51 protein-coding genes and 1 pseudogene (2 of these 52 only partly in view) are annotated in these 56755 nt (G+C 62.2%); 26 read left to right on the forward strand and 26 right to left on the reverse strand.

Annotated features, from left to right (window positions below):
- The 3 genes from ACLRGI_RS09355 to ACLRGI_RS09365 all read left to right on the forward strand — a co-directional run.
- A protein-coding gene (locus tag ACLRGI_RS09355; RefSeq protein ID WP_419201394.1) for an SDR family NAD(P)-dependent oxidoreductase crosses the window boundary here: on the forward strand, positions 1-145 show its 3' portion. It extends 611 nt beyond the left edge of the window; 145 of the gene's 756 nt are visible here — the last part of the coding sequence; its start codon lies off the left edge, out of view; it ends in the stop codon at positions 143-145.
- Between the two features lie 241 nt (positions 146-386).
- Positions 387-2060, forward strand: coding sequence for a phosphoglucomutase (alpha-D-glucose-1,6-bisphosphate-dependent) (gene pgm / locus ACLRGI_RS09360; protein ID WP_419201395.1), 1674 nt, complete (start codon positions 387-389; stop codon positions 2058-2060).
- A complete protein-coding gene (locus ACLRGI_RS09365) occupies positions 2060-2524 on the forward strand; it encodes a DUF3806 domain-containing protein (RefSeq protein ID WP_419201396.1) in 465 nt (154 codons plus the stop codon). Before pgm ends, ACLRGI_RS09365 begins: the two co-directional genes overlap by 1 nt.
- Positions 2525-2605: 81 nt before the next feature.
- On the opposite strand, the gene ACLRGI_RS09370 is transcribed toward ACLRGI_RS09365, so the two are convergent.
- Together ACLRGI_RS09370 and ACLRGI_RS09375 are read right to left on the reverse strand one after the other, a co-directional pair.
- Positions 2606-3124 carry a 2'-5' RNA ligase family protein gene (locus tag ACLRGI_RS09370; RefSeq protein WP_419201397.1) on the reverse strand — a complete coding sequence of 173 codons (519 nt, stop codon included), beginning with the start codon at positions 3122-3124 and terminating at the stop codon, positions 2606-2608.
- 1238 nt (positions 3125-4362) lie between these two features.
- The gene (locus ACLRGI_RS09375) at positions 4363-4968 is read right to left on the reverse strand and encodes a malonic semialdehyde reductase (protein ID WP_419201398.1); all 606 of its coding nucleotides are present in this window, start codon (positions 4966-4968) and stop codon (positions 4363-4365) included.
- 204 nt (positions 4969-5172) lie between these two features.
- Here ACLRGI_RS09375 and opgC point away from each other — a divergent pair, with 204 nt between their 5' ends.
- From opgC to ACLRGI_RS09415, 8 genes and pseudogenes are all read left to right on the forward strand, one after another.
- Positions 5173-7704 carry an OpgC domain-containing protein gene (opgC, locus tag ACLRGI_RS09380; protein ID WP_419201399.1) on the forward strand — a complete coding sequence of 844 codons (2532 nt, stop codon included), beginning with the start codon at positions 5173-5175 and terminating at the stop codon, positions 7702-7704.
- 83 nt (positions 7705-7787) lie between these two features.
- Positions 7788-9143 carry a uracil-xanthine permease family protein gene (locus ACLRGI_RS09385; protein WP_419201400.1) on the forward strand — a complete coding sequence of 452 codons (1356 nt, stop codon included), beginning with the start codon at positions 7788-7790 and terminating at the stop codon, positions 9141-9143.
- A 922-nt stretch (positions 9144-10065) separates the two neighbouring features.
- Positions 10066-11382, forward strand: a complete 1317-nt coding sequence (locus tag ACLRGI_RS09390) for an ABC transporter substrate-binding protein (RefSeq protein ID WP_419201401.1) — start codon at positions 10066-10068, stop codon at positions 11380-11382.
- Between the two features lie 63 nt (positions 11383-11445).
- On the forward strand, positions 11446-12543 hold the full coding sequence (locus ACLRGI_RS09395; RefSeq protein ID WP_419201402.1) for a carbohydrate ABC transporter permease: 1098 nt from the start codon (positions 11446-11448) through the stop codon (positions 12541-12543).
- The gene (locus ACLRGI_RS09400) at positions 12540-13442 is read left to right on the forward strand and encodes a carbohydrate ABC transporter permease (RefSeq protein WP_419201403.1); all 903 of its coding nucleotides are present in this window, start codon (positions 12540-12542) and stop codon (positions 13440-13442) included. The genes ACLRGI_RS09395 and ACLRGI_RS09400 overlap by 4 nt, the downstream gene beginning before the upstream one ends.
- The gene (locus tag ACLRGI_RS09405; protein WP_419201404.1) at positions 13442-14899 is read left to right on the forward strand and encodes a GH1 family beta-glucosidase; all 1458 of its coding nucleotides are present in this window, start codon (positions 13442-13444) and stop codon (positions 14897-14899) included. The genes ACLRGI_RS09400 and ACLRGI_RS09405 overlap by 1 nt, the downstream gene beginning before the upstream one ends.
- Before the next feature lie 43 nt (positions 14900-14942).
- On the forward strand, positions 14943-15962 hold the full coding sequence (locus tag ACLRGI_RS09410; protein WP_419201533.1) for a LacI family DNA-binding transcriptional regulator: 1020 nt from the start codon (positions 14943-14945) through the stop codon (positions 15960-15962).
- 114 nt (positions 15963-16076) lie between these two features.
- Positions 16077-16406, forward strand: a pseudogene (locus ACLRGI_RS09415) (Gfo/Idh/MocA family protein); the annotation flags it as partial.
- Between the two features lie 107 nt (positions 16407-16513).
- On the opposite strand, the gene ACLRGI_RS09420 reads toward ACLRGI_RS09415, so the two are convergent.
- A complete protein-coding gene (locus ACLRGI_RS09420; protein WP_419201405.1) occupies positions 16514-16801 on the reverse strand; it encodes a helix-turn-helix domain-containing protein in 288 nt (95 codons plus the stop codon).
- Positions 16801-17292 (reverse strand): DUF2975 domain-containing protein, encoded by a 492-nt coding sequence (locus ACLRGI_RS09425; protein ID WP_419201406.1) that lies wholly within the window; start codon positions 17290-17292, stop codon positions 16801-16803. Before ACLRGI_RS09425 ends, ACLRGI_RS09420 begins: the two co-directional genes overlap by 1 nt.
- Positions 17293-17487: 195 nt before the next feature.
- Between ACLRGI_RS09425 and ACLRGI_RS09430 the strand changes: the two genes are divergently transcribed.
- Positions 17488-18054, forward strand: a complete 567-nt coding sequence (locus tag ACLRGI_RS09430) for a type 1 glutamine amidotransferase domain-containing protein (RefSeq protein ID WP_419201407.1) — start codon at positions 17488-17490, stop codon at positions 18052-18054.
- A gap of 270 nt (positions 18055-18324) precedes the next feature.
- Here ACLRGI_RS09430 and ACLRGI_RS09435 read toward each other — a convergent pair whose 3' ends face one another.
- The 3 genes from ACLRGI_RS09435 to ACLRGI_RS09445 are packed head-to-tail and all read right to left on the reverse strand — an operon-like array spanning position 18325 to position 23343.
- Positions 18325-20136 (reverse strand): ABC transporter permease subunit, encoded by a 1812-nt coding sequence (locus ACLRGI_RS09435; RefSeq protein ID WP_419201408.1) that lies wholly within the window; start codon positions 20134-20136, stop codon positions 18325-18327.
- A 4-nt stretch (positions 20137-20140) separates the two neighbouring features.
- Positions 20141-21652, reverse strand: a complete 1512-nt coding sequence (locus ACLRGI_RS09440; protein WP_419201409.1) for an ABC transporter substrate-binding protein — start codon at positions 21650-21652, stop codon at positions 20141-20143.
- 14 nt (positions 21653-21666) lie between these two features.
- Positions 21667-23343: an ABC transporter ATP-binding protein gene (locus ACLRGI_RS09445; protein WP_419201410.1), complete on the reverse strand. Its 1677-nt coding sequence runs from the start codon at positions 23341-23343 to the stop codon at positions 21667-21669.
- 312 nt (positions 23344-23655) lie between these two features.
- On the opposite strand from ACLRGI_RS09445, the gene ACLRGI_RS09450 reads away from it, so the two are divergent.
- Complete coding sequence (locus ACLRGI_RS09450) at positions 23656-24912, forward strand: MFS transporter (protein ID WP_419201411.1); 1257 nt, start codon at positions 23656-23658, stop codon at positions 24910-24912.
- A complete protein-coding gene (locus tag ACLRGI_RS09455; protein WP_419201412.1) occupies positions 24909-25316 on the forward strand; it encodes an ArsR/SmtB family transcription factor in 408 nt (135 codons plus the stop codon). The genes ACLRGI_RS09450 and ACLRGI_RS09455 overlap by 4 nt, the downstream gene beginning before the upstream one ends.
- Positions 25317-25350: 34 nt before the next feature.
- On the opposite strand, the gene ACLRGI_RS09460 is transcribed toward ACLRGI_RS09455, so the two are convergent.
- The 3 genes from ACLRGI_RS09460 to ACLRGI_RS09470 all read right to left on the reverse strand — a co-directional run bounded on the left by ACLRGI_RS09460 (position 25351) and on the right by ACLRGI_RS09470 (position 28223).
- On the reverse strand, positions 25351-26070 hold the full coding sequence (locus tag ACLRGI_RS09460) for a GntR family transcriptional regulator (protein ID WP_419201413.1): 720 nt from the start codon (positions 26068-26070) through the stop codon (positions 25351-25353).
- Positions 26071-26377: 307 nt separating this feature from the next.
- Entirely contained in the window at positions 26378-27028 is a 651-nt protein-coding gene (locus tag ACLRGI_RS09465; protein ID WP_419201414.1) for a GntR family transcriptional regulator, read from the reverse strand.
- A gap of 103 nt (positions 27029-27131) precedes the next feature.
- Complete coding sequence (locus tag ACLRGI_RS09470) at positions 27132-28223, reverse strand: cation diffusion facilitator family transporter (RefSeq protein ID WP_419201415.1); 1092 nt, start codon at positions 28221-28223, stop codon at positions 27132-27134.
- A 175-nt stretch (positions 28224-28398) separates the two neighbouring features.
- On the opposite strand from ACLRGI_RS09470, the gene ACLRGI_RS09475 reads away from it, so the two are divergent.
- From ACLRGI_RS09475 to ACLRGI_RS09485, 3 genes are all read left to right on the forward strand, one after another.
- Positions 28399-28710, forward strand: coding sequence for a hypothetical protein (locus ACLRGI_RS09475; protein WP_419201416.1), 312 nt, complete (start codon positions 28399-28401; stop codon positions 28708-28710).
- 50 nt (positions 28711-28760) lie between these two features.
- Entirely contained in the window at positions 28761-29312 is a 552-nt protein-coding gene (locus tag ACLRGI_RS09480) for a dihydrofolate reductase family protein (RefSeq protein ID WP_419201417.1), read from the forward strand.
- 748 nt (positions 29313-30060) lie between these two features.
- Positions 30061-30804, forward strand: coding sequence for an MBL fold metallo-hydrolase (locus ACLRGI_RS09485; protein ID WP_419201418.1), 744 nt, complete (start codon positions 30061-30063; stop codon positions 30802-30804).
- A gap of 4 nt (positions 30805-30808) precedes the next feature.
- Here the strand turns inward: ACLRGI_RS09485 and ACLRGI_RS09490 are convergent, their stop codons facing one another.
- Entirely contained in the window at positions 30809-31252 is a 444-nt protein-coding gene (locus ACLRGI_RS09490; RefSeq protein ID WP_419201419.1) for a YdeI/OmpD-associated family protein, read from the reverse strand.
- 89 nt (positions 31253-31341) lie between these two features.
- Here ACLRGI_RS09490 and ACLRGI_RS09495 point away from each other — a divergent pair, with 89 nt between their 5' ends.
- Positions 31342-31584 (forward strand): DUF2630 family protein, encoded by a 243-nt coding sequence (locus tag ACLRGI_RS09495; RefSeq protein WP_419201420.1) that lies wholly within the window; start codon positions 31342-31344, stop codon positions 31582-31584.
- A 12-nt stretch (positions 31585-31596) separates the two neighbouring features.
- On the opposite strand, the gene ACLRGI_RS09500 is transcribed toward ACLRGI_RS09495, so the two are convergent.
- Both ACLRGI_RS09500 and ACLRGI_RS09505 read right to left on the reverse strand, forming a co-directional pair.
- Positions 31597-32739, reverse strand: a complete 1143-nt coding sequence (locus ACLRGI_RS09500; RefSeq protein ID WP_419201421.1) for a glycerate kinase — start codon at positions 32737-32739, stop codon at positions 31597-31599.
- Between the two features lie 213 nt (positions 32740-32952).
- Entirely contained in the window at positions 32953-33924 is a 972-nt protein-coding gene (locus ACLRGI_RS09505) for a D-2-hydroxyacid dehydrogenase family protein (protein WP_419201534.1), read from the reverse strand.
- A 65-nt stretch (positions 33925-33989) separates the two neighbouring features.
- Between ACLRGI_RS09505 and ACLRGI_RS09510 the strand changes: the two genes are divergently transcribed.
- The gene (locus tag ACLRGI_RS09510; RefSeq protein WP_419201535.1) at positions 33990-35810 is read left to right on the forward strand and encodes a glycoside hydrolase family 2 protein; all 1821 of its coding nucleotides are present in this window, start codon (positions 33990-33992) and stop codon (positions 35808-35810) included.
- Positions 35811-35889: 79 nt separating this feature from the next.
- Here the strand turns inward: ACLRGI_RS09510 and ACLRGI_RS09515 are convergent, their stop codons facing one another.
- The 4 genes from ACLRGI_RS09515 to ACLRGI_RS09530 form a co-directional block, all read right to left on the reverse strand.
- Positions 35890-37029, reverse strand: coding sequence for a baeRF2 domain-containing protein (locus ACLRGI_RS09515; protein WP_419201422.1), 1140 nt, complete (start codon positions 37027-37029; stop codon positions 35890-35892).
- On the reverse strand, positions 37022-37240 hold the full coding sequence (locus ACLRGI_RS09520) for a hypothetical protein (protein ID WP_419201423.1): 219 nt from the start codon (positions 37238-37240) through the stop codon (positions 37022-37024). The genes ACLRGI_RS09515 and ACLRGI_RS09520 overlap by 8 nt, the downstream gene beginning before the upstream one ends.
- 420 nt (positions 37241-37660) lie before the next feature.
- Complete coding sequence (locus tag ACLRGI_RS09525; protein WP_419201424.1) at positions 37661-38458, reverse strand: glycerophosphodiester phosphodiesterase family protein; 798 nt, start codon at positions 38456-38458, stop codon at positions 37661-37663.
- A gap of 13 nt (positions 38459-38471) precedes the next feature.
- Complete coding sequence (locus tag ACLRGI_RS09530; RefSeq protein WP_419201425.1) at positions 38472-38744, reverse strand: hypothetical protein; 273 nt, start codon at positions 38742-38744, stop codon at positions 38472-38474.
- A 138-nt stretch (positions 38745-38882) separates the two neighbouring features.
- On the opposite strand from ACLRGI_RS09530, the gene ACLRGI_RS09535 reads away from it, so the two are divergent.
- Together ACLRGI_RS09535 and ACLRGI_RS09540 are read left to right on the forward strand one after the other, a co-directional pair.
- Entirely contained in the window at positions 38883-39749 is an 867-nt protein-coding gene (locus ACLRGI_RS09535; protein WP_419201426.1) for an SDR family oxidoreductase, read from the forward strand.
- Between the two features lie 59 nt (positions 39750-39808).
- Positions 39809-40669, forward strand: coding sequence for a methyltransferase family protein (locus ACLRGI_RS09540; RefSeq protein ID WP_419201427.1), 861 nt, complete (start codon positions 39809-39811; stop codon positions 40667-40669).
- On the opposite strand, the gene ACLRGI_RS09545 is transcribed toward ACLRGI_RS09540, so the two are convergent.
- Positions 40666-41475 carry an HAD family hydrolase gene (locus ACLRGI_RS09545; RefSeq protein WP_419201536.1) on the reverse strand — a complete coding sequence of 270 codons (810 nt, stop codon included), beginning with the start codon at positions 41473-41475 and terminating at the stop codon, positions 40666-40668. The genes ACLRGI_RS09540 and ACLRGI_RS09545 overlap by 4 nt on opposite strands.
- A 70-nt stretch (positions 41476-41545) precedes the next feature.
- Here ACLRGI_RS09545 and ACLRGI_RS09550 point away from each other — a divergent pair, with 70 nt between their 5' ends.
- Positions 41546-42607 (forward strand): glutathione S-transferase family protein, encoded by a 1062-nt coding sequence (locus ACLRGI_RS09550; protein WP_419201428.1) that lies wholly within the window; start codon positions 41546-41548, stop codon positions 42605-42607.
- A 36-nt stretch (positions 42608-42643) separates the two neighbouring features.
- Here ACLRGI_RS09550 and ACLRGI_RS09555 read toward each other — a convergent pair whose 3' ends face one another.
- Both ACLRGI_RS09555 and ACLRGI_RS09560 read right to left on the reverse strand, forming a co-directional pair.
- Positions 42644-43579: a carbohydrate kinase family protein gene (locus tag ACLRGI_RS09555; protein ID WP_419201429.1), complete on the reverse strand. Its 936-nt coding sequence runs from the start codon at positions 43577-43579 to the stop codon at positions 42644-42646.
- Positions 43580-43619: 40 nt separating this feature from the next.
- Complete coding sequence (locus ACLRGI_RS09560) at positions 43620-44441, reverse strand: alpha/beta hydrolase fold domain-containing protein (protein WP_419201430.1); 822 nt, start codon at positions 44439-44441, stop codon at positions 43620-43622.
- Between the two features lie 110 nt (positions 44442-44551).
- Between ACLRGI_RS09560 and ACLRGI_RS09565 the strand changes: the two genes are divergently transcribed.
- Together ACLRGI_RS09565 and ACLRGI_RS09570 are read left to right on the forward strand one after the other, a co-directional pair.
- On the forward strand, positions 44552-45658 hold the full coding sequence (locus ACLRGI_RS09565; protein WP_011772837.1) for a GTP pyrophosphokinase: 1107 nt from the start codon (positions 44552-44554) through the stop codon (positions 45656-45658).
- A 22-nt stretch (positions 45659-45680) separates the two neighbouring features.
- A complete protein-coding gene (locus ACLRGI_RS09570) occupies positions 45681-47177 on the forward strand; it encodes a SulP family inorganic anion transporter (protein WP_419201431.1) in 1497 nt (498 codons plus the stop codon).
- A gap of 27 nt (positions 47178-47204) precedes the next feature.
- On the opposite strand, the gene ACLRGI_RS09575 is transcribed toward ACLRGI_RS09570, so the two are convergent.
- On the reverse strand, positions 47205-48209 hold the full coding sequence (locus tag ACLRGI_RS09575) for a LacI family DNA-binding transcriptional regulator (RefSeq protein WP_419201432.1): 1005 nt from the start codon (positions 48207-48209) through the stop codon (positions 47205-47207).
- A gap of 128 nt (positions 48210-48337) precedes the next feature.
- On the opposite strand from ACLRGI_RS09575, the gene ACLRGI_RS09580 reads away from it, so the two are divergent.
- Positions 48338-49591, forward strand: coding sequence for a D-arabinono-1,4-lactone oxidase (locus ACLRGI_RS09580; RefSeq protein ID WP_419201433.1), 1254 nt, complete (start codon positions 48338-48340; stop codon positions 49589-49591).
- A 98-nt stretch (positions 49592-49689) separates the two neighbouring features.
- Here ACLRGI_RS09580 and ACLRGI_RS09585 read toward each other — a convergent pair whose 3' ends face one another.
- The 4 genes from ACLRGI_RS09585 to ACLRGI_RS09600 are packed head-to-tail and all read right to left on the reverse strand — an operon-like array spanning position 49690 to position 55291.
- Positions 49690-51453 (reverse strand): acetyl/propionyl/methylcrotonyl-CoA carboxylase subunit alpha, encoded by a 1764-nt coding sequence (locus tag ACLRGI_RS09585; RefSeq protein ID WP_419201434.1) that lies wholly within the window; start codon positions 51451-51453, stop codon positions 49690-49692.
- 7 nt (positions 51454-51460) lie between these two features.
- Positions 51461-53128, reverse strand: a complete 1668-nt coding sequence (locus ACLRGI_RS09590; RefSeq protein ID WP_419201435.1) for a 5-oxoprolinase subunit B/C family protein — start codon at positions 53126-53128, stop codon at positions 51461-51463.
- 6 nt (positions 53129-53134) lie between these two features.
- Positions 53135-54484 carry an MFS transporter gene (locus tag ACLRGI_RS09595; protein WP_419201436.1) on the reverse strand — a complete coding sequence of 450 codons (1350 nt, stop codon included), beginning with the start codon at positions 54482-54484 and terminating at the stop codon, positions 53135-53137.
- Positions 54485-54532: 48 nt separating this feature from the next.
- The gene (locus ACLRGI_RS09600; protein ID WP_419201437.1) at positions 54533-55291 is read right to left on the reverse strand and encodes a LamB/YcsF family protein; all 759 of its coding nucleotides are present in this window, start codon (positions 55289-55291) and stop codon (positions 54533-54535) included.
- A gap of 109 nt (positions 55292-55400) precedes the next feature.
- On the opposite strand from ACLRGI_RS09600, the gene ACLRGI_RS09605 reads away from it, so the two are divergent.
- On the forward strand, positions 55401-56099 hold the full coding sequence (locus tag ACLRGI_RS09605; RefSeq protein ID WP_419201438.1) for a GntR family transcriptional regulator: 699 nt from the start codon (positions 55401-55403) through the stop codon (positions 56097-56099).
- Here the strand turns inward: ACLRGI_RS09605 and ACLRGI_RS09610 are convergent, their stop codons facing one another.
- Positions 56100-56755, reverse strand: the 3' portion of a protein-coding gene (locus ACLRGI_RS09610; protein WP_419201439.1) for a LysR family transcriptional regulator substrate-binding protein. 70 nt of this gene lie beyond the right edge of the window; the window shows 656 of its 726 coding nt (coding positions 71-726); the start codon falls outside the window, past its right edge; the stop codon is at positions 56100-56102.

Here is a 56755-nt window from a genome sequence, read left to right on the forward strand (position 1 = left end):
CTCCGGGCTCGAAGCGAAACACCCGCTGGGACGCTTGGGGCAGGCTGAGGAGATCGCTAACGTCACCACGTTCCTCCTGTCCGACAAAGCCAGCTTCATGACCGGCTCGTATGTACTCGTCGATGGCGGCTACACCGCCGTCTAGCTTTATCAGTTGTCGCTTCGCCCGGTTCCCTGGGTCCTTCGCGGGTTTCCGAACCGGGGCGGGGCGATCTATTTGGCTAGCAGGCACTCCTGAACATGAAGTGAATCTTTGCCGCTCAGGCCGTTCCGGGGGCGCAGTACCGGGTTCCGGGGGCGCAGTACTGGCGCCAATCGGCGTCACAGGGGCCGGATCGGCGGACATTTCGTGTCAGTAGGCCGCGAGGTCTGGCATGCTGGACCCCATGGCTAGCCGAGCGGGCACAGTTGCCCTTCCCCAGGACCTTGTTGACATCACAGCCCTGCTGGACGCGTATTTTGACGTAACTCCGGATTTGGGCGACCCTGCGCAGCGCGTGGCGTTTGGTACGTCCGGGCACCGCGGATCCAGTTTGAAGGCGTCCTTCAACGAACCGCACATCCTCGCGATCACGCAGGCAATCGTTGAATACCGTGGCCGTCAGGGCATCACGGGTCCGCTGTTCATCGGCCGCGACACGCATGCCCTCAGCGAACCGGCACAGAACTCCGCCCTCGAGGTACTGGCCGCCAACGGCGTGACCGTCCTGGTGGATGCCCGCCATGGCTACACCCCCACTCCGGCACTGAGCCACGCGATCCTCAAGTACAACCGCGAAGCCGCGCCGGGCACTCCCCAGGCAGACGGCATCGTGGTCACCCCCAGCCACAACCCGCCCGGCGATGGTGGCTTCAAATACAACCCTCCGCACGGCGGCCCGGCCGACACCGACGCCACGGGATGGATCGCCGACCGCGCCAACCAACTCCTCGAAAACGGACTTCGGGGCGTCAAGCGCATGCCGCTGAACGATGCCCTCGCCGCTGACACCACCGGCAAGTTCGACTTCCTCAGCAGCTACGTGGACGACCTCCCGTCGGTGCTCAACCTTGACGCAATCCGCAACGCCGGCGTCCGCATCGGCGCCGACCCCATGGGTGGCGCATCCGTTGACTACTGGGGCGAGATCGGCGAGCGCCACCAGCTCAACCTCACGGTGGTGAACCCCACGGTCGATCCGCAGTGGGCGTTCATGACCCTCGACTGGGACGAGAAGATCCGCATGGATTGCTCGTCGCCGTCGGCCATGGCGTCGCTGATCAAGCGCATGACCCCTGGTGCGGACGGAACCGCAGCATACGACGTCGCCACGGGTAACGACGCCGATGCTGACCGCCACGGCATTGTGACGCCTCTTGTTGATGGGGTGGGTGGTCTCATGAACCCGAACCACTACCTCGCCGTCGCCATTGACTACCTGTACCGGAACCGCAGTGGCTGGAACCCGGAGTCCGTGGTGGGCAAGACCCTTGTGTCGTCGTCGATTATTGACCGCGTTGCCGGCGGGCTCGGCCGCAAGCTGGTAGAGGTTCCCGTGGGCTTCAAGTGGTTCGTCCCCGGGCTGCTGTCCGGCGAAGGCGCTTTCGGTGGCGAAGAGTCAGCCGGCGCGTCCTTCAACAAGCTCGACGGCAGCGTGTGGACCACGGACAAGGACGGCATCCTGCTGGCGCTGCTGGCGTCCGAGATCACGGCCGTCACAGGGTCCTCTCCTTCGCAGCTGTACAAAGGCCTGACTGACCAGTTCGGCGCACCCGTGTACGCCCGCATCGACGCCGCGGCCACCCGCGAGCAGAAGTCCAAGCTGGGCAAGCTCTCCGCCGCCGATGTCACTGCTACTTCCCTTGCCGGCGAAGAAATCACGGCCAAGCTCACCGAGGCTCCCGGCAACGGCGCCTCAATCGGCGGCCTGAAGGTGGTCACAGAGAACGCCTGGTTCGCGGCCCGCCCCTCCGGCACCGAGGACGTCTATAAGATCTACGCCGAATCCTTCAAGGGCGCCGACCACCTCGCGCAGGTGCAGCAAGAGGCCAAGGCGCTGGTGGACGGGGTCATCTCGTAGTGACTGGACCACTTATCGAGGAGTTGTCCGCGGATGAGGAACAGTGGATCGAGGATCTGCTGCGTTCCTTCCAGCACGTTGGCACAGTTGTGGACGGACCGGACCAGGTTGAGCCCCGCACAGACCTCCAGTACATCGACGCCCTCTGGCAGATGACTGTTGGTCACAGCGAGGATGAGCCGGACTTCGATCCCAACCCGATGATCAACATCATGGGGGCAGCCTTCGGGAATCATTTGATCAGTGAGCTTCCGGGGCTTCGCTGGGTGCTCGGAACGTATCCGGACGGCGTTACGGAAGTGACCGTTCATCACCAAATCGGCAATATCGTGCTGCACCCCATGAACTTCATCGGTAAGCGCTGGCCCACCCGCGCCGAAGAACCCCACGATTGGATCTCGCAGCAGGCGGCTCATTTGGTCGAGGGGATTCAGGGCGCGCTTGTAGCGGCATCGGGTAACTAGTACGCCGCGCTAACCCACTAGCGACACCCAAACGGGCTGGCGACACTCGGATACGGGTGTCCCCGGCCCGTTTTCGTGTCCTCAGTTGCTTTCGGCGTCCTTATTGGTTTCAGCGTCATGGGTCCAGAGCCTGAGGATGCGCCTGATGGTGTGGTCGCCTTCCGGGGCCATGTCCACCAGTGCTACCTGGTCAAGCACGACGACGTCTCCGTGCTTTGCTCTTTTGCCGTCGTGGTGGGAGATGTGCGGCCGGTAGTTCTCAAGGACGTAGTTGGGAGTAGCAATCCTGGCTCCCACGCCGACTGCCGCCTCCACAATTTCCTCGTGCAGCCCTTGAAGCAGCGGGTTGTGCTCGATCAGGCTCACCGGGATGGACCCCATGTGCCCAAAGCCCGCCTCCTCGCCCACCGTGAGCCGGGTACCAAGCGCGCCCTTGACCGGCGCTTCGCCCAGATCCGCAAGGACACCGGCGACGTCGGCACTCAGGTCAGGGCCGACGTCGAACCTTAACAGCGTGATGTGCAGCGGCCAGTCACTGCGCGGAAATACCATCCCCGGTGAGACCGGCTCCGTGAACGCTACCCAGATGAGGTTCCGCATAGGCATAGTTTGCCACCAGCAACCCTCACTCACATCCCAAGCCCGGGCTAGTCTGAAGAACCTGCGACCGGGACCGATGAGCTTGATAGTAGAGGGCGCCACACCTTGGGCTTACGCAGCCGGAGCGATCAACGAATCGACATCCGAGCTCAGAGCGAGTCTGCAATAGTGGCTCTGCACAATTCTCGGATCACAACAATCAATCACAACTGTTAGGGGCCGAAAACTGACCGGCCGCGAAATTCGCCAGTATGTCCGTTCTTGCATCGAAACTGGATTATCCCATCACGGTTAGCCTTGGCACCGAAAAGTTTCGCATTGACTCCGGGCCGATTATCCTCACGGCAAGGAATGCACTCTGCGACCGGCTTAGCCCGGTAAAAGCTGCCGGGCTTGCCTTTAGATGGAATCAGGGCCCGACGCCAGGACTTTCGGCGGTAATATATGGGCCACTGACGAGACCGGGCGGTAAAGAATCTCCAGCTTTTAACCGAAATGACGATGGAAATTACTGTCAAAAGGATCAATGACAAGCCCCAGGCCCAAGTTTCAGCCAGAGCACGCAGAAGGGACGGAATATCCGCAACGGACGCGAAGGCTCTCCAGTTAACGGGACCCCAGATTGTCCATGCGCTCATGGCGGCACTAACGACCGTCGCCACTAAGGCCAACCATTTGGCGCGATCAGAAGTAACCCAGCTAGCGCGACTCTTTCGCAATTCGACCGGAGTTTTCTTGCCGTCCTCGGCCGCCCCATAAGTAATAATCAAGTCGCCCGCCACGACCGGGCTGTGATCTCCGGTGGTGCGAACACCAGACTGATCAGAGATGGTGTTGCCCTGGAAGCTACCCTCTCCCCGATTTTGAACACTTATCTTTGGACCGTCATAGCCGGCCCTCTGCTTGTCTTTCAACTGTCTCTACTCTCTGCTCTCATTGGGAATCAAGGCGCTAGCCCCGCGCATGAGGCATCATGTCGAACGCTAAAAGAGGAGACATCTTTAGTCAAATCATTTGATAAATTTCCCGCCGCCTCCATCACGGCCCACTTCCTGGTTCCTTTTCACGGCCCACCCCCAGTGACTTCAAGCCCGAGGGATCTGATAGAGCGTCGCCCCCAAACCCAAGGGATCTGATAGAGCGTCGGCCCCAAACCCGAGGGATCCGATAGACCGTCCGGGCGGCGGAAACAAAAAACGCCCGCCCACAGGAAAGTGAGCGGGCGTTTCGGCGGAAACTTAGACGGTGCGAACAACGTCGTCGTAAGCGAACTTCGGCTTGGCTTCGCCCCAGGCGTCGGGGCCGGGCTGGCCGATGTTGACCACGAGGAAGCTCTTCTGGTCGCCGGCGGGGAAGAATTCGGCGTCGATTGCGGAGAAGTCGGCACCGGTCATTGGGCCGGCGGCGAAACCGAGAGAGCGCACGGCGAGGATGAAGTAGCCAGCCTGCAAATGAGCGTTGTTGTTGCCCGTAGCAGCGGCGAAAGCGGGGTCGGCGTCGTACATGGCCTTGGGTGCACCGTACTCAGGGAGGAACTTGTCCCACTGACCGTGCCAGTCGGTGTCGTAGGAAAGGATGGCCACCAGCGGGGCGGAGGCGGTCTTGGCCTTGTTGCCGTTGGAGAGGGCGTCAACCAGCTTGGCGCGGGCCTCGTCGGAACGGACGTAGGTCACGCGGAGCGGCTGGGAGTTGAAGGCGGTGGGGCCGAACTTGGTGAGCTCGTAGATGGCGCGGGCCTGCTCGTCGGTGACCTCACCGGCGAAGCTGTTGGCGGTACGGGCTTCGGCAAAAATGGCGTCGACTGCTGCGGCGTCAATGACTGCTTCTTCGTGGGCGATCGTCATTTCGTGAACCTTTCGCTGGGCCCTGGCCCTGAGCCGGCCGGGCACTTCTGCTTTCCATGGTTGCAACTTCAACTTCCGTTGTCCTCTTCCCATGACGGCCCGTGACGTTGGGCACAGGGCGAAAGTCGGTAGCATCATGCATACGAGCTGCTACCCGCTTTGGGGACGTTCAGCCGTGGGAATGACGACACCAGAAGGGGCCTGATGCCTACCTTTCCCCTAGTAGCCCGTCAACGGGCGCTGGCTGTTCTCGTCATGCTTCTGGTGATGTTCCTGATGCCCACCGGGCAGGCTTGGGGCTCGGTCCAGAGTTCCAGCTCCCTTCAGCAGCAGCCCAGTACCGAAGATCCAGGAACACGGTTCTTTGGCGCCTTGCTCGACTGGGATAAGGATTCGGCAGCGGACTACTCCCAGCGACTCGGTGCACCCGCGGCACTGTACGGCCAGAATGTGTCGATGCCCTTGGGCGATGGCGGCCGGGAATACCTGAAGGGCTACTTCTCCCAGATCGCAGATCAAGGCTCGCACGCGCTGCTTACGGTCCGCCCCGGCATAGACCTGAAGGAAATCAACGACGACGTCGCGTCCGCTTTTGCCCGTCAAATCACGACGGCGGCAGCCGGCTTCCGCGGGAAAGTGTTGGTCCGCTTCGCACCGGAAATGAACGCCCCGTGGGTCAGTTGGGGGCAGGAGCCGGAAGCTTACCGGGCTGCTTTCGACAAAGTAGCAGTAGCACTCAGGGCCACCCTTCCGGATCCGGTGATGGTGTGGTCCCCGACTGCAGAGAAGGATTATCCCTTTCAGGTCGCTACGGCCACCCCTCCCAAGGGTGTGCCGCTGGCATCGCTGGACACCAGCGGGAACGGTATTTGGGACCAGGACGATTCCGCGTTTGCGCCGTACTACCCTGGCGATGACGTGGTGGACTGGGTTGGCTTGTCCGTTTACCACGACACAACCGGCGCCAGCGTGGCGAGCAATACGCTCCCTGCGGCGGGCGAGTTCAATGACGCCCTCCATGGGTCGGGCGGCGGGTCCTCCATCGACACCTCCAGCGGCACCTCCAGCGGCACCGGAACCGACAACTTCTATAGCACTTACGTCCAAACACGCACCAAGCCCCTCTTGGTTGAAACCGGGGCTTTCTACTCGTCCGGAGCCGGCGGCGCGGCCGAGCTCGATGTCAAGGAAACGTGGTGGCACCAGGTTTTCGCCTCTGTAGCGGAGCCCGGCAACGGGGCTGTCCGGGCAGTGGTTTGGAACGAAACCACTGATGTGCGCCAACCGGGCGGGGTGTCCATTGATTGGAGGGCTACCGCTGAACCCTCACTTGCCAACCCCTTCCGAACCTCGCTGGACACCTCAGGCCTCACCATTGGACCTGTCACTGAGAAGGGCCTGGAGAACGTGCCCGGCATTGAGGCACCACAGCCCAAGACCGGCACAGTCATCCAGGGATGGGCTGCATGGGCTTCGGCCGCATCAGTGTTGGTGGCGGTCGCAGCTTTGTGGTTGTTGTCGTCCCGGGCCTTCGCCAGCAAGTGGTCCTACACCGGCACGGGCAAGCGTGATGCGCGGATCGATATGCTCCGCGGGCTGGCAATCGTGTTCGTAGTGGTCAACCATGTGGGCATCAACTCCGTCTTCCAACTGCTCAGCCAGGAGACCCTTGGAGTTGTTTCCGGGGCGGAGCTGTTCGTCATGCTCTCCGGAGCGGTCTTGGGCATGGTTTACGGGCCGCGCATTGCAACGGAACTCGGTGATGTGGTGGACGGAACCACCAAACGTGCCTGGAAGTTGTATTTCACAGCCCTCGCCGTGGTCCTGATCGTCTACGGCCTGAGCTTGCTTCCCTTCGTCAACGCCGCAGCGGTCACCACCTTCACGGATCAAGGAACGGGTGGAGCAGGACGCGCCGCCGCCGGCACTACATACGACCTCTATGCCGGAATGGAAGGACTGCTGCAGTTCCCCGTTCCGCAAGGGCTTATCCCGGCTCTCCTGTTGCTGCAGGTTGGGCCATGGCAGTTCAACATCATGGGCCTCTATGTGGTCCTGCTGCTCATCAGCCCGCTGATCCTCTTGGCACTTTCCCGTGGGTTCACGTGGCTGGTCCTCGCACTCAGCGTCGGCCTCTACACGGCAGGATCGATCTTCCGCTTCCGATTGCTGCCCTCACAGTTCGAGGATTCCTTCCCGCTTCTCGTGTGGCAGCTCCTGTTCGTTGTGGGGATGACGGCAGGGTTCTATAGACATCAGATCATCGAGTGGTTTGGTGACCCGCGCCGGCGCCTGCTGCTCGGAGGGTGTATTTTCCTGGCCGCAGCCTGTGCCGTCTTCTCCTGGAGCGGCCCCTATTTGACCAACCAGCTGGATATCCGGCTCGCGCTTATCCCTGAGAACACGTTCAGATACGTCTACGACACGTTCTTCAGCCGGACCTACCTTGGGCCGGGACGAGTGCTGAATGTCTTCCTCATCACCATCGCCTTGTACGCCTTGTTGAGTGCTTTCTGGAAGCCGCTGTCACGTGCTGTCGGCTGGTTCTTCATACCTCTGGGCCAAGCCACTCTTTACGTTTTCATCATGCACGTGTTCTTCATTGTGGCCATCGCCAACATCCCCGCCTTGCGGGACGGGAACCTCTGGCTGAACACGGCAGTGTACGTCGTCTTGCTCGCCACACTATGGGTGATGGTGAAAACCAAGTTCCTGTTCGGGCTGGTTCCCAGCTAAGCCGCCCACACAGCCGCATACGGGCGGGCATTTGGCGGTAATGTTGCACCGAATCCCAATACTCTTCTGAGGAAGGCCCCGCCATGAGCATGCTCGGCATCAAATGGAAGCTCCACGGCAACGGCAAGTCCATTCGCCCCGGCCACGTGGTGGCTCCCGACGAGCGGCTCGCGTGGCCCCTGACCATCGGCATCGGCATGCAACACGTGGTGGCCATGTTCGGTGCGACCTTCCTGGTCCCCATCATCACCGGCATGCCACCCGCCACCACCCTGCTCTTCTCCGGTATCGGCACGCTGCTGTTCCTGGTCATCACCAAGGGCCGCGTGCCCAGCTACCTGGGTTCGAGCTTCGCGTTCATCGCCCCGATCATAGCGTCCCAAGAGCAGTACGGCGTCGGTGGCGCCTTGGGCGGAGTGGTGCTTGCCGGCGTCGTACTCGCGCTCATTGGTGCGGTTGTCCAGAAGTTTGGCGCCGAATGGATCAACCGGCTCATGCCGCCGATTGTCACCGGTGCCATTGTGGCGCTGATCGGCCTGAACTTGGCGCCGGCCGCGAAAGCCAACTTCGACGCCGCTCCCGTCACCGCACTGATCACGCTGGTGACCATCATCCTGGTTTCTGTTCTTTTCCGCGGGATCCTTGGGCGCCTCAGCATTCTCGTGGGCGTCGTGGTGGGGTATCTCGTAGCGATGATGCGCGGCGAGGTTTCCTACGAAAAGATGGACGCCGCCGCGTGGATTGGCCTTCCCCTCTTCCAGACGCCCGAATTCCACATAGGCGTGGTGGGGTTGTTCGTACCCGTGGTTTTGGTGCTGGTGGCTGAAAACGTGGGGCACGTAAAGTCGGTGGCCGCCATGACGGGCCAGAACCTCGACGGCGTCTCCGGCCGCGCGCTGATGGCCGACGGCGCCGCGACGGTACTTGCCGGCTTCGGCGGCGGTTCCGGTACCACGACGTATGCGGAGAACATCGGCGTCATGGCCGCCACTAAGGTCTATTCGACGGCGGCCTACTGGGTAGCCGGTATCTTCGCCATCCTGCTGAGCTTCTCCCCGAAATTCGGCGAACTGATCGCCACCGTCCCCGCCGGTGTCCTGGGCGGCGCCGCGACCATGCTGTACGGCATGATCGGTGTGCTCGGCGTAAAGATCTGGGTGCAGAACAAGGTCAATTTCTCCAACCCGATCAACCTGACCACGGCTGCCGTGGCGCTGATCATTGGGATCGCAGACTACACGTGGACCATCGGCGAGTTGAAGTTCACAGGCATCGCACTCGGGTCAGCTGCCGCCCTGGTGATCTACCACGGCATGAAGGGGCTGGCTCGCTGGCGCGGGACCGTCGCCGAGCCGGAAACCGAGACGGCGGGGCTGCCGCCTGCGGTGAAGTCGGCGATGAATGCTGCGGCTAAGAGGGGCGTGAAGAAGGGCAAGTAGGTTGGGAATGATCCGGGTTCCGCATGCCGTCCCCGAGCTCAGCTGGTTGCTGGCAGAGCATGAGAAGAGCGTCTGGACGGGATATCTGGCGCGTTCCGGGCAAAGTCTCAACGACCCCCACGTCTACCCTCCTGGCTACAGGTCGTTTCCGCCCGAATCCTGGCCACCGTAAACTGCTTGAAGTGGATGCGGCAGCAAGCCGAACCTCTAGACTGAGCCGATGAGTTTTGGTCGCGAAGCAAGGCGGGTCCGGGAGCACTCGTTGCCCCTAAGTGCCCGACTGCGCTCGTTCACGAGCTGCATCGAGCTATCGCAACCCAGCGTTTCCAACCGACGTTCTCGTACCTTGAGGCCAAGGTTCAGAGCTCATGGCGGGATGCGGAATTCTTGAAGCCAACCATGGATTTACTGGAGGCGGAGCGTGCGCTCCATCTTCACATTGACGCCGAGTACTCGCGACTTCGCAACGCCAAGAACAGTGACGGCTTTCGGGATCCCTCTCGATTTGAGGTCACCCCTGTCTTCCCACACCGCTGGCATGGCGACGAAAACGTACGGGTGGCGGACCCGTGGGCATCAACAATGAGCGGAGGGTACCCACCGAGGGGCGAGCTCTCGGCAGTGAGATCCCTCCAAAACCCCGAGAGCTAACCCCTCGGCGGCGCGTGGGGGAAAGCGCTCGTCGAGGGGCGAGCTCTCGGCAGTGAGATGCCTCCAAAACCCCGAGAGCTAACCCCTCGGCGGGCCCCTCAGGGGACCCTCGCTGAGCGCAGGGGCCGAAGAGACCCCCGAAGACATACAACAAACCCCAGAGAGCGCTCTCTTGACGCACGTGACTTGCAGCACATACTGTGGTCCCACATCCCAGAGAGCGCTCTCTCGCCCCAGGCGTACGGTCGCTCGAACACACAAAGGAGTGATCGTGGAGTTTTCGCGACTAAGGAAATTCACTGCCCTGGCGGGCGTGGCCTCACTGGCCCTCGTGGCGGCAGGCTGCAGCAGCGGCGACGACAAGGCGGCGAGCGCCGACAACCCCATCACACTGACCGTTACCACCTTCGGCACTTTCGGATACGACGACCTGTATGCCGAATATGAGAAGCAGAACCCCGGCGTCACCATTGAGGCCACCAACATTGACCGGGGTTCCAATGCCAGGACCGATGCGTTTACCAAGCTGGCCGCAGGCTCCGGCCTCAGCGACGTGACGGCCATCGAGGAAGGCTGGCTCGGCTCCATCATGGAGGTCTCGGATCAGTTCGTGGACCTCAAGGAGTACGGCGCAGAGGACATCAAGGGCAACTGGGTGGACTGGAAGTTCAAGCAGGGCACGGATCCCGATGGCCGCGTGATCGGCTACGGCACGGACATCGGACCGCAGGCCCTGTGCTTTAACGGCAAGCTATTCGAAGCAGCCGGCCTGCCGAGCGACCGTGAGAAAGTCGCCGAACTTTTCGGCGGCAAGGACGGAAGCTGGGAAACATACTTCAAGCTGGGCCGCCAGTACAAGGAGGCCACAGGCAAGGCCTGGTATGACCAGTCCGGCTTCGTCTGGAACTCCATGGTCAACCAGATGGACGAGGGTTATTACACCAAGGACGGCAAGCTGAACGTCGAGGGCAATAAGGAGATGCGGGCAAAGTTCGACATGCTCGCTGCCGGCACCGCTGATGGGCTTTCCGCCAACCAGACCCAGTTCGACTGGGGTAACGGCAAGGCCTTCGTGGACGGTTCCTTCGCCACGCACGTTTGCCCGGCTTGGATGCTCGGCACCATCAAGGGCCAGCTCGAGTCAGCAGGCGGCGGAGCAGCCAGCGGCTGGGACGTAGCCGACGTCTTCCCGGGCGGCGCATCCAACTGGGGCGGCGCTTTCCTCTCGGTTCCCAAGAGCTCCAAGCACCCCGCTGAAGCAGCCAAGCTGGCAGCATGGCTGACCGCACCCGAGCAGCAGATCAAGCAGTCCGCTGCAGCGAACAACTTCCCGAGCACCCTCGAAGCCCAGGCAAAGATCGTGGAAGCAGCAAAGCCGAACGAGCTCTTCAACAACGCTCCCTACGGCGCCATCTTTGAGTCCCGCGCCGAGGGCGTCATCGCCCAGTTCAAGGGTCCGGATGACTCTGTGATCCAGGAGAACGTCTTTGGTCCCGCCCTCAAGATGCTCGATTCGGGCAAGGGCACGGCCGATGAAGCCTGGAATGAAGCCGTCAAGCTCCTCAACGACCTCGTGGTCAACAACTAGCAGCACCCGGCCTTGGGGCCTCCGGGAAACCGGAGGCCCCCTCACAGAGTCTGAGACCCGACCATGACCACTACCTTGAACCGCCCGGCCGCCGGTAGAACGGCCGCCACCAAACCTAAACCGACGTTCCGCCAACGCCTGAACGTCTTCGATATGAAGGCGTCCCCGTACCTCTACATCGCCCCGTTCTTCATCCTGTTCGCCTTGGTGGGCCTCTTTCCCCTGGGCTACACGTTTTTCGTCTCCCTCTTCGACTGGCACCTGCTCAAAGGCCAGGGAGACTTCGTGGGATTCCAAAACTTCGCAGAAGTGCTGCAGGACAGGTTCTTCTGGAACTCCTTGTTCAACACCGTCAGCATCTTCCTGATCTCCACCATTCCGCAGCTGATCATGGCCACCATCATCGCTGCGGTCCTGGACCAGAACCTGCGTGCCAAGACCTTCTGGCGCATGAGCATCCTGCTCCCCTACGTGGTCACTCCCGTGGCTGTCGCCATGATTTTCACCAATATGTTCGGTGAGCAGTACGGGCTGATCAACAACATCCTGTCCAGCTTCGGCATCGATCCCGTCATGTGGAAGAACGACACCCTTCCCAGCCACATCGCCATCGCCACCATGGTGAACTGGCGCTGGACCGGCTACAACGCGCTGATCCTCCTGGCAGCCATGCAGTCGGTACCGCGCGACATCTATGAGTCCGCAGCAATCGACGGCGCCGGCTCCGTCCGCCGCTTCTTCAGCATCACGCTGCCGAGCATCCGGCCCACCATGGTGTTCGTCATTGTCACCGCGACCATCGGCGGTCTGCAGATCTTCACGGAGCCAAGGCTCTTCGATCCCGTTGCTGCCGGCGGAACGGCACGGCAGTTCCAAACCACCGTGCTGTACCTGTGGGAGATGGCCTTCCAACGGCAGAACTTCGGCAAGGCTTCCACCATCGCCTGGCTGCTGTTCCTGATCATCCTGCTCTTCGGCATCGTGAACTGGCTGATCTCCCGCCGTATCGCCACCAACGGCGACGACCGCGGCACCGCCAGCCGCCGCCGTCGTAAGCGTTCTTCCGCTGCGAACACTCAAGCGGACGACGCCGGCCTTACCGCCCAGGCGGTAGCGGCACCTGCAGCGGCACCAGACTCAACCCCGAGGAGCGGGAAATGACCCTCACGCACAACCGGCCACAAGCTGCGGCTCCTCAGCCGACCTCCCGAGCCCTGGCCACACGGAAGGCACTCTTCGGCAATGGCAGGCGGCCGGGCTTCCTCACCTACGGCTTGTTGCTGGCCTTCTTCCTGGCCTCGGCCTACCCGCTGTGGTGGTCTGTCATCATCGGCAGCCGCTCCAACGAAGCCCTCGGTGAGACCTGGCCGCCGCTGCTCCCGGGCGGCAACTTCTGGACCAACGTGGGCGAAGTCTTCGACACCGTCCCGTTCTGGCTCGCACTCGGCAACAGCGTCCTGATTTCCGGCATCATCACCGTCTCGGTGGTGGGGTTCTCCACCCTTGCCGGGTACGCGTTCGCCAAGCTGCGCTTCCGCGGCCGCAACTGGCTGATGGTTGCGGTGATCGCCACCATGGCAATCCCCACGCAGCTCGGCATCATCCCGTTGTTCATGCTGATGCGCACGCTGGGCTGGACCGGTGAGATCGGCGCCGTCGTGATTCCTACGCTTGTCACGGCGTTCGGCGTCTTCTTCATGCGGCAGTATCTGGTGGACGTGATCCCGGATGAGCTGATCGAGTCGGCACGCATGGACGGCGCGTCCATGATCTCCACGTTCTGGCATGTTGCACTGCCCGCGGCGCGTCCGGCCATGGCAATCCTGGGCCTGTTCACGTTCATGACGGCGTGGACTGATTTCCTGTGGCCCCTGCTGGTGCTCGACGCCGGCAACCCCACCTTGCAGACGGCACTTAGCCAACTGCAGTCGGCCCGGTACGTGGACTACTCAATCGTCCTGGCCGGCGCTGTCATGGCAACACTTCCGCTGCTGGCGCTCTTCGTCCTGGCGGGACGTCAACTCATTTCCGGAATCATGCAAGGAGCAGTGAAGGGCTAATGCCATTCGAAGCAACAACCCACCCAGCGACCCCTCCCTTTAACAGGGTGTGGCCCAAGGGCTTCCTCTGGGGCTCGGCTACCGCCGCAGCCCAAGTGGAAGGAGCCAGCCATGAAGGCGGCAAGGAAGACTCCGTGTGGGACGCTTTCGCCCGCGTTCCTGGTGCCATTGCCAACGGCGAGACGCTGAAGGATGCGGTGCAGCACTATCACCGCATGCCTGAGGACGTCAGGATCATGAAGGAGCTGGGCCTGGATTCCTACCGGTTCTCCACCAGCTGGTCCCGCGTCCGGCCGGGCGGCCGTACCGCGAATGCGGAAGGCCTGGACTTTTACTCCCGCCTTGTGGATGAACTGCTCGACGCCGGCATCCTCCCTTGGTTGACCCTTTACCACTGGGACCTGCCGCAGGCGCTGGAGGAGAAGGGCGGCTGGGCCAACCGCGACACCGCCTACCGCTTCGTCGACTACGCCAACGATGTCTATTCAGCTTTGGGTGATCGCGTTCAGCACTGGACAACCTTTAACGAACCGTTTTGCTCGTCACTCCTTGGTTACGCAGCAGGCGTGCACGCACCCGGCCGTCAAGAACCGGAAGCAGCGGTGGCGGCCATCCATCACCAGCATCTCGCCCACGGCTTGGTGGTCAACGAGCTCCGGGGCCGGGGCGCACAGCAGTTGGGGATCACGCTCAACCTCAGCAATTCCATCCCGCGGGACCCTTCGGATCCCGTGGACCTCGATGCCGCACGCCGCTTTGATTCGCTGCAGAACCGGATCTTCCTCGATCCGATCCTTCGCGGTGCTTATCCGGAGGACACCCTCAATGACCTTGAGCAGTTTGGCATTCGGGATCTCATCCAAGCCGGGGACCTGGACATCATCGGTGCACCCATCGATTTCCTGGGCGTCAACCACTACCACGATGACCTCATCAGCGGTCACCCCACTGCTGAACACGGCGACGGCCACTCGGGCGGCGCAACCCGCCCCACGTCGTCGTGCTGGATCGGTTCGGAAGACATTTCCTTCCCGAGCCGTGGCCTGCCACGCACGGCCATGAACTGGGAGGTCAACCCGGACGGACTGCGGAAGCTTCTGGTGCGCCTCGGCGAGGAGTATCCGACGCTGCCGCCGCTGTACATCACGGAGAACGGCGCCGCGTACCACGACGTCGTCAGTCCCGACGGAGCAGTCCACGACGCCGAGCGGACCCGGTTCGTCCTGGACCACATCACAGCTGTTGGGGAGGCACTCGACCAAGGCGCCGATGTGCGCGGCTACTTTGTTTGGTCGCTCCTGGATAACTTCGAGTGGTCCTGGGGCTACGGCAAGCGCTTCGGGGTGGTTCGCGTGGATTACGACACCTTTGAGCGAACGGTGAAGGACAGCGGACTCGCTTACTCGCGGGTTATCGAGGCGGCCAAGGCATCTGCGGCTGCCACCGTGAACGCCTAAAGTAGCCTTCAGAGGCATACTTTTTTACGTTCCGGAGATGACGATGACGCAGGACACCAGCGGCCCCCGGCCGGTACCCACCCTTGAAATGGTGGCTGCCCTGGCCGGGGTCTCGCGGGCCACGGTGTCCCGCGTGGTCAATGACAGCCCCAGCGTTGACCCGGAGTTGGCGCAGTCCGTGAGAAAAGCGATCCTCGCCCTCGACTACACGCCCAACCGTGCTGCACGTTCCCTGGCCAAACGCCGGGCAAACGCCGTCACGCTGATAGTCCCGGAGTCCACGTCGAAGGTCTTCGCGGACCCCTTCTTCGCCTCGGTGGTCCAAGGCATCGCCCTGTATCTCACCGATACCGAGTACACGCTGAACATGGTGATTTCCTCGGAGTCGAAGCCGGAAAAAACCCGTAGCTTCCTGCTCGGCGGCAACGTGGACGGGGTCCTGGTGGTGTCGCACCACAGCGGTGACAACTCCTGGACGCACCTTTCGGGTTCACTTCCCATGGTCTTCGCCGGGCGGCCCTTGGTTGGCGGCAAGGAGAGCTATTACGTGGATGTGGCCAACGAGCAAGCGGCTTACGAGATCACCAAGCTGCTGACCGGGAGCGGCCGAAAGAATGTTGCCACGATCGCCGGGCCGCAGGACATGCCACCGGGCTTGGATCGCCTGGCTGGTTGGAGGACTGCTGTGCGGGAGGCCGGCCTCGGGGAGAGCCTGATGGAGGAGGGTGACTTCACCTTGGCCTCCGGCGCTAAAGCCATGCACCGTTTGCTGGATCGCGGCGTGCCCGTTGACGCGGTTTTCGCAGCGAACGATCAGATGGCTGCCGGCGCGTACACCGTCATCCAGGGGCGGGGTTTGCGCATCCCGGAGGACATCGCCGTCGTCGGCTTTGACGACGATTCCTTCGCTACCTCGGTGACCCCCGCCCTCACCACCGTGCATCACCCGATTGTTGAACTCGGCAAGAAGATGGCCGAGACCCTGGTGAACCTGATCGAGGGCAAACCGGCGGAACGCGTCACCAGAATGCCCACCTCGATCGTCATCCGCGATTCCGTTTAGCTTTCTCACGCCATGCTTTGAAAGGCTGCTCCCTGCTCCGTAGGCACCACGGCTCCTTCCGTCGTAACAGGACGCCCCATCCGCTGGGGAGTAGTGGCCACGGGCTCCATCGCAATGCGGGTGGTGGAGGACCTTGCGCTCCTCGAGGACGCCATCCTGCAAGCTGTCAGTTCCCGCTCGGAGGCTTCGGCCCGGAGCTTTACTGAGAAGTTCGGCTTTGTCACGGCGTATTCCGACGCCGGAGAGACGCCCGGTTACGAGCGGCTGCTGGCTGACCTCGGTTTCGTGCCTGCCTACGATCCCGCATCACGGATCTGGGATCCGGCCGCAGGCGGTGGAGCGTTGCTGGATCTGGCGGTTTATCCACTGACCTGCGCACTCGGGGTTTTCGGTGAGCCCCGCAGCATGCTTGCCAGCGGAGTCCTGACTCCTGAAGGCGTGGACCTGCAGAATTCCCTTGCCCTGGATTATGGGAGCGGAGCGCATGCGCAGCTCATCAGGTCAATCGGCTCGGAGTGCCCCAGCGTGGTCCGGGCTGACCGAGAGCCTCTTCATGACTCCTGGGGAGTCGGTGTCGATGATGGAACTGCTGGACGAGGCTCGTCGGCAGATGGGTCTGCGCTATCCAAGCGATCCTCCGTCTCCCACCGCAGCAGATCCCCTGGTTGGCACTCCAGTACCTCGCACAGTGCTTCGAGCGTAGTAAAGCGCACTGCCTTCGCACGGCCGTTCTTGAGTACGGCCAAGTTAGCGGGCGTGATCCCAACTTTCTCGGCCAGCACCCCCACGGGCATTTTGCGCTTGGCCAGCATGACGTGGATGTCCACGATGATCGGCATCAGATCACCTCGTCGAGCTCGGAGCGGAGCTGTGCGGCTTCGACGTCCCGCGCTACGGCCTGGGCCAGCAGGGTTCGCATCACCAGCACAACCAGTGCCACTCCCCCGATCATCAACGCCGCCCCGCAGATCAGCAACACGATGCCGGGGGCCGTCTCGCCAGGCGCCAGGATAACTGCGATGCCAAACATCAGTACCGCGGCGATTGCGATGGCCCCGAAAATGATGTCCACAAACCGGAAAGCACGGTGGGAGAACACCGTTCCGCTGCGCACCATGGTCAGCAGACGCCAAACGCAGACCGCGACCACCTGGACGCACAGAATGCCCAGGACCACGATGGCCAGCAGCGCGATTCGGGGGCCATCGGGGGCTCCGGCCTCAATCAGGTCCGTAGAGAGCATCGGCACCATCCGTACCTGAACGAACAACGAGCCCGCCAGCACTATCGCGACTACTACCCGTAAGGCGAGGACTGTCAGCTTTCCCATGGAAACTCCTTTATCGAAGAACAGTACGATTCTATCGACATTCGATAGTTAAGCAAGCTAAATGGCCGACCCTATCCGGTTAGTCAGCTTGCTTACTAAAGCGTCATTCCCTAGGCTTGAACGGGTCAGACAAACAACTCTCACAGCGGCGGCTTACGCTCAAAAAGCACTCCGCCGCGCAATGGAGGAGGAACAATGTCAGAACACAAAATCGCAGGCAAGAAGGTCGCATTCCTGTTGACGGACGGCGTTGAGCAGGTGGAACTCACCAGCCCGTGGCAGGCGGTCAAGGATGCCGGAGGCCAGCCCACCCTCGTGGCTCCATCCAAGGGAAAGCTCCAGGGTTTCAACGGCGTGGAGAAGGGTGACACCTTCGACGTCGACCTCGCGGTAGCCGATGCCGACGCGTCCGATTTCCACGCCCTGGTTCTCCCTGGCGGCGTGGTCAACGCCGATCATCTCCGCGTTGATAAGGACGCGCAGAACTTCACCCGCGCGTTCTTTGAGCAGCACAAGCCGGTTGCCTCGATCTGCCACGGGCCGTGGATTCTCATCGAGGCCGGCGTGATCAAGGGCCGCAACGTCACCTCGTATCACACGCTTCAGACGGACCTGAAGAACGCCGGCGCCAACTGGACCGACGAGGAAGTGGTGGTGGACCAAGGCCTGGTCACCAGCCGCAACCCGGACGACCTCCCCGCCTTCAACAGCAAGGTGGTTGAGGAGATCTCCGAGGGCCAGCACGCCGGCCAGACAGCGTAACGGCCCTTAACCCACCTACGGCGAGTGCCGCCGTCGTACTTCCACAAGAAGTACGACGGCGGCACTTGGCGTTTCGCTGCAGAGTCGCCCGACGGCGGATGGACCAGTACAGCCTGCTGCGTCTAGTCCGTTTCAGGTCCGGTACAGAAGTGGCAATCAACTTCACAGACGGACCGTAAAGATGCGCTTGTGCTCTTTTCCACGATTTTCCTCCTCTTTGCCGTGGCAGTACCTTGCCGAACTTCAGTTGCGTTCATGCCTTGTGTGTACCTAGCGGGCGGCGCGCCGCCGCCGAAGCCAACCACGGGTGTCCACAGAGAGGCTTGAAAGGGAGACGGCGAGGATGGACAGGAGCACCAGAGCGAAGGCGGGTACGAGAACTACTAGTGGTGAGCGTTCCACGTAGGGCATGCCCTCGGCGAGGATGAGACCCCATTCGGGTGAGGGGGGCTGGGGTCCGAGGCCCAGGAATCCCAGAAGGGCAAGGGCCAGGGCGATGCCGGGCAGCCGAAGCATGGCGTGTCGGAACACCGGGCCGAAGACGCCGGGGAGCACATAACGCAGCATGACCCGGGCGGGCCCGACTCCGAGTACGGGGGCGATCTTGACGTGCGATTGGGCTTTGACTTCGGTGACCAGGGCCGCGGTGTGGGCGGCCAAGGGTGCCCAGCTCACAGCGGCTACGGCGACAGCGGCTCCAAGCGTGGAAGAACCCATGATGGAGGAGACGATGATGCCGGCGATAATTGGTGGTGCGGCGTTGGTGATCTCGATGGGCCCCGTTGCCAGGTTGGGGAACATACCGATTGCCAGGCCGAGCAGAAGGCAGAGCACCACTACGAGGAGTGCGATTCCGATGGTTGAGACGGCGCCGTGCGAGATGCGCGCCAGGACGTCCCGGCCGCTGGAATCGGCCCCTAGGGGGATGGCCAGCGAAGGGACCGCGAGACGCCCGTGGGCTGTTGCGAAGGGATCCCGCGGCAAACCTGCCAGGACTATGACCAGCAGCAGGCCCAGTGCCGATGCCGGAACGATCCAGGCGCTCCGCCGGCTCGCAGCGGCGGGGACAGAGGTTGGGACGGACTTGGCGCGCAGGGCCGGCCCCAGGATCAGCTTGCGGACCATGCCGGCCCCGACTCCAAGGATTGCTGCGAGGACCATCAGGATGATGACACCGGTCTGAAGGGTAGGCATGTCCTGGGACCTGGCCGCAGCGAGGGTTGCTCGCCCGATTCCGGGTATGGCGTAGACCTGCTCCACGGCGATGGCACCGCCTGTAAGTCCTACTAATACGAGCCCGATCGGAGAGGTGATCGAAGGCAGGCTCCGCCTGGTAACGGCCAGGGCGATCCGCATTTGAGAGAAGCCGGATACTGACCAGGTCGCCACCCAGCGTTCGGTGAAGGTCGCGGAAAGCGCATCGGAGAAAAGGCGTCCCAGATAGCCGCCTCCGGGGAGCCCCAGCGCTAGGGCAGGCAGAACCACATAAGAGAGGCCGTTCCAGCCGTAGGGTGGGAACACTTGGAGGATGACAGCTCCGAAGACCAGCAGCAGGGCCGCGAGCAGGAACTCCGGCATTGAGGTGAACGCTGCAGCGAGCGCACCGGAGGTCCGGTCGTTGCGTCCGTTAAGCCCCCTGCGGAAGGTCGGAAGGCTCAACAGTATGGCCACAATGACGGCTACGGCCAAGGAGAAAGCCATCAGCGTCAAGGACACGGACAATGCCTCCAGCATACCCGGCAGCACGGGCTTGCCGTCCGCCCAAGAGTTTCCCCAGTCTCCCACGACGACGCCGCTGAGCCAGTTCCAGAACATGACCAGAGGGCCATCAGCAAGCCCGAGTTCCTCCCGGATCGAGTTCAGCGCTTCCGGGGTGGGCTCCATCTCCGAATACCTTGATCGCAGGATGGAGAGGGCTATATCCCTGTTCGAGAGTGCTGGCAGCACTCCGAGCATGAAGACGATGAGACCGAAAGTCAGGAGCCGTGAGACACCCGGGATCCAGGCAGGGACACTTCGGTCCAAGTGGCCGTTGCGCCGGCTACGGCGAAGCGTCGGGGCGACGCTGACTGGTGCAGCCATGACCCTACTCCTTGGTCGTTTCGGTGGTGATCAAACCGCGCTCCCGGGGGTCCAGGACCACGTTGGAGACGCTCTTCGACTGACCGAGAAGAACACGTTCATGCAATACCGGGATAACAACGTCCTTCTTCAGGATCAGCTCTTCGGCTGACATGATGGCCTCGCGTCGCTTCTCGCCCAACTCGCTTGCGGATGCGGCACTGATGGCTGCATCGATTTCCGGGTCGCAGACCTGGGAGATGTTGAACGATCCCTTGCAGGAGAAATCGCCGGTCAGGTAACTCACTGGGTCACCGGTGTCCTGGACTGTGGCCCTGGAGAGCAGGACCATGTCGAAGGCCCCGGCCAAAGCGTCTTTTTCCATATTGGCGTATTCGCGGACGTCCTGCTCCACGACGAATCCGGCTGCTTCGAGTTGCTGCTCCAGGAGCACTGCGGCTTCGGGCAGTTCGGGCCGGGCCGTGTAGGTTGCCAGGGTGATCTTCTGCCCTGCAGGGGCTGCAGGACGGGCGGTGGAACTTAGGTCCTTGCGCAGGTCAACGGTCCATTTCAGGGCCGGGCCAAGCAGGCCCTTGGACTCATCTGCCCGGCCTTCGTACACGTTCTGCACGACGGCGGCCTTGTCAATCGCCGCGCGTGCCGCGGCCCGGAGAGCGGGATCAGCGAAGGCGCCCTTTTCGTTGTTCAGGTACAGCGTGTTGGTACGTGGCATAGGAACCTCGTTCACCAACTCCTGGGGAAGCAGGGAGGCCTGCGAGACCGGCAGTCCTTCGACGATATCGGCGGTTCCTGTGCGCAGTGCTGCCGAGCGGGCCGCGCCGTCCGGAACGTAGGAGACGTCAATTCCGGCGAGTTTGGCCTTTTCGCCCCAGTAGTCTTCGAAACGGTCCAAAGCGGCCGAGGAGGAACCATTGGTGGTGACGATCTTGAAGGGACCGGTGCCCGTGCCTACCGGTGTCACCGTCCCGTCAGGCTTATAAGCCGCAGCGGAGAAGATGGACAGCTGCGGGCTGGTGAGCCGCTGCAGCATGAGAGGGTCAGGGGTGGCGGTAGTGATCGTCACTTCACGCTCCCCGGTAGCCTCGACTTGCAGCTCGAGCCCAGTGAGGACGCGCAGTTTGGGGGAGGCCCCCATCGCCTTGGTCAATGAGTTCACCACACTCTCCGCTGTCAACGCGGAGCCGTCGTGGAACTTAACGCCTTCCCGAAGGGTAAGGATCCATTTAAGGTCCCCGTCCTTCCTCCACTCCGTGGCAAGCTTCGGTTGTGCTTCGCCGTTGTCATCAAGCACAGTCAAGGTTTCCGCCGTGCTCCAACGAGAGAGCTTGAAGGCGTCCTCCGAAAAGGGAGTCAGGTTTGAGGCAGGAGCGGCCAGCATGGCCAGGTTGACGCGGTTGGAGGACGCTTGTGTTGACGCGCCTTCCCCGGCGAAACATCCGGTAAGGGTCAGGGCGGCTCCCACTGTCAGAGCGCCTGCGGTTAGGAGGTGGCGGGTGCGGGGTATGAGTGATCGCATTCTGGGGGTACCTTTCAATTGGCAAGCGTTGCGAGTGAGGAGTCGCCTGGAGCGTCTGGCGTGTGGGGCTCAGGCAGTACTGGTATGGCTCCAACAAGTTCACGGGTGCGGGGGTGTTGGGGATCGGACAGCAGGGCCAAGGTGGCTCGATCTTCGATGACCGAGCCGTCATGCATGACCACTGTCCGGTCACAGAGGCTGGCGACCATGGACAGGTCGTGGGACACGATGAGCAGCCCTGTACCGCGTTCCTGGGCAATCGAGCGAAGGAGTTCTATGACCTGTTCGCGCATGGGAAGGTCAAGGCCGGAAACAGGTTCGTCGGCGAGCAGGAAGTCGGGCCGGGTGGCGATGGCCCTGGCGAGGGCGACGCGTTGGGCCTGGCCTCCTGATAGTTCGCTGGCGCGCCGGTCCAGGTACTCCAGTCCCAGCCCAACAGACTGCAGGGCTTCCCGCACGGCTTGCGTGCGGTCGACGTCAACGTTCAAACGTATGAGTGGCTCTGCCACCAGATCACTGACAACCATCCGGGGGTCAAGTGATCCGGCGGGATCCTGAGGCACATACTGTACTCGACGGCGGTACCAGCGCAGTTCCTTCAACGGACCCGGCTCTACCTCTTTGCCGGCGCAGCGGACCGAACCGGTATCGCTGCTTTCCAATGCCAGCATAAGACGCAACAGGGTGGTCTTTCCCGAGCCTGAGACTCCGACGATGCCGACCCGTTCTCCGGCGCCGATCTTCAGGCTTGTCTGCCCCAGCGCGACGCGCTCTACCCTTTTAGCGAAACGATGCTGGCGAGGCATTTGAAAGGACCGGCTGACACGATCGATGTCGAAGAACGAGGGCTCGCCGGCGTCGTTATTGGGTTTGATCGAAGCTACCGCTTCAGTGGAGGCAGGCGCCTCGCTCAGGTATGGCGCAATGGTCGCTGCCCGGGCTGCCCGGATGAGGTTCCGGGAATATGGATCACGGGGGTTTGCCAAAACATCGCTGAGCAGGCCCTCCTCAACAATCCGCCCATCGCGGAGGACTACGGCGTCGGTGCACAGCTCCGATGCCACCGCGAAATCGTGGGTGATGAACAGCAGCGCCGGAGAATTTTCGCCCGCGGTGAACTTGTTCAGCACTTTGAGGACCTTTGCCTGCGTCACAACATCCAGTGCGGTTGTCGGTTCATCGGCCACCATCAGCCGCGTGTTACATGCCAGGGCCAGAGCGATACAGACGCGCTGCCGCTGGCCCCCTGACAGCTCCGAGGGGTAGGCAGTGATGAGGGTCGCCGGGTCAGGCAACCCGACTGCCTCGGCCAGTTCAAGCGCCGCGGCCCGGGCGGCCGTCGCATCAAGGCCACGGTGCCTGCGCAGTGGAACAACCATCTGGTCCACCAATCGAACCAATGGATTGAGGGCCACTGCCGAATCCTGAAAGACCATGGCCACCCGGGCGTTCTCGGGACGCTTCGGAGCCGGGACGCCGAGGACTTCATGGCCGTTGATCCGGATGCTTCCAGTGACAACCGCATTTGAGGGCAACCGCCCAAGAACGGCGCTCGCCGTCATGGACTTCCCGGAGCCGGAGGCCCCCAGCAAACAAAGCCGCTGGCCGGCGAGGACTTTGAAACTGAGCCCGTCCACAATGGTCTTGCCGCGGATGGCGATCCGCAAGTTGGTGATTTCTAGACTTGCCACGTCGAACCCTTCGTTAGGGATAAAGCGTGACGCGCATCACGGGCGCGTCCTTCGCAGCGAGCCTATGACCTTCCCCGAGGATTGTCAACAATCCGACGATTAAGATTTTTGATTTCTTTATTCGCTCCTTCGCCCATCAGGCTCTGACCGGGGGCTTAAGGCCTGCATGCGGTTTTACCCGGCGCCCCGGCGCCCTGTTCCTTCCGACGCATTTGTGGCGGTAGCCCGATGCGGCACGTAAGGAGCGCGTAGCGATCAGTGTCCAAGAACTTATTAGTTGCGTATTTACGCAAGCAATGTAATTCTGTGGATATGCTCACCACATTGAGAGATTCCCGCTTTCGGCGCCTGCTCATATCCCACGTTCTCGCTCTTCTGGGTACGGGGTTGGCCACCATCGCTCTTGGCTTTGTGGCCTTCGACCTGGCTGGTGATCAGTCCGGATCGGTGCTCGGAACCGTTCTCGCCATCAAGATGTTGTGCTTTATGGTGGTGGCACCTCTCGCGGCAGCTGTTCTGGTCCGTTTCCAGCCCCGCACTGTGATGGTTGGCTCGGACGTGCTGCGGGCTGCTGTCGCAGTCTGCCTCCCGTTTGTTTCCGACGTTTGGCACGTTTATGCCCTCATTGTGGTGCTGTATATCGCGTCCGCGGTCTTCACTCCCACATTCCAAGCGACCATTCCACGGGTGCTCACCGATGACCGGGACTACGGAAACGCACTCGCCCTGTCCAGGCTGGCCTACGACTTTGAGGCGTTGATGTCCCCGGTGCTGACCGGCATATTGCTCTTGGTCATTCCGACCCAACACCTTTTTTTCGGCACCGCTCTGGGTTTCGCCGCGTCTGCGCTGCTCATTGGGTCGCTGGTGCTTCCAAAGGCATTGCCCTCGGAGAGCCGCGATGCACCCTTCATGAAGCGCCTGACGCTGGGCAGCAGGCTGCTATTCGCCACGCCTGCCCTGCGAGGAATATTCGCCCTTCAACTCGCCCTGGCGGGCAGCGGGAGCTTCGTAATGGTTCAGACGGTAGCCATAGTCCGGGGACCGCTGGGTGCGGATGCAGCCGCTGTTGCCCTCGCACTGGGTGCCATGGGCGCAGGATCAATCTGCGGCGCACTCAGCTCACCGGGGCTGGTGGCACGCCTGGGTACCCGCCGGGTTCTGCTCTTTGCAGGGGTTTTGGTGAGCTTGCCGCCTTTCGGTGTGCCGTTGGCGATATCGGTTAACGGCGCTTCGGGTCTGGCCATACTTGCGGCCCTGTGGTTTGTCTTGGGCATCGGGTACTCCGGTGTTCTGACCCCTGTGGGTCAGGTAATCCGGGCCACGATCCCCGAGCCTGAGCTCCCGGCGGTCTTCGCCGCCCAGTTCTCCTTGGCCCACGGCTGGTGGCTCCTCTGCTACCCCCTGGCCGGATGGCTCGGTGCTCTGACGTCGCTCGGAACGGCTGCAGTTGTCCTCGCCGGCATCTCCTTGGCGGCCGCCCTCGCAGCGTCATTCATTTGGAGAGATGTGACGCGGGGACAGGTCGTCGGCGATGATGACAAGATGACCGAGGACGCCCGCCCATGAGCCACACCAAAAAACCATCTGCAGTCGATAAACAGAGCATGGCCGGCACCACGCCTTTGGCGGAAGTCACCTTGCCGTCGGATGCCGACCTCGATGGAGCAGCAGAGCTTGCCCGGCTGGTCGCCGACAGGACACGTCTGGCAATCCTTGCGTTGCTGGCCCAACGTGAACTATCCGTGGGCGAAATTGCCCAGAAACTGCAGCGCCCCATGGCCTCCGTTTCGCAGCACCTGGCAAAGTTGCGCATCGGCCGCCTGGTCAGTTCACGGAGGGCCGGGACCACGATCTACTGCGCATTGGCCAACGAACACGTCGGTGCCCTCGTGACCAATATTTTGGAGCAGAACGAGCACACGCTCTACGACCGGCCACCCCACCATGACGCACCCCATCAAGCCGGGTGAAGAAGCACCCCCGCCAAGGCAGGAATGCGGCCCGTCACTGGGCTGTCGCCGCCACCGGCCCATGGTGATCCCGGGATCGCGCTTCGAGTGTTCCTGCCAGATGGTCTTCCGCACCTGAGAGGTGACGGTGGAAGGCGGCGTGGATCTCGTTCATTGAACCGGCCGCAATCAGTTTTGCCATCGCCATATGGTCGTGGCTCAAGGTACTCGGCGTCGGGTAGGCCTGTTCCGGGTTGATCATACACATCAAGGATTCCGTGGCTAGGGTGGTATAGGCGCGCAGCAACCGGGAGTTGCCAACACTGGCAACAAGGGTCGTGTGGAAGTCAAGATCCAGACGGGACACACGCGCCCAATCCCCCGCGGCAATGGCTGCCGGAAGCTGCGAGGCGATTTTCACCAGCGCGTCAGATACTTCCTGACGTCGCTGCGCTGTTTGGGCCGTGATGATCTCCGCCGCACCGATTTCCAGCATCTCCCGGACACCATAGATCTCGTCGACGTCTTCATCAGTCAGTTCGATCACGAAGACGCCCCGGTTGGGCCTGCTGACCAGCAGGCCTTCCTGACATAAACGGTTCAGCGCCTCACGGACGGGTCCACGGGAGACACTGAGTTGACCCGCGAGGAGGGCTTCATTGATCTGCTCCCCAGGCACGAAATATCCCTCCACGATCCTGTCGCGAAGCTGATCCGCGATTATCACAGCGGTAGATTTCGGCGTGATGGCGGAAAGGCCTGCGTCCTTCTTCATCTCGTCTCCGATCCCTTTCCCTTAGACCTTGGTACTGACTTCCGGCAGAGCGGATGTTCCACCAAAGGTCCAGAAGCCATCAGTCCCAAGGCTACAGCCCTTCGCCGCATCCCGATCAAATGCCCCCACAGAGCGGCCTCACGAGCCCCTCGCGTACACCGCTGTCCCCAACTTAATGCGTAGCCCTTCCGGAATATTCCATCGATGTGCGGCCAAGAATTAGCTTTGTCCGACCTACCCTCATATAGCTGCGCGTCCAGTGGCCCAAGAGCCTGAGAGTACCCATGGAGGTCGAACATCGTATGCCCTAGGGCACAGAAAGATGCTGCGACAGCACGGAACGGACCTCATCCAAGGAACCAGACGCAAGCATTTTGGCGATCCCCAAATGGTCATCCCCCCAAGAATCTGGTATTGGATAGGAGCCCTCAAGGCCCCTCATACAGATCAGCGACTCAGCAGCCAGCGTGGTGTAGGCCCGCAACAGCCGGGAGTTTCCGGCCTCCGCAACAAGGGTCGTGTGGAATCGAAGGTCCAACTGGCAGACACTTGTCCAGCTTCCGGCGACCATAGCCTTGGGCAGCAGCATGGCGATCTCCACCAGCCGGGCACAGACTTCCTGTCTCCGCTCGGCCGGCCACGACGTGATACTTTCTGCGGCAGTGAGCTCCAACAGTTCCCGGGCCCGGTAAATCTCGCCGATGTCGTCTGCCGTCAGCTCGATCATGAACAAGCCACGATTCCGTTTACTTGTGAGCAGCCCCTCCTGGCTCAGACGCTGAAGTGCTTCCCGCAAGGGCGTCCGGGAAACGCTCAACTGGCTCCCCAGATGCACTTCATTGATCTGTTCCCCCGGCGTGAATTGACCAGTCAGGATCAACTCTCGCACCTGATCTGCGATCTCCTCCGTGCTCATCGGCTCATGAGCACTGCCAAGCAACTCTTCTGCTGTTCCCATTTATTCTCTCCCTGCCGATGTACTCATAGCCGGTGTGGATGGGGCTACCTGCCTGGACAGGCGCCGGGGAAGCCTTCACCAGGAGTCGATGTTGCGAGTCCGATCAGGCATGGACGGCCTGCTCGTGGCTGACGTGGTCCTGAGACTCAATCTGCAGCGTGCTATGGCTGGTGTCGAAATGCTCTCCGAGGCAGGCGAGCAGTTCATCGAGCAGGGGCTCGGACCCGTTGGACGCGAGCGTGTCGTCATCAACGACAACGTGGGCGGAGAAAACGGGGACACCTGAAGTAATGGTCCATGCATGCATGTCGTGGACATCCAGAACACCAGGGACACTGAGGAGGTGCGCACGCGTTTCCTCCAGATCCATGTCTTTCGGCGTTGCCTCCATCAGCACGTGTACAACGTCCTTGAGAAGACTCCACGCCCTGGGCAGGATCAACAAAGCAATAGCGATCGACGCGATTTGGTCAGCCAACATCCAGCCAGTGAGCCAGATGATGATACCGGCGATGATTACAGCTACCGAACCCAAGAGGTCACCCAGAACCTCCAGGTAGGCACCCCGCACGTTCAGGCTTTCCTTCTGGCCGGACTGAAGAATCAGCAATGAGACAAGGTTCGCAACAGCACCGATGATCGCCGCGAACAGCATTGGCCCGGCTTCCACCTCAACTTCCGTACCAAGGCGTTTGACGGCCTCTACGAAGATCATGATGGCGATGGCAGCAATCGCAATGCCGTTAATGAGCGCGGCGAGAACTTCGATGCGCTGATACCCGAAGGTCCTCTTGGCCGTGGCCTTTCTCGTCGCGATAACGCTGGCGATCAGGGCGATGAAGACGCCCGTCGCGTCGGTGAGCATGTGACCTGCATCAGCCAGCAAGGCCAGGGAATTGGAAATCATCGCTCCAACCACCTGAATGAGGAAGATCGAGGCAGTGATGCAGAGAACAATGATCAGTTTCTTGCGGTGCTTCCCGGTAGCCGTGGTGTGATCGCCCAGACCGTGGCTGTGACCGTGGTGCCCGTCGTCACCCCCCTTGATTTTCGGGGCCCTATGCCCGGCGCTGAAAGCCCAGCCGTGATCGTGGTCCCCGTGTTCATGGTCGTGACCGTGGCCGTCGTTGCTGTCAGTCCCGGAAGGCGTCTTGTGTCCTTGGGGCTCTGGAGTCGAAGTTTTTCGAGATGTCATACGGAAAAGATATCACCATCGTAAGATTGTTGACAATCCTTACGAAGTCAATTTCTTAGTTCTTATCCGCCTCTGAACAGCAGCCGAAGCTTCGCCGTCGTAATGTTGCGCAGGTCACACTCGCCGAATACGCTGGGGGACGCTGCAGCGTGGCAGCAAGGATGAAAGGCAGTGCATGGCCAGCGACAAGCTCTCCGTAGTTGTTCGCGTCGACGTTGACGGCGAACAGATCCAGATCGCAGCGACCGGTCGGGTGACCACCTCGAGCCTCCAGGGGCTCTACCCGGTAGTCCAACGCACCAAGAGCCTTGGCGGCGGGCTCGGCGTCGAGATGGACCTTTCCCAAGCGACCATTGATCAGGACGCGCTCGATCAACTGCAGGGCTACGCCGCACTCCATGCCGTTCCGGTTCGCCTTGCGCCGGACTTCGGCAACGTGACGGCACTTTCGCCCCGCACTCTCCAAACCACAAGCCGCGCCGCCTGACAGCGCGCAACACCAATCCTCCATTCACTGCCGTCCACCAGGAGAAACAATTGCGCAAAGTTACCGCCGGCCTGTTCCACTCTGTTGACGGCGTAGTCCAGGATCCTTTCAAGTTCCAGTTCGACAGCTTCGACGACGAACTCGGCTCCGGGCTCACCAAGATGATCAACTCCGTGGACACCGTAGTGTTGGGTCGCGTCAGCTACCAGGAGTGGGCGGGTTATTGGCCGACGGCGCCGCGGGACGAAGACTTCGCCGCCTTCATCAACCCCGTGGAGAAGTTCGTTGCATCCCGCACACTGTCCGAGCCCCTGGAATGGGAAAACTCGCACCTGATCGAGGGCAACGTGGAGCAGTTTGTCACCGAGCTGAAGTCACGTGACGGCGGTGAAATCGCCGTCTGCGGCAGCATCTCCCTCGTCCGTCAGCTGCTGTTCGCTGGCACCCTGGACGAACTCACCCTCATGACGCATCCCGTAGTGGCCGGCAACGGGCGACGACTCTTTGAAGACGGCGATCCGCTGCACCGGCTCAGCCTGAAGAACCAGTACGCCACCAGCAAAGGCAACGTAGTCAGCACGTACAGCCTGCGCAAAGACTGAAAGCCCGACGTCGGCCGTCACTCCCGCCCTTGTTTGGGCGCCGCACCGTTGTACGGGTTGGGCAGCGAACAAGTGCGGGCGCGGGTGGGCGGCGCCATGCTCCCCGCCAGCTGAGCTGCCAGCTCGAGGGCTAGCCGCGGAGGAAGCGACGCAGCCAGATCATCACCTTGGACGGCCTTCCCGCATCCTGTGACGCATCCGTGGAGGAGCAATCCGGGCAAGGCCCATCAGGGAACTCACCCATCTGCTTCCAGATCCACCCTTCAAGGCAGTGATTATTCGGGCAGTCCCTTTGCTCCACAAACCGTCCCCCCAAGCGCCATTGCTCTACCGTTCTTTATGTGGCGGTGGGGGCTGATTCATTACGCGAGGCAGGGCTGGACTTTCAGGTTAGGTGTCCCGGGCATGGCCGGCTCGGGTGGTCTAAGTCCGAGCCGGCCACACTGTCCGCTTGGGCAAGCGGACAGGTGCGCGGCCGGCCAGCCGACAATGGGGGCCTTGCTCGCGCACGGTGACCAGCCGACAAGTGGGGTCTCATCGCCTCACCGACTGTGGCTGCTGTTCTGCATCCGAAATGCGCTCCGCAGCCTGTCACTACTTGGTAGTGACGGCAATCAGATGAACGTGACGTGATCCAGCTCACTTTAATTCCAGCACCTCCGGAATTCGCAGACCACACCCTTGCTCCAAAATACTAAGCATGCTTATGGTAGTGATTGCACTGACGGACTGAGAATGCGGGGCAGCCATGGCAATGACTGAAGTGGCAGACGGTGTCCATCGCTTCTCGGACGCCTACGTGAACTTCTACGTGGTGGAAGGCCGCGACGGCCTCACGCTGGTGGACTCCGGACTACCGGCTATGTGGACACCCTTGGATCAGTCACTCAGGATCCTTGGCCACTCCCTCCAAGACATACGCGCATTGATCCTGACGCACGCTCACTTCGATCATTTGGGACTGGCCAAGTGGCTTCACCAGGAGTTGGGCATCCCCGTGTGGGTGCACGCCGAGGACTCCTATATCGCCAAACATCCCTACCGCTACAGGCACGAGCGTTCGCGGTTCATCTTCGCCCTCACCCATCCGCGAGGACTACCGGTAATGGCCAGCATGACCAAGGCCGGGGCACTCAACGTAAAAGGGCTGGACGACGTCAGGCACTTCCCCGGCACCGGAGCGCTTCCCGTCCCCGGCAGCCCGGAAATCATCTTCTCCCCCGGCCACACCAGCGGCCACTGCGGACTTTTCCTCCGTGAACGCGGAATCCTTTTCAGCGGCGACGCTTTGGTCACCATGGATCCTTACACGCAGAAAACCGGACCGAGAATCGTTGCGGGCGCAGCCACTGCGGACAGCGCGCTCAACCTCGCTTCGCTCAAGCAATTGGCGTTGACCAGGGCAAGCCTTGTGCTGCCGGGCCACGGGGAACCGTGGACCAGGGGCATTGAGGAAGCTGTTGCCATGGCCAGGGCAAACGGCCCGGCCTGAGATGCTATTTCTTGCCGGCCTTCAAGTCCGCAACGACCTTCGCGATCCTTCGGGCACGAGTCTCTTCGGTCTTGGCTTCACCGATCGGCTCGACGTAGCGCCGCTGGCTGCTGTAGTTCAACGTGCCGTAGAACGCCTTCGCCTCCGGTTCCGCCTCGAGCGCGGCGGCCAGGTCCTCGGGCACTTCGATGACCCGCGGCGCGGTGTCCACTTCAAGGCCAACGTCCACCGTGTCCCCCGCTGCGGTGCCAGTCAGTTCACGGTTCGCCGAGCTGACACCCACCATGTTTTTTCCGCCCATCACGGCAATGCTGCTGCGGTAACTCCGGCCGTTGATGGTCACGACAACCGGTGGCCGCTTGCCGGCGCCGAGTCCCTCGACGATTTCGTCCGGAACTTCTATGCCCGCCTTATTGCCATCGCCGACGATGGTCGTAGTGAATTTCATGACCCAAGTATGCCGTCGACCACCGGTAGACGCACCCCATCAGCAGGACTACGTTCTAGGTAACCACCCACAAACGCAGGGAGTAGAACATGGACGAGCAGGACCTTCTGGAGCGAATTCAGTCGTTGGTAGAGGAGGAGCACCAACTCCGCGACGCCGCCGGCTCAGGTGACGACGGCGGCGACAGCACCGCGCGCTTGGCCCAACTCGAAGCGCAGCTGGATCAGTGCTGGGACCTCCTGCGCCAACGCCGGGCAAAGAGGGACGCCGGCGAGAATCCGGACGAGGCCGAGCCCCGCCCCATCAGTGAGGTGGAGGGCTACCGGCAGTAGCCCCGGAGCCAATTACGCGCCTTCAAGCACTTGGCTCGTAGCCCATGCGAGGTATTTTGCCGCGTTGGCTACGGCATCGGCGACGTCCGGAACTCCGTCCTTGCGCTGCGCAACGTCAAGCAACTGGGCCGCAGCTACGATCCCGTGCTTCGCCAGGTCTTCCGGCGTGACGGTGATACGCCCGGCTACGGCGATGACGGGGATTCCGTGCACGCTCGCGGCATCAGCCAAGGCAATGGGAGCCTTGCCAGTGAGCGATTGCTCGTCCATGGAACCCTCACCGGTGATGACCAGGTCGGCCTCGCCGAGGTGCTTCGCCAAGCCAGTGAGCCCCGCGACCAGCGCAAAGCCGCCTTCCAGCCCGGCATCAGTGAAGGCCAGGAACGACGCCGGGAACCCACCCGCCGCTCCAGCCCCCGCCACGTTCACATCGCGGCCCGTGGCTTCCCGAAGGAGCGAGGCCCAGTTGCGGAGACCGGCGTCGAGCTTTTCGACGGCGTCCTCATCCGCACCCTTCTGGGGACCAAAAACATGCGCGGCACCTTCCGGCCCGTACAAGGGATTTTGGACGTCGACGGCGATCCGGAACTTCACGGCCGAAAGCCGCGGATCCAGCTCGGAGACATCCAAGGCAACGACGTCGGTGAGGGAACCTCCGCCGAGGGGCACCACATTACCGGCAGCATCAAGAGGCTTGAGCCCCAATGCCCGCAACGCGCCGCTGCCGCCGTCGGACATTGCAGAGCCGCCCAAGCCCAGCACGATCTCGGTGGCACCGGCTTCCAGAGCGGCGGCGATGAGCTGGCCGCAACCGTAACTGTGGGCGCGCAGCGAGTTCCCGGGCGTCGGTTCCATGTGCGCCAATCCGGAGGCCATCGCAGTCTCAATGACGGCACTTGCCCCACCGAAGGAGTCTTTTCGGATCGCCCACGAGGCTCCGACGGGCTTGAGGATAGGGCCAACAACTGCGTTGTTCCGTTCCTCGTAGCCCGCAGCAATAGCGGCGTCCAAGGTGCCTTCGCCGCCGTCGGCAACGGGGAACTGGGTGGTCACTGCATCCGGGTACACACGGAGGGCGCCTTCGGCCATGGCTGACGCGGCTTCGGCTGCGGTCAGTGATCCCTTGAACTTGTCCGGGGCGATGAGGATACGCATGGGTCCATCTTGCCAGCTTTGCTCGGAAAGCGCTTGCCCAGTCCGTAACTTAGGAATCAGCGCCTCATTTCGTCGTTGCTTTGGCCTTCGCGCCCCTAGCCACCATGTGCACCCGTAACCTCTGGTGCATATGGCGGCAAAGGGCGCGCGACTAACTCGGAACGGGTGCGAGCGGCGCTAACGGGCGCGAGCCGCCAACAGCAGGCGCCCGAACTACCCGCCGATCACCCGCACAGGAGTCCCGTCCAACCACGCTTTCACGTCTTCGAACGCCCCACCGTAGAACTGCCGGTAACTCTCATGCGTCACATAGCCGATGTGCGGGGAGAGCACGGTCCTCGTAGAATGCAGCAGCGCATGCCCGGCCGGAAGGGGCTCCTCATCAAAGACGTCCAAGGCAGCGCCACGTATCCAACCCTCCTCCAGGGCCCGGATCAGTGCGGCCTCATCCACCAATGGGCCGCGCGCAGTGTTGACCAAAACGCCGTCAGGACCGAGAAGCCGCAGCTCCTCCGAGCCAACAACGCCCTCGGTCCGCTCGGACAGCCGGAGGTGCAACGTCACCACGTCCGACTCCCTGAACAACTCCTCTTTGCTGACCTTCCGGGCGCCGGCAGCCTCAGCGGTTTCCGCGGTGAGGTTTTGGCTCCAAGCAAGGACGTCCATCCCGAATGCCTTCGCGTAGCCCGCCATCCGCTTGCCGATCTTGCCCAAGCCAACTATTCCGAGCGTCTTGCCTTCAAGTTCAAACCCGACGCCGGTCTGCCAGTCGCCAGCCCGCAGAGAGTTCTCCTCCACAGTCAGGTTACGGGCAAACGCGAGCAGCAAGGCCCACGTCAGTTCGGGCGCTGCTGCCGGTGAGCCACCCGTCCCGCAGACCACGATCCCGCGTTCCGCCGCCGCTTCAAGGTCGATCGCCGCATTTGCCATGCCCGTGGTTACCAGCAGCTTCAGGTTTGGCAACGCCTCAAGGACCTCCTGTGGAAAACGGGTTCGCTCCCGCATCGCCACGATGATGTCGAACGGCGCCAAGGCGGCCACGGCCTGCTCTTCCGAAAGGAAAGGTGCGCTGAAGACGCTGACCTTCACGTCGTCGTCGAGCAATGAATCCCACGGGGCGTAATCGCCGGAGACCTGCTGGTAATCATCAAGGATTGCTAAACGGAATCGGGTCACGTTATTCATCCTTGCGCGGCGGCTGGTGGTACTCAACCCCATCTCACGTTAGGTTTTTGAGTGTGAGCCAAAATGTGACCTCCACCATGCCCAAACCCGAGCACCCCCGCCCGCAGCTGGTCCGCGACAAGTGGCTGAACATCAACGGCATCTGGGAATTCGAGATCGACGCCGGTGACTCCGGTTTGGAGCGCGGGCTCACCACCCGCGAACTGAACAGCGAGATCTTGGTTCCGTTTGCACCGGAGTCCGCACTTTCGGGGATCGAGCACGTCGATTTCATGGAAGCCGTCTGGTACCGGCGCACGGTGACGATTCCGCAGGGGTGGGCAGGGCAGAACGTCTTGCTGCACTTTGGCGCTGTGGACCACGACGCCACCGTATGGGTAAACGGAGTTGAAGTTGCCAGGCACCGGGGCGGCTTTACGCCTTTCACCGCGGACCTCGGAGGAGTGGCCGAGCCTGGTACGGACGCAGTAATTGTGGTGCGGGCCAGGGATTCGCGTCACGAAATGCAGGCCCGCGGCAAGCAGGCAACTTGGTATAACAACACCCACTGCCAGTACACCCGAACCACCGGAATTTGGCAGACGGTGTGGATGGAAGCGGTCCCCGAGGTGCACATCAAACGCCTCCGGATGACCCCAAACCTCGCGGACTCAAGCATCACGCTGGAGGTGCCCGTTAGCCGGAACCGGGGCGGGCATACAGTCACCGCCGTGCTCAGCGACAAGGGGGACGTACGTGTCGAGGTTACGGCCAAAGCAGACCTGGACCTCACGCCATCACTCCGCCTCACCATCCCCACCGAATCCTTGCGTCCCTGGTCCATCGAGGATCCCTTCCTCTACGACCTCGACGTCAGCATCCAGGATGACGCCGGTACTGTTATTGATCAGGTCAGCAGCTACGCAGCAGTCCGTTCGGTTGCCTTGGACGGCAAGGTTGTACGCATCAACGGCAAGGCCGTCTTCCAGCGCTTGATTCTGGATCAGGGCTACTGGCCGGAGTCCCTGATGACATCACCGGATGACGCCGCCTTGATCAAGGACATCGAGTTGTCCATGGCCGCAGGCTTCAACGGCGCCCGGCTGCACGAGAAAGTCTTCGAAGAGCGCTTCCTCTACCATGCGGACAGGCTCGGCTATCTGGTGTGGGGCGAGTTCGGCGACTGGGGCGTCTCCGGCGGAGGAACTGTGGGGCACAACCAAAAACCCACAGCGAGCTTCGTGGCGCAATGGCTGGAAGTTTTGAAGCGCGATTTCAACCACCCCTCCGTCATTGGTTGGTGCCCCCTCAACGAGACTCACCAAGTGATGCATGATCGCCCCACGGTGCTGGATGACGTCACGGAAGCCATGTTCCTGGCCACCAAGCTCGCTGATCCCACGCGTCCGGTCATCGACGCCTCCGGATACTCCCACCGAATCCGGGAAACGGACATCTACGATTCCCATTCCTATGAGCAGGACCCGGACCGCTTCCGGCTGGAACAGCAGGGCCTCGCTGACGGTAAGCCGTACATCAACCGCACGGCGGACGGCCAGGAGTATTCAGTCCCCTATGCCGGCCAACCGTACTTCGTCTCCGAATTCGGCGGGATCTGGTGGAACGAAGTTGAGGCTCGCCAGGCTGTGGACGGAAGCGACGTCGCCTCTTCGTGGGGCTACGGCCAGCGGGTAGGCAGCGAGGAAGAGTTCTACACCCGCTTCGACGGACTCTGCTCAGTGTTGCTGGATAACCCGGACATGTTCGGTTACTGCTACACCCAGTTGACGGACGTTTTCCAGGAGAAGAACGGCATCTTCAACTTCGACCGCAGCAACAAGTTCGACGTGGAGAGAATCCGCGCCAGCCAGGTTCGGCCTGCCGCGATCGAAACGCAGAACGGCTAGCAGGGCGTTACCAGGAGCAGTAAACACGGGAGGGCCGGGGCATGTGCGCCTCGGCCCTCCCGGGTTTGAAGGTATCCAGCTACGCGCCCTCCGGTACTTCCGGGCCGGTTGGCCAGCGAAGCAAAGCGGCCACGTTGACCCCTTCGGGCAAGGCACCCGAGGGAACCAACTGGACACGCGCGTCAGTCAACGCTGCGGCTCGGAGGAGCGCTGTGGGAGCAGATACCTTGGCCACAACATCCGCCCCCAGCGACTCACCCTCGGAGCTGGCCACCCATGGCTCGGCGCTCAAAGCGAGCAGGGTGTGCTCGGCGAGAGAACCGTCGTCGAGAATCAACACGTCAACCTGGGCCTGCTGGAGCGCGTGAACAACCGCTCCGATCCCTGTGGCCGAGAGCGGATTGGCCTGCCCGTCCTGTTCTGCAAGACGGTCCATGAGTTGCTGCTGCTCGGCGGCCCACTGCTGTGCGACCAGGGAGTTGATCTCGTTGTCGAACTTTTCCCTGTCCGATCCTGCTGCCAGCGTGTGGAAGTCAACAGTGGACAGGACGGCTTTGCTCTCTTCGGAGAGCTGATCGGCCACCAACTGCCGCGCACGGATGTCTCCGGCGAGAATCACGAGCTTGGCGTGGCGTTCCCGCACGATCCTGCTGACTTCCTCAGCCACCTGATCGGCGTTGCGGCGCCACACTTCTTCCGTGTGCCGCTGATAGCGGCCTTGCGACCAGCCACCCACCGGCACTTTCTTCAGGGAATCATCGTCGCCTTGGATGTGCTGGCGTTCTTCCACGGCCGGTGCGCCAGCGGTGTACAGGCGAATTTCACTTTCGTCACGACTGGCTTCCACCACCACATAGGCAAAACCGCTCGGGTGGTGTTTCAGCAGGGGCAAAAGATTGGGGATCTCGTCCCTGGAGATCATTTCCGGCCCCACCAGCGCGCCCGGCAGGACTTCGTCAATCACCACTTCGCCCTGGCCCACCAAAACGAAACGGCTCACCGGTGCGGGCTCGCCCTTTGCCGGCTGGATGGCCCCATGAATGGCTTGAAGGTCATCCTCGGAGGCACCCAATCCCTGAAGGACATTGCGCACGTTGTCCGGCTGCACATCGGCGTTCTCCAAACCGTCCACCGTGCCGGCACTGGCATCAACGTAGGCCACGCACCATGGACCTTCTTTCCGGAACAGCCCGGAGTACTTGGCAAGTTGCTCAGTCATCGGATGCCCCTCCTCCGCCTGCTTCTCCCTTGCCGGTATTGGGGTTCAGTGCTTCCCTGACTTCTTCCGGATCGGTTTCATCAGGAAAGGGTTCGGTTTCACGCGCCTCTTCAACGTGGGCGGGTTTGGTTCCCCGGACCAAGCCTTGGACTTCGTGTTTCATCTGGTCGTCAAGTTCCTGGTTGTGCTTGGTGTTTCCTCGCTCAGCCACGACTATCTCCTTTTCAAATTGGTTCATTTCACACGTTTTTAGATCCGGTCGGCACCAAATTTGGCCCATTTGCCAGCCGGGCGTGCATACGCTCAAGCGTCAGCGGCTGACCAGCTTGAGGAACCTACTGTCCTCACTGCTGGCGTTCTTGGCTTGGAACGGGAATGCGAGCTTGCTATCCACCCATGTGCGGATTTCGTCGTGATCCGTGGTGGTGTGAGATCCGAAGCCATTCTCAGCTTCCTTTCTTCCCGCGCCGGCGCAGAGAGCGCCATGCTGCCGACGAAGAGTACGGACACTTCGACCCTAGCGCCAATCCGACCGGAATAGAAAGGGTACTGAGTAATTTCTTCCGCCGAGATTCCATTTAACACCCATGTTGGAGCGTGGGATGGGTATTAAGTGCCAACTCGGCGGGGGCTATACCCACTGCCCCCGGCGCACAAGGACTTCCTTGAGGAGGTCCAAACGGTCGGACACGATTCCGTCCACACCAAGATCCAAAAGCCGTTCCATCTCAACGGGATCGTTGACGGTCCACACATGAACCTGCCGTCCCAGTCGATGGGCGCGGCGAATAAACCCCGGCGTCACCACCGGCAACCGGCCGTAACGGACCGGAACCTGGAAGACGTCGACGCCGGAGAGCAGCTTCCGTGCCAAGGGAACCGGAAGCACGGGGCCCAGGAGAACGAAGAGCGCGGTCAGGGAGCTGCCCGCGGAAGAGGCCACCCGGCGGGAGAGCTTGGAAAGGACCGAGCGGCGCCGCCTGTCCGAGAAGCTGGTGACCAGAACCCTCTCATGGACGCCATGCTTTTCAATTGCCGCGGCCATGGGACCCACGGAGTTCCAGTCCTTAACGTCCAGGTTCAACCGGGCTTGGGGCAGCGAGGAAACCAGGTCATCGAATGTGGGAACCGGCTCCACCCCGCCAATTCGGGCAGCAGCAACCTGGGCGGCGGTCAGCTCCGAAACCTTGCCCGCGGAATCAGTCACACGGTCCAGGGAAGAATCATGGAAAACCAGCAGCACGCCGTCGGCTGTTGTGTGAACGTCGGTTTCAAGGTGCATAGTTCCGAGTTCCACTGCCGCGAGGAAGGCGGCCATGGAATTTTCCAGGCCATCCAAGGAAAAACCTCGGTGGGCGAAGGCCAAAGGGCCCACCGAACCGTCCTTGCGAAGGAAATAGGGCAGCGTCACTCCCGTAGCGTAGCCCATCGCAAAGGCGCGGCTAGCTCTCCTGCGGGACCGCCGCCGTCGTCGATTGCGGAACGATGGCCACGCCGTCGCTGACGTGCACCAGCGTCCGGCCGCGGCCGCCGTCGAGCTCCACCCACACCGCGGTGGCATCCCCGGTAACGGCGTCCACCACGCCAGCCGACTCGAACCCGGGCGTCAGCATGACATTGACGCGATCACCCTGGCGAAGTGAACGCCAGTGATGGTCCGGTTCGATGCGCCGCAATGGGGCGCTATTGACGTTGTTGATCCGACGCTTAGCCATGGTTCCCCCTACAAGTTCAATGAGACAGAATTTCACCGCGCAAACGGGGCTTGGCTGGAAGCCTACGGGCGCAAGTTGAACGCCGGTTGTATGGAAGCTGGGAACCAGGTGACACTGTGGGACTGACAAACTAGGGGCATGACTGTGTTGATTGCCGGCTGCGGCGACCTTGGAACCGAAGTGGGATTGCGTTTCGCGGCTGCGGGCCATGATGTGGTTGGCCTGCGTCGGTCCCCCGAAAAGCTACCCGCAGAGATCCGCGGCGTATTCGCGGACCTCTCCACCTCCGTGCCGGAACTGCCTGGGGACGTGGACATTGTTGTGGTGGCGATAGCCGCTGACGCGTCCACCGAGGATGCCTACCGCGCCGCATATTTGAACGGGGTGAAGAACGTCCTGGACGCACTGGAGGGGCAATCGATCGAGCCGCGACGGATCCTGTTCGTCTCCTCCACGGCTGTGTACAGGGATTCCGGCGGAGCGGTTGTGGACGAGTCGACGCCCACGGAGCCCACGCGCTTCAGCGGCAGGGTCCTCGTAGAAGCGGAAAACCTGCTGTTCAGCCGAACGCACGGTTCCAACACGAAACCCATCTCCCTGCGGCTCGGGGGTATCTACGGACCGGGTCGCACACGATTAATCGACCAGGTCCGCAGCGGCAAGGCCGTCATCCCGGCCCAGCCCCGGCATACCAACCGCGTTCACCGGGACGATGCCGCGGCCATGATCGTGCACCTCACCACCATGGAAACCGCTCCTGATTCCGTCTACGTAGGCGTAGATGACCAGGCGGCGGAGATGGGCGACGTCATGCGGTTCCTGGCCTCTGAAATGGGATGCCCGGAACCCCCGACGGCGGCACTTGGCGACGCGTCCGACGCTGGCCCCGGCGATAAGCGCTGTTCCAACAAACGCCTGAGGGCGACAGGCTTTCAACTCACCTTCCCCACCTACAAGGAGGGCTACCGCGCTTTGCTGGCCGGTGAGGGCGTGCGGCACCCGTGACGGTAGGGGCTCCTTCGCGGGTGCGAAGGTGGGGGCGCTTCTACTTCGCTGTACAAGCCGTGGCTGGACTGGCCTGGTGGATTGCCGTTTTCCTGTCGCCGGCGATGCGTGGGGCCACGCTCGGCAGCCTGGACCCCGTTCTTGTGGCGGCCTTTGATGTTCCGCTGTTCGTCATCGGCTCGGGTGTCGCGGCCTTCGGCGTCAGGGCAGCTGCCGCCGTGGCCACCGGGTGGACTGTCCTCGTTGCAATCGCCCTGGCCGCCTACGCCACCGTCACTACCGAAGCGGGCTGGGGCGTCCTGATCATGCTTGCGGCCGCCGGTTGTTCGGTTATCGCTCTGTTGTTCGTTGTGCGGGGCCGCGTCCCGACGGAGTTGATCGTGCAGGGACCGTTCGCGTTCCGCCCGGCAGCAGACCGTCGCGGCACTGCGGGGCACGTGGCGGCAACCATGGGTCAGTTGATTCTCTTCTGGGGATTCTTCCTGCTGGTGATTCCCTCATTCATAGGGTGGCTCGAGCAGCGCTGGCTTGTTGCCCTGCCGTTCCCCTCCGCGGCAGTAGTTACCGGTTTGGTCCTGCTGGCCCTCGCCAGCTCTCTCGGTATTGCTTCCGCGGTGACCATGTCCTCCACCGGAAACGGAACTCCCTTGCCCTCTGCCATGCCCAACCGGCTGGTGATCGCCGGGCCGTACCGGTGGGTCCGGAACCCGATGGCAGTGGCAGGCATTTCCCAAGGCGTGGCCGTGGGCATGGTTCTGGGTTCGTGGCTGGTGATCGCCTATGCGGTGCTTGGTTCGCTGCTGTGGAATTACGCTGTGAGGCCGCATGAGGAAGCAGACTTGGAAAGCCGATTTGGAGCCGGGTTCCAGCGATACCGCGATTCAGTGCGCTGCTGGGTTCCCCGCATCGGACGCGACTAGACCCGCTGCTCAGTGAGCTTCGCCTCGAGAATCTGGGCCACGCCGTCGTCGTCGAAGTGCGGGGCCTGCTGCCCGGCGGCGAGGATGGCCTCCGGGTGTCCACTGGCCATCGCGTATCCGTGGCCGGCCCAGCGGAGCATCTCGATGTCATTGGGCATATCCCCGAACGCCACCACATCAGCGGCCTCGATCCCCAGGGACCCGGCGTACTTGGCCAGCGTGACGGCCTTGTTAATGCCCGGAACGGACATCTCCAGCATTGCCGTCCGCGGCGCCGAGTGAGTGGTGCTCACAAGATGTGCCACGGCCGGCTGCACCTCGGCCAGGAATTCGTCCGGCGTACCTTTGCGCGTGATCGCCAGGAACTTTACGACGGCGTCGTCCGCCGTGAGCGTGTCGGCCAGCGGTGCGGGGGTGAACTCGGCGAGTAGCTCGCTGGTTTCGTTCTCGATGAAACCCGGCTCAAGCTGGAACCCGGTGAGAGTCTCCACAGCGAACAGGGCGTCGGGCCTGATGGACTTGATGATGCGGCGGGCTTCGAAGACGGATTCGGCGTCCAGAACGCACGAGGACAGGGCCTTCTCGGTTTCGAGATCCCACACCACGGCACCGTTGGAACAGATCACGATCCCGCTGTGGCCCAACTGCTCCTTCAGCGGGTACAACCAGCGCGGTGGACGACCCGTGACAAAGACGAGTTCCACTCCGGCGTCGCGGCACGCTTGGAATGCCTTGATGGTCCGGTCACTGATTTTGCCGTCATGACCGAGGATGGTGCCGTCAATATCGCTTGCTACGAGCCGCATCATGCCAGTCTACGTGGGCGCAAAGCCCCCAAGGTCGCGCGTCCTTGGGAGCGCGGCATAGTGTGAAGCCATGAGTGAGAAGACCAGCGAAGTCGAAGAACACAGCACCCGCGGAGCATACGTCACCGGCGGCGAGTTCAATCGGGACACCAATTACATCGAGGACCGCATCACCCGTGACGGCGCTGCCGGCCCTAACGGCGAGCCTGGCTGGCGCGTGGAGCCGGGACGCTACCGGTTGATTGCAGCACGCGCTTGCCCGTGGGCCAACCGCGCCGTGATCGTGCGCAGGCTTCTTGGCCTGGAGGACGTCATCAGCCTGGGCCAACCGGGTCCCACGCACGATGCCAGATCCTGGACCTTCGATTTGGATCCCGATGGCAGGGACCCCGTGCTTGGCATCGAGAGCCTCCAGGAAGCCTTCTTCCGCCGCTTCCCGAACTATCCTCGCGGCATCACTGTTCCAGCCATGGTGGATGTACCCAGCGGCCAGGTGGTGACCAACAACTTCCCCCAAATCACTCTGGACTTCTCTACCGAGTGGACAGAGTTCCACCGCCCCGGAGCGCCGCAGTTGTACCCGGAGCATCTGCGCGAGGAAATCGATACGGTCAACAAGCGGGTCTTCACCGAGGTCAACAACGGCGTTTACAGGTGCGGCTTCGCCGGATCCCAGGAAGCGTACGAGGCCGCCTACACCCGGCTCTGGAATGCCTTGGATTGGCTGGAGGAGCGGTTGAGCGGTCAGCGTTACCTGGTGGGTGACTCGATCACCGAAGCTGACGTGCGGCTCTTCACCACCTTGGCGCGGTTCGATGCCGTCTATCACGGCCACTTCAAGTGCAACCGCAACAAGCTCAGCGAGATGCCCGCGCTGTGGGCGTACGCCAGGGACCTGTTCCAGACGCCGGGGTTCGGGGACACCATCGATTTCGTGCAGATCAAGCAGCACTACTACATAGTGCATGAGGACATCAATCCCACACAGATCGTTCCCGTAGGCCCTGACCTATCCGCTTGGCTCAGCCCGCACGGACGCGAATCCCTGGGTGGAAGCCCGTTCGGCCACGGCACTCCGCCGGGGCCGGTCAAGGCCGGCGAGGAAGTGGCTGCGGGGCACGGAGCGGGCTAAGCAGCCATGTGCACACCCGGCGTTAGCGACGCGTGCTTACGCGACGCCGTGGTTGAGTTCGGCGCGCGTGGGTGGATTCGCGCCTGCCCGTGACACTGTCACGGCGGCCGCACGTGTTGCGTGGTCCATGATGGCGGCCAGGGTTTCCGCAGGCATCCCCCGGAGATCGCCGCGGTTCTGGGCGCCGTCCAGCCCGTGGTCCACAATGGCGGACAGGAGTCCTGCCATGAACGAATCCCCCGCGCCCACGGTGTCCACCACGTTCACGGACGGCGCTGGAACCTGTGTTTCACCTGACCTGGTGACGCCCCACGGACCACGTGAACCCCGCGTCACCACTACCAAGGCCGGGCCTTCCTCCCCGCCCAAGGACAGCCAGCGGCGTGCGGATTCCACCGGATCAACACCGGGATAAAGCCATTCAAGGTCCTCATCCGAGGCTTTCACCACGTCGGAAAGCACCACGAAGCGCTCGGCCTGTGTTCGCGCGTACTCAACCTCCGTGATGATGCTCGGGCGGCAGTTGGGGTCGAAGCTGATGGTGCTGCTCGGGTGGGCATGCTCGACGGCGGCAAGCACCTCCGCGGCGCCCGGCTCCAGGAAGGTGGCAATGGACCCTGTGTGGAGCAGCGTGGAGCCCTGCAGCATGAGCGGCAACCGGCCCGTGAGCCCGGGCAACTCCCAGGCGAGGTCGAAAGCGTAGGTGGCGGCGCCGTCGTCGTCGATTTGCGCGGTGGCCACGCTGGTTGGCTTCTCGTCGGGCGGAAGCGGAACCATCACCGAGCTCGAACGCAGGTGGGCAGCAACCGAATCGCCGTACGCGTCCCGGCCGTAGCGCCCGATGAACTGCACGGGGTGGTCCAAGCGGGCCAGGCCGACTGCAACGTTGAGCGGGCTGCCTCCAACGTGCGCCTCGATACCCGAGGAGCGTTGAACGACGTCGACCAGGGCCTCACCAATGACTGTCAGCATGGGACCACTCTGCCAGAGGACAGCAGCCCGGGACCAACAATTACGACAGCAGCCGTTGCACCAGTTCGCGACACTTCTTGTAGGCCACGGCTTTGGGGTCGATCAGGTCGAAGTGGTCCCCGGGGACGCGCAGCAATTGGGCAGCACTTCCGGCCGCCGCAGCCGCCGCGACGTAGGCTTCGGACTGGCTCGCAGGAACGTCCTCGTCATCCGTGGCGTGCACGGCATATACGGGGACGTTAATGGGTAACGAGCTCATGGGGTCGGCGTACTTATGCCGTTTGGGGTATCTGGCCGAATCTCCACCCATGAGGTTGCAAACGGCGCCATTGCTGAGGTTCAGCTTCTCCGCCGCCGCAAGGTTCAGGAGGCCCGACTGGCTGACGACGCCCGTCAGGTGAACGGCGTTGTCCTCCGGTCCGCGCTGGAGCTGACGATCGGCGTCGGGCGTTCCAATGGCGGAAAGCCGCTGCCGTCCAGCCGCCCATACGGCGAGATGGCCGCCAGCTGAGTGACCGAGTGCCACCACTTTGCCGAGTTTGAGGTCATGGTCGCCGGCGATATGCGACAAATGGTCGATGCCGGCCAGGATGTCCTCGAAAGTATGGGGCCAGCCACCGCCATTGCCGGCGCGCCGGTATTCAAGGTTCCAAGCGGTAATGCCGTGCGCTGCGAGGTCGCGCGCAAGGGGTTCACCGAGCTCCGCACCGTACTGTGAGCGCCAGTAACCGCCATGGATCACAACGGCGATACCACCGGCAACCGCAGACGCGCCGCGATGATTTCCGTTGGACGGTTCAGGTATGAAGAGTTCGCCCCATTGGCTGGGGTGTTCGCCGTAGCTGTACTTGTGCCGCAACATTGCGCCCTCCTTTGTACTGAGCCTATCGTGACGATTCGGAAGTTTGGCTAGAGGCACCCCGACGGCGGGTGGCTCAGTCCAGTGTCGGACCCGCCCCGTAAGCTGGGGGCATGGCAAGCAATTGGGACAGCCTGGACCAGGCTCAGCGCGACGCAGTGGACGCGAACGTAGCGCTATATGAGCGTGTTCGCCCCGCCCTGAAGCGGGTCACGCGCGATGTTCTGCTGACTTTGCGGGACATGCTTAACGACGCTGAGGTCACTCCTTTGTTTGTCACGGGACGGACCAAAACTGTGGAGTCGTTCCGGGAAAAGATTTCCCGCACAGATGATCCCTTGGAGCCCGGCGGGCCGCGCGTCCTCAAATTCCCGGACCCGTTCCGCACCTTGAACGACATGGTGGGCATCCGCGTCATTACCAAATTGCCTGCAGAAAACGCCGCGGTGGCCAACATCATCAAGCGTCAGCGCCAGCTCTTTGATTGCCGCGGGGACCGAGAGAAGGACATCGGCTCCATTGAGTCAGGAACCTATGGCTATTCCAGCCGCCACCTCATTCTGCGCACCATCCAGAACGAGGCCGTGAAGGAGTACCAGCACGTCTTCAACCCGGACATGCCCGCCAATGGCAGCTACTTCTTCGAGTGCCAGATCCGTACCGTGTTCGCTCACGCCTGGAGCGAGATCGAGCACGACATCCGTTTCAAGGCCGAAGACCCGCGTGCTTGGACACCACATTTCGACCGCCAGTTCACAGCCACCGCGGCCATGCTGGAAACCGTGGAGAGCGCCTTCGCCGATCTTCACGAGCGGTACGAGGAAGTTCGCGGTTACTGGGATCTCGAGGGCGATGGCGGCATGCCGCTGACACCCAACCGGGTCCGCGACGTTTGGCGTACGCTGCTGCCGCACGTTGACCGTAAAGTTGATGACGACTGGGGATGGGCTGCCGAACTACTCGCCGCCCACGGACTCACCAAGACCGTGGAGCTGGCCGGGTTGCTCAGTGCCAACCGGATCACCGAGGTACGCAAGGCCTTGGACCATCGTTACTCCCCCGGCCCCGACCGCCTCCTGGATGACCTCCTGCTGTGGCAGTACGGAACCGAACACATTGATCTCACCGCTGAGGCGCCCGACGTCGTCCCGCACCCGCGGCGCGACAGCCTCCAGCGGCGCCTTAAGCAGATTGAGCGCTACCGCCAGACTGCGCTCTAGGACAACTGCACCCTAAGGACCCATGACTCCCGAGCAACTCATGTCACTGCGGGCGACCTTCCGCTCTCCTCGCCGTCTGCTGACGGAATCCCTCGCGGGACTAGTGGTGGCTTTGGCTTTGATCCCCGAAGCCATCGCGTTCTCGGTAATTGCGGGCGTTGATCCGCGCATCGGGCTCTTCGCGTCCTTCACCATGGGCGTGGTCACTGCTCTTGTTGGCGGGCGCCCCGCCATGATTTCCGCTGCCACCGGGGCTGTGGCCTTGGTGATCGCTCCGGTGATGAAAGAACACGGGCTGGATTATCTGATTGCGACGATCATCCTGGCCGGCGTTTTCCAGATCATCCTGGCCGTCCTCGGCGTCACCAAGCTGATGCGTTTCATCCCGCGGTCAGTGATGATCGGCTTCGTCAACGCCTTGGCCATTCTGGTATTCATGTCCCAGATGCCGGAACTCTTCAATGTGCCGTGGATGGTCTATCCGATTGTCGTTGTGGGTTTGGTGATCGTGTTCGGGCTGCCCCGCATCACCACCGCCATTCCTGCACCGTTGGTGGCAATCGTGGCGATCACCCTCGTGACTGTCCTCGGCAACATTGATGTTCCGACAGTCAGCGACAAGGGTGAACTCCCCGACAGCCTGCCCGGGTTCTTCCTGCCGAACGTTCCCCTGAACCTGGAGACATTCCAGATCATTGCGCCCTTTGCCCTGTCCATGGCACTTGTGGGCCTGCTCGAATCACTGATGACCGCCAAGCTGGTGGATGACATCACGGACACGCGCTCGGACAAGACGCGCGTGTCATGGGGCCAGGGTGCCGCGAATATCGTCACGGGTTTCCTTGGCGGCCTGGGCGGTTGCGCGGTGATCGGGCAGACCATGATCAACGTCAAGGGCTCAGGGGCTCGAAGCCGGCTCTCAACGTTCCTGGCAGGTGTGTTCCTGCTGGTGCTGGTGGTTGCCCTGGGCGATGTTGTGGGCATGATCCCCATGGCCGCTCTTGTGGCAGTGATGATCTTCGTTTCGCTGATCACCTTCGACTGGCACTCCGTCCTGCCGTCCACACTCAAGCGACTCCCCAAATCGGAGACCGCCGTCATGCTGATCACTGTTGCCGCGGTAGTGGCAACGCACAACCTCGCGGTGGGTGTCGGCGTCGGAGTCGTGACCGCCATGGTGCTGTTCGCGCGGCGGGTGGCCCACTTCGCCACGGTCGAGCGGACGGAACTGGAGCTCAACGGCAAGAATGTTGCCACCTATACCGTGGACGGCGAATTGTTCTTTGCTTCATCCAACGATCTGTACACGCAGTTCGACTACGCGAAAGATTCCTCGGAAGGCATAGATCGGGTGATCATCGATCTCCATGGTTCTCACATCTGGGACGCCTCCACGGTGGCAGTGCTCGATTCCGTAACCGAGAAGTACAGGAATCACGGCCGTGAAGTGGAGTTCATCGGCCTCAACGAGGCCAGCATTCGCATGCGCGAGCGGTTGACCGGAAAACTCAACTCCTGACCCAACCGGGTCGCATACAAGCGTCTGCTAGCCCTCCGTAGTACCGCGGCGGTGCAACTTCCACGGAGACGCAACCCGGATGCCCTCAGCAGGAGTGGTTCCTGCCAATCGGTCCAGCAGCATCCGGACAACCTGCTCAAAGATCGGGTCCGGACCAACAGTCGTCAAAGCCGGATCGTAGTCCTGACCCTCGGTGGAATTCCCGACGCCCACAATCTGGACGTCCTCGGGGACGCGGAGACCAAGGCGGTAAGCGGCACGGATCGTTTGCAGCGCTTCCATGTCGTCGGTGCAGAGAATGGCCGTGGGCCTGTCCGGAAGTTGAAGCAATTCGAGGGCGGACTGGTAGGCAGTCGCTGGGCGGTGATGCGAGGTCCTGACCAAAGACTCGTCCAAGGGAATGCCGGCCTTCTCCAGCCCGGCTGCGTAAGCGGCAAAGCGGCTCTTGGGTCTTCCATTCGGGTCGGCCCTCCGGATGCAGGCGATTCTGTGGTGGGAGGCGGTAAGGAATTCCATGCACTCTGCGAGCCCAGCATCCGTCTCGGGAGCAAGGACATCAAATCCAGCTGGCTTCATGGTCCCCGAGATAACCACTTGGGCAACGCCGCGCCGGGCCAGCTCGGTGACTGTTTCATCCTCGGACTTTGCTTCGGGGAAGTAGCCAATGATGACGCCGTCGGCGCCTCCGGACATGGTGAACTTCCGCCAGTCCTCGCCCAGCAGGATCACTGGCTGGTAGCCGTGCTGCGGAAGGATGGTTGCTGCGGCAGTGGCGAGGGCCCTGTCCCACGGCCATTCAAGGTTCCCGATAGCCACGGCAACCACGTCAGTTTTGCCGCGTCGCATGCCCCTGGCGGCCTGGTTGGGCACATAGCCGAGTTCCTTGACGGCCGCCAGAACCCTGTCCTGCGTGGGCTGGCTGATCCGAGTGGTGCCGCCGTGACGACCTGAGAGCACATAGGAGACGGTGGTCAGCGATACGTCCGCTGCCATCGCCACGTCCCGGATGGTGGGCTTGGATCCCTTGCTCACGTTGCGACTCCTGGTAGACAGCGAATTTCTTGAACTCTATCCGCTGCGGGGTTGGACTCCTCTTGACGCAATTAGTTGAGAACGTTAACAATTGCTGGAGTCTACAAATACAAGCGGGAGATCTTTCGATGAAGAACTGGGCAGGAAATCTTGAGTACTCGTCTGCGGATGTTCAGCAGCCCACCTCAGTGGAACAACTGCGCGAGCTTGTAGCTGAGGCGACCCGGATCAAGGCCCTTGGTTCCCGGCACTCCTTCAACACGGTGGCCGACACGGATGGCACCCACATTTTGCTTGATTCGCTCTCCCAGGAAGCGGTGTTGGACACCGCCAGGAGCACCGTTAAGGTCAGTGGCGGCATCAGTTACGGTGCCCTCGGCCGCGCGCTGGAGGAACAAGGCTACGCCATCCACAACCTCGCCTCCCTCCCGCACATCTCCGTCGCAGGAGCGATCCAAACCGGCACTCACGGCAGCGGGGTCAACAATCCCTCCCTGGCTGCCGCCGTCGTCAGTGTTGACCTGGTGCGCGCCTCCGGCGAGCTGGTGACCCTGACAGCGGACGACGACGAATTCCTCGCCAGCGTGGTGGGGCTGGGCGCACTTGGCATTGTCACAGGGCTCGAACTCGCGGTCCGGCCAAGCTATGAAGTGCGGCAGCGGGTGCTTACCAACCTGTCCTGGGAGCGTGCGTTGGCGAACTTCCAGGCCATCGCTTCCAGTGCTTACAGCGTCAGCTTCTTCACCGATTACACCGGCGATGCCATCCCCCAGGTTTGGCTCAAGGCACTGGACACCGAGGCTCCCTTGCCGGACCTGTTCGGGGCAACCGCTGCGACTGCCGCCATGCATCCGTTGCCCGATATGTCCGCCGAGAACTGCACGGAGCAACTGGACGTGGCGGGCAAGTGGCTCGACCGTTTGCCGCATTTCCGCCACGAATTCACGCCAAGCAACGGTGAGGAGCTGCAAAGCGAGTTCCTTCTTCCGCTGGAACACGCACCGGCCGCCCTGCAGGCTGTCCGCGGACTCGCCGACAAGCTCGCTCCGCTCCTGTTCATCTCCGAAATCCGCACCGTGGCCGCTGATGAGTTCTGGCTCAGCCCGTTCTACCAGCAGCAAAGCGTGGCACTGCACTTCACGTGGAAGCCACGGCAGGCCGAGGTAGAAGCGGTGCTCCCCGAGCTCGAGGAAGCCCTGCGACCTTTCGGCGCCCGACCGCACTGGGGCAAGCTCTTCACGCCCGGCCAGTACGACTTCGCCGCACTCTACCCGCGCTTCGACGACTTCCGGGCTTTGGCTCAGGCCAACGACCCCACGGGGAAGTTCCGCAATGGGCTGCTGGACAGCGTACTGGGCCTCTCTGCGGCGACGCACGCCTAGTAAGGTCACGCTCGCCAGGCCGCTATTCCGTCGCCGCCCCGCTATTCCGTTGCTGCCCAGCGACGGAATAGCGGGTTGGCCAAGGGCTACGGCTGCTGCTATTCGATGTGCGCGAGGACGGCGCCAGCTGTGACCACTCCGCCGGGTCCGGACAACACCCCGGAGAGAATACCTGCACGATGCGCGGGAACCTGCGTTTCCATCTTCATGGCTTCAAGGACCACTAACGGGTCACCGGCGGATACCTCGTCACCGGGTTCCGCGAGCCATTTCACCACTGTGCCGGCCATGCTGGAGACGAGGGCGGATTCGGCGGGTGAGTCGCCTGATCCAGTGACAGAACCCGGCGTATCGGTCGATGTAGAAAAGGCCGGAACACCCCGCCCCGAGCGAGCCCAGCCATCCAGGAGGTCCGCGGGAAGTCCTACTGCGAGCCTCTTACCGTTCACATCGATGGTGATGGTGCGCCGATCCCCCTCAGGGGCAACCACGTTGAACTCAGGATCCACAGGGATCTGATCTGCGAAGTCGGTCTCGATCCACCGGGTGTGGACCAGCATTCCCGCCACGGATGTGAAGTCCTCGGATTCCAGGACCGCGCGGTGGAACGGAAGCACGGTTGCAAGACCCGTGATGTTGATTTCGGCCAGTGCACGCCGCGCGCGACGAAGAGCCTGCTGCCGGTCAGCTCCTGTGACGATCAACTTGGCCAGCAGGGAGTCGAACTGGGGCGCAACGAACGAGCCGGACCGGACTCCGGTATCCACGCGGATTCCCGGGCCCGTCGGTGCCTCGAACACGTCTACTGTCCCCGGGGAGGGCAAGAAGCCGCGACCCACATCCTCAGCATTGATTCTGAATTCGAAGGAGTGTCCCCGCGCCACGGGATCTTCCGTGATGCTCAGCGGAAGGCCGGCAGCAATCCGGAACTGCTCCTGCACGAGGTCAATCCCAGCGGTTTCCTCCGTGATGGGGTGCTCAACCTGGAGGCGTGTGTTGACCTCGAGGAAGGCCACGGCTCCGTCGGCAGAGACCAGGAACTCCACGGTCCCGGCACCGTAGTAGCCGGCTTCACGCACAATGGCCTTGGCGCCGTCGTAGATTTGCCGGCGTTGCGTATCACTGAGGAAGGGGGCGGGAGCTTCCTCCACGAGCTTCTGGTGGCGGCGTTGGAGCGAGCAGTCACGAGTGCCCACCACCACGACGTTGCCGAGCTTGTCCGCGATGATCTGCGCTTCCACGTGCCGGGGACGGTCCAGGTACTGCTCCACGAAGCACTCGCCACGGCCAAAGGCAGCCACAGCTTCGCGGACTGCAGAGTCGAACGCTTCTTCCACTTCGGCAAGCTCCCGAACCACCTTCAAACCCCGGCCGCCGCCGCCAAATGCGGCCTTGATGGCAAGCGGGAGCCCGTGTTCCTCCGCGAAGGCCCTGGCTTCCGCAGCAGAAGAGACAGGACCGTCACTACCGGCAACCATCGGAGCACCAGCGCGGACCGCGATTTCACGGGCCGTTATCTTGTTTCCCAGCTGACGAATCGACTCCGGCGAGGGACCGATCCACTCAAGTCCGGCGTCGAGCACTGCTTGGGCGAAGTCCGCGTTCTCGGACAGGAAACCGTACCCGGGGTGAATGGCGTCTGCACCGGACCCGGCAGCAATGGCGAGCAGCTTTCCGATGTTCAAATACGTGTCAGCCGGCGAGTTTCCGCTAAGGCTGAAGGCTTCGTCGGCAGCACCAACATGCATGGCGTCCGCATCAATGTCGGCGTAGACAGCCACCGAAGCAATGTCGGCGTCGTCACAGGCTCGAGCGACACGGACGGCGATTTCGCCGCGGTTCGCGATCAGGACCTTGCGCATCAAATACTCACTTCTCTGGGGTCTTCGTAAACGTCGTGGTGAAGTTTGGGGAATCCGGGACGAGCCGGAAACGGATCTTTCCCCCGATGGGAACCTGCGCGGCGAGATCCAGGTGTTCGTCGCGCACAACGCCGATCACGGGGTACCCGCCGGTGATGGGGTGGTCCGCCAGGAAGAGCACGGGCAGTCCCGCGGGCGGGATCTGGAGGGCACCGGCCATGGTGCCCTCGCTGGGAAGCTCCCCTTCCCGCGTGCGCTTCAGCGGGGTGCCGTCCAACCGCATGCCCACGCGGTTCGACTGCGGAGTGACCAGCCATTCCTGGCTGCAGAGGGAATCCAACGCTTCCGGGTGGAACCAGTCGGCACGCGGTCCGGGAACCACATCGAGCACCGTGACACCCGCGCCCGGGAAGTCCGGCTGCAATTCCGGGCTGCCAACCGCTGTGGAGGCTGTAGCGTCACCCACTGCGAGGACCTGCTTGATGACCAGTGGCTCCGGCCCGATCCCTGACATCGTGTCAGCCGAGCGGCTGCCCAGGACCTCCGGGACATCCACACCGCCACGGATCGCAACATAGTTCCGGAATCCCGCCTCCGGGGCGCCCAAGGTGAGTACTTCACCGTCGAGCAGCGCGAAGGGTGCGGCCATGAGGGCGGTTCGCTTCGCACCCGGCTGGACGTCGACGTCGTCGGACTCCTCAGGCTCAACCCACGACGGCGACTCGATTGTCAGCGTCGTCGGCGCACCTGTCACTGCAATCACTTGGTCACCTACGGCTTCCACCGTGAGCCCACCATTGACGGATTCGATGGCCGCAGCCGAAGGAGCGTTTCCGACCAGCCGGTTGGCACGACGCAGCGATGCCCTATCCAGTGCACCAGCAGCAGGGACACCCAGCGGACCGTAGCCCCGACGGCCGAGGTCCTGGATCAGGCTTTGCGCACCCGGGTTGAGAATCCGAAGGCCGGACTCAACGTGGTGCTCCTTTTCTGGTTCGCGCGCTGCCGAGTCACCAGCGGTAACAACCTCGCGGACGGCCCGGTACTGCACCCGGTCACCTGGCCTGACAAGCGCTGGCTGGGCCCGGTCCAAGTCCCACATCCGGGCCCCGGTCCGGCCAATCAGCTGCCAACCGCCCGGGGAACGGCGCGGGTAGACGGCGGAATACTGGCCACCGAGCGCCACTGATCCAGCGGGAACCGCCGTCCGCGGGGAAGAACGCCGGGGAACGGTAAGGACCTCGTTTTGACCCACCATGTAGCCGAAACCGGGTGCGAAACCAGCAAAGGCTACGGTCCAGATCTGCCCGGTGTGGGCAGCTACGACCCCCTCCACGCTCAGCCCGGTGAGTTCCGCGACATCGGCGAGGTCATCGCCGTCGTACACGGTGTCGATCACCACCAGTCCGGAATCAGTAACCTCCGGTGCGGTTAACTCCAATTCCAGGAGCCGCAACCCGATTGCCCGCGTGGCAGCAGCTGACTCGCCTACCAGCATGACCGTTTCCGCCGCTGCAAGGACGTCCACCTGGCCCGGCAGCGGGGACTTGTTGAGCATGTCCTGCAGGGCGAGGACGTCCTGCAGCCCGTCCAGTTCGGCCAGAACGGCACGGGTGCCGACGGGCCTGACTGAGCGAACCCTTTTGGCGGTGGTCGTTTGCATCACGGATTCCATTGTTCGTTACGACGCCGGTTGAGCGTGCGTTCCTTGCATTAGCCGGACGTCTTCTTCCGGCTTGGGGTCGCGTCCGAGGAGCATTCCCACGATCGTGACAACAGCTGCGACGAGAATGTAAACCGCGATCAGGTACCAGCCACCGCCAGCAGCACCGTAGAGCGCCGTGAAGATGATGGGGGCAACGGCTCCACCAATCACACCGGCTAACGTGTAGGCCAGCGAGCTGCCGGCATAGCGGAGCCGGGCCGGGAACTGCTCAGTGATGAAGGCAGCCTGCGGGCCATACATGAAGGCGTGCAATGCCAGGCCGATGACGGTGCCGACAGTCAGCATGGCTACCGACTTGCCCTGGATCATCAGGAAGAACGGCGGAATGTACGCGGCGGTTGCTGCTGCCGCGATTCCGTAAACCCAACGACGGTTGAAGCGGTCCGTCAGTGCACCGGCTGCCGGAATCAGGAAGAGCTGGAAGGCGGAGCCAATCAAGATCGCGGACAGTACATTGCCCGTTGTCATGCCCAGTTCTTTGGTGGCGTACACGGCAACGAAGACCGTAAACAGCGCGTAGAGGATGTCCGGGCATACACGGGAGAGCGCTGCGGCCACCAAGGCCTTGGGCTGGGTGGTGAAGACTTCCTTGATGGGAGCCTTGGGGCGATCACCGTGGGCCTGAATTGCCTTGAAGACAGGGGTTTCTTCAAGCTTGAGTCGGATGATCAAGCCGAACACCACCAAGAGTGCGGAGGCAAGGAAGGCTACGCGCCAGCCCCAGGAGAGGAAGGCCTCTTCACTGAGGGAAGCGGCAAGAATAGCCAGAACGCCATTGGCCATAAGGTTGCCGGCAGGCGGGCCGATCTGGGCCGCCGAGGACCAGAAGCCACGCTTGTTGGGGTCACCGAATTCGCTGGACAGCAGCACTGCACCGCCCCACTCACCGCCAACGCCGATGCCCTGCGCCAAACGCAGCAGCACAAGAATGGTGGGGGCTGCGACGCCAATGACTGAGTAATCAGGCAGTGCACCGATGAGGACCGTAGCCACGCCGATCAGAACGAGCGTGAACACCAGAACGTACTTGCGGCCGATCTTGTCGCCCAGACGGCCAAAGATGACGCCACCAATTGGTCGGGCCAAGTAGCCAACAGCGAAGGCTGAGAAGGAAAGAAGCAAGGCGACAAATTCGTCGTTGCCCGGGAAGAAAATCTTGGGGAACACGAGGGCCGAGGCCACCGAATAGATAGCGAAGTCGTAGTACTCAAGCGATGTGCCGGTAAGGCTGGCCACATACGCCTTGATGGCACCGGGCGGTGGCTTCCTTGTCACTGCCTTGGCTGCATTGTTGGTGCTGGTCATGATCTTCTCCGGGGGATGAGAGGTGTTTTGCGGAGCGCCCGGGGCGGGCTAGAGGAACGAGCCGATGTTGACGCCAGCGTCGCTCAGGACAGACTTCACAGCGGTGGCCATTGCAACGGCTCCCGGTGAGTCACCATGCACGCAGATACTCTCTGCGCGGATTTTCAGGATGGAACCGTCAATGGCCCTGACGGATTGTTCAGTGGCCATTCGCAGGACGCGCTCTGCCACTTCGGCGGGATCACTCAGCACGGCCCCTGTTTGGGAGCGTGAGACGAGCGTTCCGTCCGGGTTATAGGCGCGGTCCGCGAAAGCTTCGGAAACGGCACGAAGGCCCGCTTTGTCAGCCAGACGCAGTACTTCAGAGCCGGGGAGTCCAAGAATCGGAAGGTTGGGGTCAACCGATTTCACGGCGTCAACAACAGCACTGGCCTGGGCCGTGTGCTTGACGATCGCGTTGTAGAGGCCGCCGTGGGGCTTCACATACCGGACACTGGCTCCGGTGGTGGCCGCCAGCGCCTGCAGCGCACCGATCTGATAAACCACGTCATCGGCCAGTTCCTTGGGATCGATGTCCATGAAGCGGCGGCCGAATCCAGCGAGATCGCGGTAGCCAATGTGGGCGCCAATTACGACGCCGGCCTTCACCGCCTTTTCGCAGGTGCTCCGAATGATGCTGGGGTCTCCAGCGTGGAATCCGCAGGCAACGTTGGCGCTGGAGACAGACTCGAACATGGCTGCATCATCGCCGAGTGTCCAGCGCCCGAAGGATTCTCCGACGTCGCTGTTCATATCGATGATTGCCATGATGTGATCCCTGCCTCGTGATGTGCGTTACATCAAGAATGCACCAAACTGCTGGATTGTTCAACAATCCAGCGATCCTGCTTTTCGGCAATCGTGTAATTTTGGTGTCATGGCCAGTGCAGATCAGGAACTTAGCGGCAAAACTGGCCTTGATAGCGCCCGGGCACGGGTTCGCATGAAGGTTCCCTCCGTTGCCGAGCGAGTCGCCGAAGAACTGCGTTACCAACTGGCTGAAGGATTTCTGGTCCCGGGAGCCAAGCTGACGGAGGCCACTATTGCCGAGGATCTGGGTGTCTCCAGGAATACGGTCCGGGAAGCGTTCGCCGAACTTGCTGGCGAGCGGCTACTTCTCCGCCAGCCAAACAAGGGCGTCTTCGTAGCCACCCTTGAAGCAGGGGACATCCACGACGTTTACACGGTTCGCCGCGCGATCGAGGTCAGCTCGATTCGCGCTGGTGGTTCACCGGAACGTATCGCCGCCGTCAGGGCCGCCGTCGAGGAGGGCAAACGCGCAGCCGACGCCGACGACAATGAAGGTTTGGGCAGCGCCAACCAGCATTTCCACGGCGCGATCGTTGCCCTCGCCGAGAGCAACCGACTGAACACGATCATGGCGCAGATCCTGGCCGAGATGCGGCTGTATTTCCATAAGGCCACCATGAACTCGCACTTCTACAGCGATTGGCTGAAGGAAAATGAGCACATTTGTTCCGCGTTGGAAGCGGGCGAGCTGGAGCGGGCCGGCGACCTGCTCCTCGCCTACCTCAACCGTTCAGAGCAGCAGCAAACCGCCATCCACGGCGCGTAGCTAGCGCTTGCCCTTCTTGCGCGAGCCCTTGCCGCGGCCCTTGTCCGGATTCGGGGCATAGCGCTGCGCCACCGCGGGCTTCTTCGGGCCTCCGCCACGACGGTCCGGCTTGGGTGCCTTCTTCGGCTTTTCCTGCTGGGCTGAAGGCTGGCGCGAGCTCTGCGCCGTCCGCCCGCGTACGATCCCTATGAACTCTTCGATCACAGGGCTGTCAGTACCCACCAGCCAAGCCAAACCAATCTGCGTACCGGGAGCACCGGTCAGGCGACGCATCACGGTGTCTTTAACATTGAGGTGACGCGCCACGGACATGGGCAGAATTGCCAGCCCGGCGCCGGAGGCAACTACTTGGAGGGCCATGTCCGGCCCGCCCATCTCATCAATATCCAGGAAATTTTCCTCGGCGAGGTCGTCCAGCGCGACTTCCTCAAACACCGAGATCTCATGACCCTTGGGGGCAACCACTACAGGCTGCTCTTCATAGAGGGGGATGACGTTCAGGCCTTCGCGGTCCACGGGCAAGCGAACAAAGCTGAGGTCGGCGGAACCATCACGCAATACTGAAACCTGAGCGGCGTCGTCGGACATGAACGCATGCAACGGGAAGTTGGGCATCCGCTCTTCCCACCGCCGGATCCATTTACCAGGAGTAACAC

The sequence above is a fragment of the Paenarthrobacter sp. PPS72 genome, from assembly GCF_048537125.1.
Taxonomy (GTDB): Bacteria; Actinomycetota; Actinomycetes; order Actinomycetales; family Micrococcaceae; genus Arthrobacter; species Arthrobacter nitroguajacolicus_E.

Coding starts and splice junctions, on each gene's coding strand:
- ACLRGI_RS09505 (WP_419201534.1), bottom strand. CDS start 33,924: ATGAATAACGTGACCCGATTCCGTTTAGCAATCCTTGATGATTACCAG.
- ACLRGI_RS09490 (WP_419201419.1), bottom strand. CDS start 31,252: ATGAAATTCACTACGACCATCGTCGGCGATGGCAATAAGGCGGGCATA.
- ACLRGI_RS09440 (WP_419201409.1), bottom strand. CDS start 21,652: ATGCGATCACTCATACCCCGCACCCGCCACCTCCTAACCGCAGGCGCT.
- ACLRGI_RS09410 (WP_419201533.1), top strand. CDS start 14,943: ATGACGCAGGACACCAGCGGCCCCCGGCCGGTACCCACCCTTGAAATG.
- ACLRGI_RS09385 (WP_419201400.1), top strand. CDS start 7,788: ATGAGCATGCTCGGCATCAAATGGAAGCTCCACGGCAACGGCAAGTCC.
- ACLRGI_RS09595 (WP_419201436.1), bottom strand. CDS start 54,484: ATGACCAGCACCAACAATGCAGCCAAGGCAGTGACAAGGAAGCCACCG.
- ACLRGI_RS09420 (WP_419201405.1), bottom strand. CDS start 16,801: ATGCCGATCATCGTGGACATCCACGTCATGCTGGCCAAGCGCAAAATG.
- ACLRGI_RS09525 (WP_419201424.1), bottom strand. CDS start 38,458: ATGGGCTACGCTACGGGAGTGACGCTGCCCTATTTCCTTCGCAAGGAC.
- ACLRGI_RS09605 (WP_419201438.1), top strand. CDS start 55,401: ATGGCCAGTGCAGATCAGGAACTTAGCGGCAAAACTGGCCTTGATAGC.
- ACLRGI_RS09565 (WP_011772837.1), top strand. CDS start 44,552: ATGGCAAGCAATTGGGACAGCCTGGACCAGGCTCAGCGCGACGCAGTG.
- ACLRGI_RS09450 (WP_419201411.1), top strand. CDS start 23,656: ATGCTCACCACATTGAGAGATTCCCGCTTTCGGCGCCTGCTCATATCC.
- ACLRGI_RS09500 (WP_419201421.1), bottom strand. CDS start 32,739: ATGCGTATCCTCATCGCCCCGGACAAGTTCAAGGGATCACTGACCGCA.
- ACLRGI_RS09405 (WP_419201404.1), top strand. CDS start 13,442: ATGCCATTCGAAGCAACAACCCACCCAGCGACCCCTCCCTTTAACAGG.
- ACLRGI_RS09430 (WP_419201407.1), top strand. CDS start 17,488: ATGTCAGAACACAAAATCGCAGGCAAGAAGGTCGCATTCCTGTTGACG.
- ACLRGI_RS09425 (WP_419201406.1), bottom strand. CDS start 17,292: ATGGGAAAGCTGACAGTCCTCGCCTTACGGGTAGTAGTCGCGATAGTG.
- ACLRGI_RS09550 (WP_419201428.1), top strand. CDS start 41,546: ATGAGTGAGAAGACCAGCGAAGTCGAAGAACACAGCACCCGCGGAGCA.
- ACLRGI_RS09555 (WP_419201429.1), bottom strand. CDS start 43,579: ATGCTGACAGTCATTGGTGAGGCCCTGGTCGACGTCGTTCAACGCTCC.
- ACLRGI_RS09570 (WP_419201431.1), top strand. CDS start 45,681: ATGACTCCCGAGCAACTCATGTCACTGCGGGCGACCTTCCGCTCTCCT.
- ACLRGI_RS09590 (WP_419201435.1), bottom strand. CDS start 53,128: ATGGAATCCGTGATGCAAACGACCACCGCCAAAAGGGTTCGCTCAGTC.
- ACLRGI_RS09485 (WP_419201418.1), top strand. CDS start 30,061: ATGGCAATGACTGAAGTGGCAGACGGTGTCCATCGCTTCTCGGACGCC.
- ACLRGI_RS09475 (WP_419201416.1), top strand. CDS start 28,399: ATGGCCAGCGACAAGCTCTCCGTAGTTGTTCGCGTCGACGTTGACGGC.
- ACLRGI_RS09395 (WP_419201402.1), top strand. CDS start 11,446: ATGACCACTACCTTGAACCGCCCGGCCGCCGGTAGAACGGCCGCCACC.
- ACLRGI_RS09515 (WP_419201422.1), bottom strand. CDS start 37,029: ATGACTGAGCAACTTGCCAAGTACTCCGGGCTGTTCCGGAAAGAAGGT.
- ACLRGI_RS09470 (WP_419201415.1), bottom strand. CDS start 28,223: ATGACATCTCGAAAAACTTCGACTCCAGAGCCCCAAGGACACAAGACG.
- ACLRGI_RS09560 (WP_419201430.1), bottom strand. CDS start 44,441: ATGTTGCGGCACAAGTACAGCTACGGCGAACACCCCAGCCAATGGGGC.
- ACLRGI_RS09460 (WP_419201413.1), bottom strand. CDS start 26,070: ATGAAGAAGGACGCAGGCCTTTCCGCCATCACGCCGAAATCTACCGCT.
- ACLRGI_RS09580 (WP_419201433.1), top strand. CDS start 48,338: ATGAAGAACTGGGCAGGAAATCTTGAGTACTCGTCTGCGGATGTTCAG.
- pgm (WP_419201395.1), top strand. CDS start 387: ATGGCTAGCCGAGCGGGCACAGTTGCCCTTCCCCAGGACCTTGTTGAC.
- opgC (WP_419201399.1), top strand. CDS start 5,173: ATGCCTACCTTTCCCCTAGTAGCCCGTCAACGGGCGCTGGCTGTTCTC.
- ACLRGI_RS09400 (WP_419201403.1), top strand. CDS start 12,540: ATGACCCTCACGCACAACCGGCCACAAGCTGCGGCTCCTCAGCCGACC.
- ACLRGI_RS09600 (WP_419201437.1), bottom strand. CDS start 55,291: ATGGCAATCATCGATATGAACAGCGACGTCGGAGAATCCTTCGGGCGC.
- ACLRGI_RS09545 (WP_419201536.1), bottom strand. CDS start 41,475: ATGCGGCTCGTAGCAAGCGATATTGACGGCACCATCCTCGGTCATGAC.
- ACLRGI_RS09370 (WP_419201397.1), bottom strand. CDS start 3,124: ATGCGGAACCTCATCTGGGTAGCGTTCACGGAGCCGGTCTCACCGGGG.
- ACLRGI_RS09465 (WP_419201414.1), bottom strand. CDS start 27,028: ATGGGAACAGCAGAAGAGTTGCTTGGCAGTGCTCATGAGCCGATGAGC.
- ACLRGI_RS09585 (WP_419201434.1), bottom strand. CDS start 51,453: ATGCGCAAGGTCCTGATCGCGAACCGCGGCGAAATCGCCGTCCGTGTC.
- ACLRGI_RS09455 (WP_419201412.1), top strand. CDS start 24,909: ATGAGCCACACCAAAAAACCATCTGCAGTCGATAAACAGAGCATGGCC.
- ACLRGI_RS09375 (WP_419201398.1), bottom strand. CDS start 4,968: ATGACGATCGCCCACGAAGAAGCAGTCATTGACGCCGCAGCAGTCGAC.
- ACLRGI_RS09530 (WP_419201425.1), bottom strand. CDS start 38,744: ATGGCTAAGCGTCGGATCAACAACGTCAATAGCGCCCCATTGCGGCGC.
- ACLRGI_RS09495 (WP_419201420.1), top strand. CDS start 31,342: ATGGACGAGCAGGACCTTCTGGAGCGAATTCAGTCGTTGGTAGAGGAG.
- ACLRGI_RS09535 (WP_419201426.1), top strand. CDS start 38,883: ATGACTGTGTTGATTGCCGGCTGCGGCGACCTTGGAACCGAAGTGGGA.
- ACLRGI_RS09435 (WP_419201408.1), bottom strand. CDS start 20,136: ATGGCTGCACCAGTCAGCGTCGCCCCGACGCTTCGCCGTAGCCGGCGC.